We start from the raw sequence: 57,671 nt of genomic DNA on the forward strand, positions 1-57,671 counted from the left end.
GCGCAGCCGGGAGCGGGCGCAAGCGCGGGAGCGCAAGCAGCGGCGCAGCCGGGAGCGGGCGCAAGCGCGGGAGCGCAGGCAGCGGCGCAGCCGGGGACGGGCGCAGGCGCGGGAGCGCAGGCAGCGGCGCAGCCGGGGACGGGCGCAGGCGCGGGAGCGCAAGCAGCGGCGCAGCTGGGAGCGAGCGCAGGCGCGGGAGCGCAGGCGGCGGCGCAGCCGGGAGCGGGCGCAAGCGCGGGAGCGCAGGCGGCGGCGCAGCCGGGAGCGGGCGCAAGCGCGGGAGCGCAAGCAGCGGCGCAGCCGGGAGCGGGCGCAAGCGCGGGAGCGCAAGCAGCGGCGCAGCCGGTACAAGCGCCGCAAGAGGGCGGCAACTTGATCGGACGCCTTATGAAAACGCTTGGCATCGAGCATGAGCATCAGGCGATGAAGCTGCTGGAACGGACCATGCCGGATGCCCCGCAGTCGGGATTGTCTCACGCATCAGCCGGTGCGCAAGCCGACTTTGCCAAATCGGCAGACACGCTCAAAAGCCTGCTGATGCAACTGTCGCAGGCTTCCGATGCTCCGCAAGGCTTGAAGGACGCGGCCCAGCAGGCGGTGCAGCAAATTACCGGTCAGCAGCTCATGTTAAGCGCCGACCGGAATGCGATGCTTTCTCATCTCACGCTGTTTGTGCCGATCATGCATGCCGGCGGCGAACAGACGGCTGCGGTCCATATACAATCGCGCAAAGGCAAAAACGGCAGCCTGGACGCCAGCAACTGTCGGCTTGTGTTCGATCTGCGCATGAAAATGCTTGGAGATACTATGGTCGACGTGCAGGTCGTAAACGGTATTGTCAGCCTGCATGTTCATAACGATTTGCCGTTTACGCAGGAGCTGCTGGAAGCGCACAAAGAAGAGATTGCGGCCGGACTTGCGTCCATCGGCTATCAATTTATATCGATGAAATACAGTCCGTATCCGACGAAAGCCGTTCAGGAGGGCAACGATGCCGTTTCGGCTTTTGCCGAGACTCTTAACCATCCCGGAGGCGGCCGGTTGCCGAACGCATACTCGCAAAAACCGTATAAGGGAATGGACATTCGGATATGAAGGAGAAACCAGTCGGGTTAAAAAAAGCGGTGGCCCTGAAATACGCCCCCGAAATGTCGGATGCCCCGAAGGTTATCGCCAAAGGGAAAGGCAGAATCGCCGAGCATATTATGGAGAAAGCCAAGGAAAGCGGCGTTCCGATTCAGGAAGACGCATCCCTGGTCGAAGTATTGTCCAAGCTTGATCTGGATCAAGAGATACCGCCTGAGCTTTATAAACTGGTCGCCGAGGTGCTTAGTTATATTTACCGCTCGGATCAACGAGCCAAGGAATGGAGGAACGATGGCCGATGAAGGAAACCCGGCTCAGCCGCAAGGAACTCGGAGCCCTCGGAGAAGCGGCGGCGGCCGATCATTTGCAGGCGCAAGGATTTAAGCTTCGGGGCCGAAATTGGCACTGCCGGACCGGCGAAATCGACTTGATTGCGGAGGATCACGGGATTTTGGTTTTTATCGAGGTACGGACCCGCAGCATAGGCGGGACCTTCGGCACGCCGCAGGAGTCGGTCAATGCGCGCAAGCAGCGTCAGGTGATGGAGACCGCTCAAGTATATATGCATATGCAGCGACTCCAGGACAAGCAGGTCCGTTTCGACGTAATCTCGATCCAAACGGACCCGACGGGTGCTGTCCGGGAGCTTGAGCATATCCGCAACGCTTTTTAACCGAAAAGCGGCTGCGGATTTATTTTTTATCAAGCACCCGATATTGCAGCGCCTCGGCCACATGAGCTGCCCGGATCTCGGACTGCCCTTCCAGATCGGCAATCGTGCGCGCGATTTTCAGAATCCGGTCATGCGCGCGCACGCTCAAACCGAGCGCGGCAAACGACCGCTCCAGCAGCTGCGAGGAGGGCAGGTCCAGTTTCACATGCTCCCGCAGCTTTTTGCCGTTAAGCTCACTGTTAAACATGATGCCCGCCTTAGCGTATCGGCGCTTTTGGATGTCGTGCGCCCGCTCCACGGCGGCGCGCATTTCCGCAGACGACAAAGGCTGCTGCGACCCGCGCAAGTCCTTATACTCGATTCTCGGCACTTCGACATGCAGATCGATCCGGTCCAAGAGCGGCCCGGAAATTTTCGCGCGATAACGCGATATTTTAAGCGGGCTGCATACGCAGCCTTGTTGATCGCTCGCCGCCCCCCAATACCCGCAAGGACACGGATTCATCGAGGAAGCAAGCAGAAAGTGCGCCGGAAAGCGATAAACCGCCCGCGCTCGGCCGATGGTCACGAACCGGTCCTCCATCGGCTGGCGCAGCACTTCCAGGGCGACCCGGGAAAACTCCGGAAGCTCGTCCAGAAAAAGCACGCCTCGATGCGCCAAGCTTACTTCTCCGGGCTTGGGAATGCCCCCGCCTCCCACAAGGCCTCCAGCGGAAATCGTATGGTGGGGCATCCGAAACGGCCGCTCGCGGATAAGCTGCCGCCGGTCGGCGAATTTTCCCGAAGCGCTGTAAATTTTCGTGACGTCCAGCGACTCCGAATCGCTCATGGGCGGCAAAATGGTAGGAAGTCTTTTGGCCAGCATCGTTTTGCCGGTCCCCGGAGGACCGATAAGGATGAAATTGTGCATGCCGGCTGCGCTGATCATAAGCGCCCGCTTGACATGGAGCTGACCGTTGACGTCCGCATAATCCTCCTCCGTTTCTCTCGTTTCCCGAGACGCAGCCGATTTGGGACGGGACGATACCCCGCTTCCTGCTAAAGATTCCATCGACCCGGCTTTCAATTCCGCGGCACCGCCTGCAATAGCCGCATCTGCATTCCCCGCGGAACGCCGAAACTGACCCAAATGCCGAACGCAGCGAATGTCGCATCCCCCGATCCAAGCGGCTTCCTCCGCATCTTCCGTCGGGGCGATCACACGCGCTATGCCATGTTCCCGGGCTGTTGCTATCATCGATAAGACGCCGGGGACCGACCGGACGGAACCGTCCAGCGCAAGCTCCCCGATAATCAACGTATCATTTAGCGCTTCGCCCGGCAGCTGCCCGCTCGTCTTGAGAATGCCGAGGGCGATGGCCAAGTCGAAGGCAGAGCCTTCTTTGCGCAAATCCGCCGGCGCCAGATTCACCGTGATCCGCTGCAAAGGAAACGTAAAGCCGCAATTTTTGATCGCGGCCCGGACACGCTCCATCGATTCTTTGATGGCCACATCGGGCAGCCCGACGATCATCATTTGCGGCAAACCGTTGCTCAGATCCACCTCGACTTCGACCAGCTTTCCGTCCACGCCATGCAGACAAGCGCTTACCACTTTTCCGTACATAACTAAACACACCTTTCCCATGTCGATTCATGGCGAAAGGTGCTTCCTTATCTGCCGTATTCTATTCACTTCCCTGTTATTGTAATATGTCCCCTCGACCAGCGCAACCGGACCGCACCGTTCCGGGATGTTTCCGGATAAAAAATCAACAATTGGCAAAAATACTCGATGAGGTGATCATGAGATGCAGGAAAAACCTTACTTTTGTCCGAACTGCCGTTCCAACCGTGTCAAATTCAGCGTAATCTCAAGCTTCTCCCAACCTTTTTTCAAGGACGCGATTTCCGGAACCGTCCAAGAGGTAACCGAGCCGCAGCGCATCGACGAAACCGAACCGACCATTCAATGCATGGTGTGCAGCTTTACCGGAAACGAGATGCGTTTTGTAAAGCAAGCGGAGCGGGAGCCTCGAGCGGGGACGCCGACCAATCCGGCTTACTATTAACAGGAAACTGCGCGCGGCGCATCTATTTCGGTATGTACAGTATCGGATAGATGCGCTTTTTACATATTTTGCGGCCGTGCAATGTTTAATTTTCCAAATAACTATTCTTTTCGACGCTTATAAAAAAGATGTATCAAATATTTAACGCGAAATATAAGGAAACCGCTCGAAAAAAGTGGTACAATGATAAAGGTTTGCCGTTTAGGACATGCTAATGTTTGGCAACCGGACTTTATTAGCGAGTGGACTCGTCCCGAGCTTGGGAAGGGTCGATTCCATATAGTAAGTCATTACTGATAGGAGGATTTTGCTAAATGAATATCCATGAGTCTCAAGGCAAAGCAGTGCTGAAACAGTACGGGGTTGCCGTACCGGAAGGAAAAGTGGCTTTCACGGTAGACGAAGCGGTGGAAGCGGCGAAAGCGCTGGGTACTCCTGTAGTTGTCGTAAAAGCGCAAATTCACGCTGGCGGCCGCGGTAAAGCGGGCGGTGTCAAAGTTGCCAAGAACCTCGACGAAGTTCGTACATACGCACAGGAAATCTTGGGTAAAGTCCTCGTTACGCATCAAACCGGTCCGGAAGGCAAAGAAGTGAAGCGCCTCCTGATCGAGCAAGGCTGCGATATTAAGAAAGAATACTACATCGGCCTCGTGGTCGACCGCGCTACGGGCCGCGTCGTCATGATGGCTTCCGAAGAAGGCGGAACGGAGATCGAAGAAGTAGCCGCCCGCACTCCGGAGAAAATCTTCAAAGAAGTCATCGATCCGGCTGTCGGTCTGCAAGCGTTTCAAGCGCGCAAGCTGGCTTATGCCATCAATATTCCGGGCGAGCTCGTAGGCAAAGCCGTGAAATTCATGATCGCTTTGTATACCGCTTTCGTCGAAAAAGATTGCTCCATCGCCGAAATCAACCCGCTCGTCATTACGGGTGACGGCAACGTTATGGCGCTTGACGCGAAGATGAACTTCGACTCCAACGCGCTGTTCCGTCATAAAGACATTCTTGAGCTCCGTGACTTGAACGAAGAGGACGCAAAAGAAATCGAAGCTTCCAAGTTCGACCTGAGCTACATTGCGCTCGATGGCAATATCGGCTGTATGGTTAACGGTGCAGGTCTGGCCATGGCGACCATGGATATCATCAAATACTATGGCGGCGAACCGGCCAACTTCCTCGATGTAGGGGGCGGCGCTACGAAAGAGAAAGTAACCGAAGCGTTCAAAATCATCCTGTCCGACGAGAATGTAAAAGGAATTTTCGTTAACATTTTCGGCGGCATTATGAAGTGCGACATTATCGCTGAAGGCGTTGTAGCTGCGGCGAAGGAACTGGGTCTGGACCGTCCGCTTGTCGTACGTCTGGAAGGCACGAACGTGGAACTCGGCAAAAAGATTTTGAACGAATCCGGTTTGAACATCGTAGCAGCCGATTCGATGGCCGATGGCGCGCAAAAAATCGTTGCGCTGGTGAAGTAATTTCTCTTTCCGAAGCAGCACCTTTCTTCTTCCATACTATTAGAGGATGTGAATTTTAACCATGTCTATTTTGGTTGATAAAAATACGAAGGTCATCACTCAGAACATGACAGGCAAGACAGGCATGTTCCATACGCTGGGCGGCCTGGAGTACGGCACGCAAATGGTAGCTGGCGCGGTTCCGGGCAAAGGCGGCACGAATGTTGATTTCACGCTGGAAAACGGCACGACGGTAACGCTTCCTGTGTACAACACCGTACTGGAAGCGAAAAATGCGACCGGCGCGACCGCTTCGGTGATCTACGTTCCGCCGGCTTTTGCTGCGGATTCGATCATGGAAGCCGTTGACGCGGAGCTCGATCTCGTCATCTGCATCACCGAAGGTATCCCGGTGCTGGATATGGTCAAAGTCAGCCGTTACATGGAAGGTAAAAAGACCCGTTTGATCGGGCCGAACTGCCCAGGCGTCATCACTCCGGGCGAGTGCAAAATCGGCATCATGCCGGGCTACATCCATACCCCGGGTCATGTCGGCGTTGTATCCCGAAGCGGAACGCTGACTTACGAAGCGGTACATCAGCTGACGACTCGCGGCATCGGCCAATCGTCTGCCGTAGGCATCGGCGGAGACCCGGTAAAAGGCTCCGAGTTCATCGATATCCTGAAGCTGTTCAACGAAGATCCGGATACTTATGCCGTCATCATGATCGGTGAAATCGGTGGTTCCGCAGAAGAAGAAGCGGCAGAGTGGATCGCAGCGAACATGAAGAAGCCGGTTGTCGGCTTCATCGGCGGTCAAACGGCGCCTCCGGGAAAACGGATGGGCCACGCGGGCGCCATCATTTCCGGCGGCAAAGGGACGGCAGCGGAGAAAGTCGCAACGATGGAACGCTGCGGCATCAAAGTAGCGCCGACACCTTCCGAAATGGGCTCCACTCTGGTGAGCGTATTGGAAGAAAAAGGCCTGCTCGAAAAGTGCATCACCAAGAAGTAAGCAGTCTTTCGCATTAATGACGAGATGGCAAGCAGCCTCTCAAATCCGTATGGAGTACGGGTTTGAGAGGCTTTTTTATTTTTTGGCTATACCTTACAAAGGAAGAAAGTTGTTTCTGACTAAAGGAGTGAGCTATACTATATGGACAACCGAAGCATGCTATTTGCCTTGAATCATATGGAAGGTGTCGGTTCCAGGACGATTGGCCGGCTGATGCGGCATTTTCCGCAGTTATCTGATATCCTTTCGCTCAGCTACGCCAATTGGCTCGAATTTGGCTTGACCCCGGTCCGGGCCGAACAAATGGCAAGAGGACTCGGCAAGTTAACCGAAGCCTGGCTGGACGCCAAGCGATCCCGTTATGAAGAGCTGCATATCGAATGGGTGGTCCTTGGGGATTACCGTTATCCGGCAATGCTTTTGGAGACGGCCGACCCGCCTTGGATTTTGTATTACCAGGGACAACTGGACATTGTTAACCGCCCGTGCATTGCCATGGTCGGCACGCGCACTCCGACCGCCTACGGAAACATGACGGCCGAGCGTCTGGCCGAATCGTTATCTACAGCAGGCGTATGCGTGGTAAGCGGGCTCGCCCGAGGAATTGATAGCGCGGCCCACGAAGGAGCTTTACGCAGTCACGGGGGTACGATAGCCGTGCTGGGGTGCAGTATCGAGACGGTGTATCCGCCCGAGAACAAATCTTTATACCGTAAAATTTCCGAAAGCGGACTGCTTCTTTCCGAATACCCGCTCGGCACAAGGCCGCATCCCGGCTTGTTTCCGCAGCGCAACCGCATTATTGCCGGACTGAGCCTCGGCGTTGTCGTGGTTGAAGCGGCGGTGAAAAGCGGCTCTCTCATCACGGTCGATCAGGCGCTGGAAGCTTCGCGCGACGTGTTTGCCGTTCCCGGCCCCATCTCCTCTCCCAAGAGCGAAGGCACGTTATCCTTGTTGAAACAGGGCGCCAAGCTGGTAACCGGAGCGGCAGACATCTTGGAGGAATACGCAGGCCGGATATCCTTGGATCAAAAGGCATACATTATGAATACAACGGAAGTAAAGCCTGTCTTGACTGAAGATGAGCAAAAAATTGTCGACATGCTTCAGATCCGACCGCTTACGATCGACGAATTGCTTTTGCAAAGCCAATTTACCTTTGGACATTTGCATTCAGTTCTGATAAATTTACTAATGACGCGCAGGATCGTCGAACTACCGGGTTCGGTGTACGCCGTACCTTGATGGTCATACATATTTCCATTGTCGAAGGGGGCAAGACCCTATGGCCGATTCGTTAGTCATTGTGGAGTCACCCGCAAAAGCCAAAACGATCAGCAAATATTTAGGAAGCAAATATATTGTAAAAGCATCGATGGGGCATATTCGGGATTTGCCGAAGAGCCAGATCGGAGTCGAAGTCAAGAAAAACTTTGAACCGAAATATATTACGATCCGGGGCAAAGGCTCCGTACTTAAAGAACTTAAAGACGCAAGCAAGCGCGTGAAAAAAGTATATCTTGCAGCGGACCCTGATCGCGAAGGCGAGGCGATTGCCTGGCATTTGGCACATTATCTTGAGCTTTCCGATCAGGAAGCATGCCGTGTCGTGTTCAACGAGATCACGAAGCAGGCGGTCAAGGATGCTTTCAAGACGCCTCGCAAAATCAATCAGGATCTGGTGAACGCACAGCAGGCCCGGCGCATCTTGGACCGGCTGGTAGGCTACAAAATCAGCCCGCTGCTTTGGAAGAAGGTCAAGAAAGGGCTATCCGCCGGCCGGGTGCAATCCGTGGCTGTGAAGCTGATCTATGACCGCGAGAACGAGATTAAAGCGTTCGAGCCGGAAGAGTATTGGACCATTACGGCCAAGTTGTCCTCCGGAAAGGCGGATTTTGAAGCGAAGTTTTACTGCTTGGACGGCAAAAAGAAAGAGTTGAAGAACGAAGCGGAAGTGAACGCCGTCCTGGACGCGCTTCAGCAGGCTGATTTTATTGTAAGCGAAGTCAAGGAAAAGGAGCGTCTCCGCAATCCGTCCCCTCCGTTCATTACTAGCTCGCTCCAGCAGGAGGCGGCCCGCAAATTAAATTTTCGCGCGGCCAAAACAATGTCCGTAGCGCAGCAATTATATGAAGGAATCGATCTCGGCAGCGAAGGTACGGTCGGCTTGATTACGTATATGCGTACTGATTCGACGCGGATTTCGCCTGTCGCCCAAGAAGAAGCGAAAGACTACATCGTGCAAAAATTCGGGGAGTCCTTTTATCCCGAAACGCCACGCGTCTATGCGAAGAAAAATTCGAACGCGCAGGACGCGCACGAAGCGATCCGTCCGAGCTCGGTACTGCGCGAGCCGGATCAGATCAAGGGGCACTTGAGCCGCGATCAATATCGCCTCTACAAGCTTGTTTGGGAGCGCTTTGTTGCGAGTCAGATGGCTTCCGCGGTCATGGATACGATGACCGTCGATTTAACGGCCGCCAACACGATTTTCCGGGCCGTCGGTTCGAAGGTGAAGTTCCACGGCTTTATGAAGGTGTATGTGGAAGGCAACGACGATGCCGCGGCCGATACCGGAGATGACGATAAACTGCTGCCGCCCCTGAAAGAAGGGGACAAGGTAAAAAAGCAGCAGATCGATCCGAAGCAGCATTTTACGCAGCCTCCGCCGCGTTTTACGGAAGCGCGTTTGGTTAAGGCGTTGGAAGAAATGGGCATCGGACGTCCGAGTACCTATGCTCCAACCCTCGAAACGATCCAAAAGCGCGGTTATGTGGCTATAGAGGAAAAGAAATTTGTGACGACCGAGCTCGGCGAACTGGTTATTCAGCTGATGATCGAATTTTTTCCGGAAATTCTGGATGTGGATTTTACCGCTCATATGGAAGAGGGGCTGGACCACATCGAGGAAGGGAAAGAGGATTGGGTCAACGTGCTGAGCGAATTTTACGAGTCGTTCGAGAAACGGCTTGAAGTGGCCGAGGAAGAGATGGAGAAGGTCGAGATTCAGGACGAGGTTTCCGATGAGATTTGCGAGAAATGCGGCCGTCATTTCGTTTACAAGATGGGACGCTTTGGCAAGTTTTTGGCCTGCTCCGGCTTCCCGGAATGCCGCAATACGAAGCCGATCGTCAAGGATACCGGCGTTACCTGTCCGAATTGCCACGAAGGGAAAATCATCGAACGCCGCAGCAAAAAAGGACGCATCTTCTATGGATGCGACCGCTATCCGGAGTGCGATTTTGTCTCGTGGGATAAACCGGTAGGGCACCCGTGTCCGAAGTGCGGCGCGCTGCTCGTCGAAAAACGAAACAAATCGGGAACGTTCACCCAATGCGTGTCCTGCGACTTTAGAGAAGAAGCGAAAGAAGAGCAAGATCAGGACTAACTTGTCATCTGGCTTCATATAGGAGGAACGGAAGTTGACTGTCTTACCGAAAGTGACTGTCATCGGCGCGGGCTTGGCTGGCAGCGAAGCTGCGTGGCAAATCGCAAGCCAAGGCGTGCCGGTGGTTTTATATGAAATGCGTCCCGTGACAAAAACGCCTGCGCACATTTCCGATCAATTTGCCGAGCTTGTCTGCAGCAATTCGCTGCGGGCGAACGGATTGACGAATGCGGTGGGCGTATTGAAGGAAGAAATGCGCATCCTGAACTCGTTGATATTGCGCGCAGCCGACAAGCATGCCGTTCCGGCCGGCGGGGCGCTTGCCGTCGACCGGGAAGGCTTCTCGGGCGAGGTGACGTCCCTGCTGCGCAACCACCCGCTGATCGAGGTGCGCAACGAGGAGCTGGAGTCGCTCCCCGAAGGAATAGTCGTCGTTGCGACCGGACCGCTGACCTCGCCTGCGCTTTCCAAGCATTTGCAGGAGCTGACGGGCGAGGAGTACTTATACTTCTATGACGCGGCAGCGCCGATTGTGGAAAAAGAATCGATCGACATGAGCAAGGTTTACCTTGCCTCCCGTTATGATAAGGGGGAAGCGGCCTATTTGAACTGCCCGATGACCGAAGAGGAGTTCACGGCGTTCTATGAAGCCTTGATCTCTGCGGAAACGGCGCCGGTGAAGGAGTTCGAAAAAGAGATTTATTTCGAAGGCTGCATGCCGATCGAAGTGATGGCGAAGCGCGGCCGGCAAACCGTCTTATTCGGTCCGATGAAGCCCGTTGGGCTGATCAATCCGCATACGGGTGAATTGCCTCATGCGGTCGTTCAGCTGCGTCAGGATAATGCGGCGGGCACGCTCTATAATTTAGTAGGCTTTCAGACCCATCTGAAGTGGGGCGAACAGAAACGGGTACTTTCCCTGATTCCCGGATTGGAAAACGCGGAGTTTGTCCGGTACGGCGTCATGCACCGCAATACGTTCATCAATTCGCCCAGATTGTTGCGCCCTACTTACCAGTTCAAAGACCGGGACAGCTTGTTCTTTGCCGGGCAGATGACCGGTGTGGAAGGATATGTCGAATCGGCCGCTTCGGGCCTTATTGCAGGGATGAACGCGGCGCGCTACGCCAAAGGGGAGGAGCTGTTCGTGCTGCCTCCGGATACCGCGCTCGGCAGTATGGCGCAATACATCACGACGGCGGATTTCAAACATTTTCAGCCGATGAACGCCAACTTCGGGCTATTCGCGCCGCTGGACGAGAAGATCAAAAATAAGAAGCTGAAGTATGAAAAAATTGCCACGCGTGCAATTGAGAAAATTCAGAATTTTTCACGAAACCTATACAATTCGCCTTGTAAATAAAACATGTACTATGTTACGATAGATCACGAATCTAATCTCGCTCCGTCAGCGCGGAGCCTCCGCCAAACTAAGCTTGAAACAGCTTAGTTTTCGTCTTGTAGACAACTAATTTATGCAGCATCAGCGAAGTTCCGGAAGCCCGTAGCGAGTTGCTATTGTGGGCGGAAAAGTGCTTTATTCGAAGCTTTCTGGACAATAGCTTTCTGGACAATAGAGGAGGAATATCGGGCCCATGGAGCAATTTCATGCCACGACGATTTTTGCCGTCCGCCATCAGGGCAAGGGTGCTATAGCAGGGGACGGACAAGTGACCTTCGGCAACAGCATGGTCATGAAAAGTCAAGCTAAAAAAGTGAGAAGATTGTATCGCGGCAACGTCGTAGCCGGGTTTGCCGGTTCGGTCGCTGATGCGATTACATTATTTGAGAAGTTCGAGGCGAAGCTGGAGGAGCACCATGGTAATTTGCAGCGCTCCGCCGTCGAACTGACCAAAGATTGGCGTCAGGACCGAGTGCTGCGGAGGCTGGAGGCGATGATGATTGTGATGGACCGAAGCGGGCTGCTGCTTTTGTCGGGCAACGGGGAAATCATCGAGCCGGACGACGGCATTCTGGCGATCGGTTCCGGGGGCAGTTTTGCGCTTGCCGCCGGCCGGGCGCTGCACCGTTATGCGCCGCAGATGAGCGCGAAGGAAATCGCCCATGCCGCGCTAACGATGGCGGCCGAGATTTGCGTGTTTACGAATCATAATATCATTGTGGAAGAAATCGAATGATCCAGGAGGTTATGACGTTGAAGCAAATAGCCTTAACCCCCAGAGAAATCGTAGCCGAATTGGATAAGTATATCGTCGGACAGAAGCAGGCCAAGAAGTCCGTTGCCGTCGCGCTGCGCAACCGGTACCGCCGGAGCCTGCTCGAAGAATCGCTCCGCGACGAGATCGCACCGAAGAACCTGTTAATGATCGGACCGACGGGCGTCGGCAAGACGGAAATCGCTCGCCGCATGGCAAAGCTGGTGAATGCGCCGTTTATCAAAGTCGAGGCGACCAAATTTACGGAAGTCGGATACGTCGGACGCGATGTTGAGTCAATGGTCCGGGACTTGGTGGAAACGTCGATTCGCATGGTAAAAGCAGAGAAAACCGATAAGCTTAAGGACCGTGCGGAGCAAATGGTTAACGACCGGATCGTATCCATCCTTGTACCTAGTCCTTCCAAGCACCGGGGCCAGCGCAATCCGCTGGAAATGCTGTTTGGCCAGCAGAACGCGGGCCATACGGACACGGAGCCGGAAACGGATTCGTCGATTGCATCCCAGAGACAGGAAGTTAGGGAACGTCTTCTGCGCGGTGAGCTTGAGAATCAAGTGATCGAAATTGAGGTGGAGGACAGTTCTCCTTCGATGTTCGATATGCTGGCAGGACAAGGCAACGATCAGGCGGGCATGAATATGCAGGAGCTGTTCGGAAGCCTGATGCCGAAGCGGACGAAAAAACGCAAGCTTCCGATCAAAGAAGCGCGCAAAGTGCTGCTGCAAGAGGAAGCCCAAAAGCTGCTGGATATGGACGAAGTGATCCAGGAAGCGGTGAAGCGGGCCGAGCAGGGAGGCATCATTTTCATCGACGAGATCGACAAGATATGCAGCTCCAGCCGCGGAAGTGGGCCAGACGTCTCACGTGAAGGCGTACAGCGGGACATTTTACCTATTGTCGAAGGGTCGACCGTGATGACAAAATACGGCCCTGTAAAAACGGATTATATCCTGTTTGTGGCGGCCGGAGCATTTCATATTGCGAAACCGTCGGATTTGATACCCGAGCTTCAGGGGCGGTTTCCGATCCGGGTCGAGCTGAGCAGTTTATCGGAGCAGGACTTTGTGCTCATTTTGAAAGAACCGAAAAATGCGTTGACCAAACAATATACGGCACTGCTGGAAACGGAAGGAATTCGTGTCGAATTTTCCGACGAAGCGATTCTGGAAATCGCCCGGATTGCCGCCGACGTGAATCAGAATACCGACAACATCGGCGCCCGCCGTTTGCATACCATTTTGGAGAAGCTGCTGGAGGATTTGTCTTTTGAAGCGCCGGAAATCACGCTTGAGCAAATCGTAATTTCACCGGAGTATGTCAGAGAAAAGCTGTCCGGTATCGTGCAGAACCGGGATCTCAGCCAGTACATTTTGTAATTGTCAACTTGGAGGCAAGACTAATGACACTTTTGATGAAAACCAGAAGACTGAATAAACTGCTGCAAAAGGAAGCGGGGAACCCGGTCAGTTTTATGGATATGGCCGCGGTGCTGAGCGATATTTTGCAGGCGGATATATTTGTCGTCAGTCGGAGGGGGAAGGTGCTGGGGAGCGCGTTCACAACGCCCGTATTCGAGGTCGGCGTGAACGAGATGGTATTGCAGGAAAACCGGTTTCCGTCCGAATATAACCGGCTTTTGCTTAAGGTGGAGGAGACGTCCTCCAATTTGGAGGCAGGCAGCGAATTCGATATTTTTCGACAAATTTCAACGGATTCGGGTTTTTACATGACGATTGTCCCAATTATCGGCGGCGGCGAACGATTGGGAACGCTTGTTCTCACGAAAAGCAACAGTATGTTTATCGACGACGATTTGATTTTGGCGGAATATGGTTCTACGGTTGTGGCGATGGAAATTTTGCGCGAAAAGGCGGAGAAAATTGAGATCGAAGCCCGGGGGAAAGCGGTTGTTCAGGTGGCGGTCGGTTCGTTATCCTTCAGCGAGCTGGAAGCGGTCGAACATATTTTCGAGCAGCTCGAAGGATCGGAAGGCCTCCTTGTGGCCAGTAAAATCGCGGATCGCGTAGGGATTACCCGTTCGGTGATTGTCAATGCCCTGCGCAAGCTGGAAAGCGCTGGTGTCATTGAAACGCGTTCGCTTGGCATGAAGGGAACGTATATTCGTATTTTGAATGATCAATTGATAGCTGGTATCCAAAGTGTGAAAGCATAGCTAGCATTCTCAAAAACGTGAAATATTTAACATTTCGAGCTCTATATGCAAATATAGGGCTTTTTTCATATTGTATTCATTTCCAAGATCTCTCAATATAGATGTAGTTCTCTTTTACTACAATTTCCGACAACTGCTTTGTATTTTTTTTACGTTTAGATGTCGAAGGAAGGAGGATATTACGTTATCTTGTTGAATAACTACTAGATTCAGAATCATCCTCGGAAAGTGGGAGTCAACGCATGAATATTTTAAACAAGCCCTCATTTCAAACGCTGGAGCGTGCCCTTGACGCCGCTGCACTCAGGCAGAAAGTGATTGCAGACAATGTGGCAAATGTCGACACGCCCTTTTTCAAACGATCGGATGTTCGTTTTGAAGAACTGCTGCAGCAGGAAATGAACGGAGCCGGGATTGAAGGGTATCGGACCGACCCGAGACATTTTTATATCGGACGCCCGCCAAAGCCGGAACCGCAACTCGTTCGTGACAACCAGTCCATGGTTAACAACAACTTGAATAACGTCGATATCGATTACGAAATGACGCTCATGGCCAAAAACCAACTTCGATACAACGTCATGGTCCAGCAAGTCAGCGGTGAAATCAAAAAAATCAGAACAGCTATCGGCGGGAGAGTGTAGCGGATGAGACTTACAAACGGATTTGACATCAGTTCTTCCGCGCTAACGGCACAGCGCTTCCGGATGGACGTTATTTCGTCCAACATCGCCAATGCGGACTCGACAAGAGCACAGATGGTGAACGGCAAATGGGTTCCGTATCATCGGAAGCTGGTGTCTTTCGAGCCAAAACAGCAAAAATTCGCCGAGTCGCTTGCCAATGCCATGTCCGGTAAAAATTCGGGTGCCGGAAACGGCGTACGGGTAACCCAAGTGATCGACGATCCTTCTCCTTTTAGGCAGCAATACGACCCGACGCATCCGGATGCGGACGAGAACGGCATGGTACTTTTGCCCAATGTGGACATTTTGAAAGAAATGGTCGATATGATCTCGGCTACCCGATCCTACGAAGCCAACGTCACCGCACTGAACGCTTCCAAAGCTTTCATCGGGAAAGCGTTGGAAATCGGGAAATAGTTAACGAAAAGGAGCAATAATCATGATCGAATCCCTGAAATTGCAGCAGCCGCAGCAGATTGCCGGCGCCGTTCAACCCAAAATAACAAGCGCATCCGAAGCTTCGGACCAATTCGGAAAATTTTTGAGCGACGCCGTCGCCGATTTGAATGACAAGCAGTCCACCGCCGATGCAATGAAAGGCCAGTTCGTCACAGGAGAAATCTCCGACGTGCATCAACTGATGATCGCCTCTGAAAAAGCGTCTTTGGGATTAGAGCTCACGGTTCAAGTGCGAAACAAAGTCATCGAGGCCTATCAAGAAATCATGAGAACGCAAATCTAATCTTCAATCGTACCTGACGAGGGTTCATCAGATGGGGTGAAACAGTGAACGAAAATGTACTCCAATATTGGAACCGAACGAAGCAATATTGGAATCAATTCAGCAAAACGCAAAAGTGGACTGTTGTCGCAACTGTGATTTTGGTCATACTGACGGTGGGAATTATTAGTTATAATTTTTCTAAAACCGAGTACGCCCTGGCTTATACGAACTTGCAGCCTAGCGACGCAGCGGCCATCAAAGCGTACTTGGACGGTGCCAAAATCCCGTATCAGCTCAGCGAAGACGGAAAAAGCATCGGCGTTCCGCGCAGTCAAGTCGCCAGTGTCAAGCTGGCCGTCGAATCGCAAGGCTTGAACAAAAACGGCAACGTCGGCTATGGCGCCTTCAGCCAAAGCAGCACCTTCGGCACCACGGACAGAGAATTCGATGTCAAATACGTCAATGCCGTTCAAGGCGAGCTGCAGCAGCTCATCAACTCGAACAATGCGATCGCAAGCTCGAAAGTATTGATCAGCTTGCCACAGGAAAGCTTGTTCTTGCGGAAGGGGGAGCAACCGGAGAAAGCATCGGCCTCCGTCGTGCTTGATATCAAGCCAGGCTATACGCTTGATCAAGCCAAGGTCGATACGATGTACAACTTGGTTTCTCACAGCATCAAAGGGCTGCCGATCGAGAACATTACGATTTCCGATCAAAACGGCGATCTGCTTGAGTACTCCAAAGCGAATGGCAAAGTAAACGGAGCTTCCAATATCGCTTTGCAGCAGTTCGAAATCAACAACAAGTTCAGAAACGACGTGCAGCGCAATGTGCAGCAAATGCTTGGCTCTATTCTCGGCCGGGACAAAGTGATCGTAAGCGTGTTCTCGACGATGAACTTCGATCAGACGAGACGCAAGGAGCAGCTGGTGACCGCGCCGAATACGGTAGACCAAACCGGGCTCGATATTTCGATCCAAGAGATCCAAAAGAACTATACGAGCGACGGCGGAGCAGGGACGTCCGGCGTTCCGGGAACGGGCGCGACGGATGTGCCGGGATACCCGGGTAGCAGCAACAACGGAAAAACGAATTCCGAAGAGCTGCAAAAAACGGTAAACCGGGAAGTCAACCGGATTACAAACGAAATTGAGATGACGCCTTACATAGTAAAAGACTTAAGCATTAACGTTGGCATTGAACCACCCGATCCGCAAAATCCGGCTTCGCTTAAGCCAGAAACGGTGAGTGAGATCCGGAATATGCTCGGCAATGTGGTACGTGCAGGCTTGGCCGATAACAAGCAACCGATAACGGACGCGGAGCTACTTAAAAAAGTAACTGTGTTTCCTCATACGTTCGCTAAAACGAACGGAACTCAAGGAACGAGCACGAATTCGATGCTGCTCTACGGGGCACTCGGCGGATTGGCTCTTGCGTTGCTCGGCGGAGGCGCCTACTGGTTTATACGCAGACGCAAGGCGCAGAAAGAGGAAGAAGAAGAGATTCTGGACGAATCGCCGCGGGTGGAATTCCCGACCATCGATATCGATAACTTGAACAATGAAAATCAAGTGCGCAAGCAGCTGGAACAGCTTGCCAAGAAAAAGCCGGATGAATTTGTGAATCTGCTCCGCACTTGGTTAGTAGACGAATAGAGGTGTGCAACACTTGGCTAAAGTACAGCAACCGGGTTTAACGGGGCGACAAAAAGCCGCAATTCTATTGATTAGTTTGGGTCCGGAAGTGTCCGCTCAAATTTTTAAACATCTGCGTGACGAAGAAATTGAGCAGCTCACTTTGGAAATAGCCAATGTCAGAAAAGTTGACAACGCCGAAAAAGAAGCGATCTTGGCAGAATTCCATCAAATTTGCTTAGCCCAAGAATTCATATCGCAAGGCGGTATCACTTATGCGAAAGAGATTTTGGAGAAAGCGCTCGGATCTCAAAAAGCATTGGATATCATCAATCGGTTGACGGCGACGCTTCAAGTGAGGCCTTTCGATTTCGCCCGGAAAGCCGATCCTGCTCAAATCTTGAACTTTATCCAGAATGAAAATTCGCAAACCATTGCTCTGGTTCTCGCGTACCTGCAGCCGGAGCAAGCCTCCATCATCCTGTCCTCGCTTCCTCAGGAGAAGCAGGCGGATGTGGCGAAGCGGGTTGCCTTGATGGACAGCACGTCGCCGGAGGTCATCAGCCAAGTCGAGCGGGTACTTGAGCAGAAGCTTTCCGCCACGGTTACGCAGGACTATACGAATGCCGGCGGGATTTCGGCCGTCGTTCAAATTTTGAACGGCGTCGACCGGGGGACAGAGCGCACGATCCTCGATTCGCTTGAAATTCAGGACCCTGAGCTTGCCGAGGAAATCAAGAAGCGGATGTTCGTATTCGAAGACATCGTCAATATCGACAACCGTTCGATCCAACGGATTATCCGCGACATCGAGAATGCCGACCTCCAATTGGCGCTTAAAGTGGCCAGCGAAGAAGTTCGGGAAGCCATTTTCAAAAACATGTCCAAGCGGATGGCCGAATCGTTCCGGGAAGAAATGGAGTACATGGGACCGGTTCGGCTGCGTGACGTCGAAGAAGCGCAAACGCGCATCGTAGCTACGATCAGACGTTTGGAAGAAGCCGGTGAAATCATCATCGCCCGTGGCGGAGGAGATGATATTATTGTCTAATGTCATCAAATCATTTCAATATGTAGCGATGGAAGACAGCAAGCTTGTAGAGCCTCCGGCCCCTCACGTTCTTAAACAAGAACAACTGCAAGACGGCGAACTGACGGAGGAACAACAGCTTGAGCTCGACAATCTGATGCAGATGAAGGACCAAATTCTTCAAGATGCCGAGTCGTTTGCCGAAGAGCAAGTACGCGCCGCTATGGATGAAGCCGCGGCCGTCAGACAGCAAGCCCAAGCCGAGATTGAAGCTTGGTGGGACGAGCGCAGACAGTTGGATCAGGAAACGATCGAGCAAGCGATGGACCGGGGATTCGAGCAAGGCTACCAGGAAGGGCTGGCCAGATCCGAGGCGGAGCTTCGCCAGCAGTACGACAGCATGCTGCAGGAAGCGTCGCAAATTTTGGAACAATCGTACGTTTTAAAGCAGCAGATCATTCAAGAATCCGAACCGTTCTTAATCGAGCTCAGCTGCTCGATTGCCGAGAAAATCGTCGACCGCCAGCTGACGCTGGAATCTGGATGGGTCATCGAACTGATTCAAAAGGTACTGTCGCGGCGGAGAGAAAAGGGAATTATTGCGCTTTGCGTATCGCCTTCTCAATTCTCCTATATACAAGACGCGCGAGAAGAACTTTTGTTGCACTTAGATTCGCAAGCGGAGTTGCAAATTATTCCGGATGCTTCGGTACAAGATCGCGGATGCGTGATTCGTTCCTCCTTCGGAAGCATCGACGCCCGCATTGACACACAGCTGAACGAAATCAAGAATGCGCTTCGGCAAGTGGCGCTGCGAAGCGAGGGATCTTAGATCATGCAGGTGCCATCCGCGCAGAAATACATAGAGCATTTAAGTCAAGTCGACCCGGTGCGCGTAAACGGAAAAGTCACTCAGGTCATTGGATTAACGGTCGAATCGGAGGGACCGGATGCGAGCATCGGCGACGTATGCTACATCTATCCGCTCAAGTCGAACCAGCCGCTCAAAGCGGAGGTTGTCGGCTTTAAGAACAACAAGGTTATTCTTATGCCGCTCGGCGAGCTTCATGCGATCGGTCCGGGCTGCGATGTGGTCGGAACCGGCAAGCCGCTGACGGTTCAAGTAGGGCATGAGCTGCTCGGAAAAGTGCTGGACGGGCTCGGACAGCCGCTCGACGGAACGTTTTTGCCGTCACGCATGACACAATATTCTACGAATAATATACCTAACAATCCGTTAAAACGGCCGCGCGTTCTGGAGCCGATAAGCGTCGGCGTACGCTGCATCGACGGCCTGCTGACGATCGGCAAGGGACAGCGCGTCGGTATTTTCGCCGGGTCCGGCGTCGGTAAAAGTACGCTGATGGGAATGGTCGCCCGCAATACGTCAGCGGATGTGAATGTGATTGCGCTTATCGGAGAGCGGGGCCGTGAGGTGCTCGACTTTATCGAACGCGATCTCGGCCCCGAGGGGCTGGCCCGTTCGGTTGTCATTGTCGCAACGTCGGATCAACCGGCGCTCATTCGGATCAAGGGTGCGCTGATCGCTACGACGATCGCCGAATTTTTTCGCGATCGCGGGATGAATGTGATGATGATGATGGACTCGGTAACCCGGTTTGCTATGGCACAGCGTGAAGTCGGCTTGGCAGTAGGCGAACCTCCTGCAACTCGCGGCTATACGCCTTCCGTATTCGCGACCCTCCCTAAGTTGCTGGAGCGGTCGGGCACTGGGCCTAAGGGTTCCATTACGGCCTTTTACACGGTTCTTGTCGACGGGGATGATATGAATGAGCCGATAGCGGATGCTGTACGAGGAATACTGGATGGTCATATCGTGTTGAACCGTAACATAGCCAACCGCGGGCACTACCCCGCTATCGACGTTCTTGCAAGCGTTAGCCGGGTGATGAAAGAAATTGTTCCCCAAGAGCAGCAGCTTGCGGCCGAGAACCTGAAAAGATTGCTATCTGTGTATAAAGATTCGGAGGATCTGATCAATATCGGGGCGTACCAGCGAGGATCGAATTCAGAAATTGATCAATCTCTCGATGCTATACAATCGATATGGGATTTTACGCGACAGCGCGTCACGGAGAAGCTGACATACGCGGAAGCGCAGGAAAGGCTAATTCGAGAATTTTACAGGGGATGAGAAGGAGCATGCGATTTCGATACACTTTTCAAAAAATCGTTGATTTGAAGACGAACGAGAAAACGCAAGCGGAATGGATGCTGTCCGAGGCGATCGGTAAAATGCATGCGGAGGAATCTTCTCTGGCTGAGCTGGAGAAAGCCAAGTGCGAGATGCAGGAGGAGCTTCATAAATCTTCCAGCCAAGTGACGACGGTATCCAACCTGCTCATGCTGCAAAGTTATGTGAACCATATTGACGGCCGCATTCAGCTCAAGCATCGGGATGTGCAAGAAGCCAAAACGATCGTGCAGCTCAAGCAGGATGATTTGACCGGCAAGATGCTTGAAGAAAAAGTTTGGACGAAAGCAAAAGAAAGAGCGTTCCAGCATTTTTCCAGCGAGGCTTTAAAGAAAGAACAAAATCAGTTGGACGAAATGGCGACGAATCGTTTTAAACGGCTTTCGTAATTCATGAACATGCGGGGAGGTGAGGAAGTGGCAAACACAGATACGGAGAAGTCCTCCTCTTACGGAGCTATGGAGCGGTTTTTAATATGGTTCCTTATCCCTTTTGTTTTTACAGCTGTACTGCTTGGCGTTCTGCTGACGATTTTCGATTATGACGTGATGAACAACGTCCTTCGGGCAGCCAATAAAATTCCTATTGTAAACAGCATCATCCCGGACCCGAAAACGAAGGAGACGGAAAACAAGCCGGAAACGGCAGAAACGGCCGGGGCCGAGTCGTCCGCTCCGACACAGGAGCATGCGAATGCCGGCACGACGGATAAGCTTCAGGAATTGGAACAGGCGCTGAAAAAGGCGGAAGCCGTGCTACAGCAGCGGGATGAGACGATTAAGGAATTGCAGCTCAAGAACAGTACATTGGAAGAAAGCGCAAAAAGCAAGACTTTAAGCGACGAGGAGTATGCGCATCAAATTCAGCAGCTTGCTACCATGTATGCAAAGATGTCGCCGAGCAAATCGGCGCCGATTATGGAGAACTTAACCTCCAAAGAATTGGTTCTGGTGCTTGGGATGATGAAGCCGGACGAGCGCGTAAAGGTGCTGGAGAAGATGAACCCGAAGAAGGCCGCTGACGCCTCGATTCTGCTGAAGGACCAAACGAACGTAAGGGATACGGAAATTGCAGCCTTGCAGGAACGCTTGAAAGAATTGGCGGCGCAGAGCAAACAGCCCGCAGACAAGCTGAGCAAAGACGATTTGGGCAGCACGTTCGCCAATATGACGCCTAAAAGCGCGGCTACCGTCTTGATGGAGATGCAGAAATCGAATTCCGACAAAGTGATCTCTATCTTGAGCTCTATGGATAGCAGCGGACGCTCCAGAGTTTTGTCAGCCATATCGGATCAATCCAAAGAAACCGCGGCCCTGATTTCGGCCCGACTGGTTCAATAAAACCAATGGAAAGGAGGTGAAAAAAGATGGAAATTTCGACACAAACTCCTGTGGCCGCATCTGCCGGGACATCCGCTGCCGGATCGAACGCTTCCGCCAGTACGGGGAGCGCAGCCGGAGGGGCCGGATCTTTCTCGTCGGCTCTAAGCGGTATGATGACAGGCAATGCTTCCGGAGAGGGGGCTACCCCTACAGGAAACGCCGGCTTGTCGGCACTCACTCAATTGATCACTCCGTTAATCGCCGCGCTCCCGCAGACGGCGGATCAGGCCCAGGCACAAACCGTTCAACAAATCGACGGCTTAATCCAACTGCTCGACTCGCCTAAGGGTGAGGATGCGAACGCGCTGACGGACAATCCGGATTTGCAAGCTTGGTTGCAGCAGCTTCAAGCGATGCTGGCAGCACTTTCCTCGAATCAGCCGGATAGCAATCAAGCGGCTGTTCCAACGGATGAAGGAAATAACGCAGAAGAGAGTGCGGAAGCGCTTAACCTGCTACTGTTTATTCCTATGACGCCTGCTGTGGATACGCCTGCGGAGACGAAGGCCGGTGAGCTTGGCGCGATTCAGCAGCCCAAAGCGTTGACGGCGCAGGAAGCCGCCGCATTGTTGAAACAGTTGAAAGACCTGGTAGCGGAAGGAAAAACAGATCCGAAGCTTCAGCAAACGGTGAAAGAGTTGCCGTCTGTTCTGATGTCGGCCGCTTCCAAATTAAGCGAATTGGAAAAAACAAGCGCCGATCAACGCCGAGTTCCTTCCACGATACAGACGGCAGCGGAAGCGGCTCCGTCTTCGGATGCAGGGAAGCTTGTCCAGGTGATCCCCAGCCCGGTGCAGAAGCTCGAAGCGCTTTCAGCCAAGGCCACGATGGTTCAGCTTCATCTGGACCCGCCGAAAGCCGACGAAGGGCCTCTGTTTGAGCCGCTGAACGCGGGAATGGCAGACAGTATGGAAAATCAGCCGATGCCGCTGCACGAATACATCAAGCAGCATGGCGGACATGCTCAGATAAAAGCGCCGGTTGTGCAGATGCAGGCAGGTACTTTTTCGGAGGACATGACGCAGTTTGTCGTTCGTTCCATAGTTATGGGAACCTCGGCAGACGGGATGACCGAGGCTAAAATTTCGTTGTATCCTCAGCATCTCGGACACGTTGAAGTGAAACTGACCATGCATAACGGACAACTGGTTGCGCAATTCGTAGCGGACAGCCTGGCCGGTAAGGAGATGCTGGAAAGCCAGTTATCGCAGCTCAGAACAACATTGCAAAGTCAGGGCATCCAAGTAGAGAAGCTTGAAGTAAGCCAAAGCCAGAACTACCAGTCCGGCATGTTCCAGGAAGGACGCCAGCAGCAGTCCGGACAATCCTCCAAGCAGCAAAAAGCGGCCAGCGGCCGAATCGCCGCGATGGAAGACGAGCTGAACGAGCTGATGGAAGAAGCGAAGACTTCGAGCACCGCAGGCAGCTTGGGAACCGGATCGATTGACGTTACGGCCTAAGTAAGCTTACACCGATGGAGCAGGGGGTGAAACCGTGCCCGATTCAAATATCAGCACCAGGAACATATGGCCGTATTATGCCAAAAATAATATTCAGAACGCCGGCAAAGCCGAGGAGAAAGGGAAATTGGGAAAAGACGAATTTCTTAAAATTCTCATGACCCAATTGCGAAACCAGGACCCGACGCAGCCGCTGCAGGATAAAGAATTCATCGCTCAGATGGCTCAATTTACATCCGTCGAGCAGCTTACTAAAATGAGTTCGGAAATGAAAATGTTTCGGCAGTTGCCTGGATTTGCTTCCAGTCTGATTGGTAAAAAGGTTACCTATACTTACGTCGACAAAAACAACAAATCGGTCGTCAAAACCGGAACTTTGGAATCCATCCTTATGAAGAAGGACGAGCAGTACGCTAAAATTAACGGCGACGAAGTGAAGATGGATCAGATCAGCCAGATTTCCAATCCGGAGGGAACTCCATGACGGATCGAATAACGGTTGGTCGCCTGTTTCCGAATGCAATGACGCCGCAGCCCGTACGACGAACGGACCCGGAACCAAGGGTTCAGACAACCTCGTTCGATGCGATGCTGCAAAATCAACTCGTGCGTTTCAGTCATCACGCGGAACAACGATTGCGGCAGCGGGGCATTCAGCTTGGGCCCGAGCAGCTTGTCAAGCTTAACACCGCGATTGACAAAGCCGCGAGCAAAGGGGCAAAGGATTCGTTGATGCTTCTTAACGATACGGCTCTGATCGTCAACATCAAGAATCGCACGGTAGTTACAGCCATGGACGGAGCATCGATGAAGGACAATGTATTTACCCAAATCGACTCGGCCATGATTATTTCGTAGCGATAGGCCGGCCCGAATTTCGGAGGCCGAGGTTGTGGACCGACTGAAACAACCGAAGAACGAATGTGTTTTTACATGCTGTAACTGACTCCATTCGAAAGCCCAATTACATCATCATTGACAACTGTTTCCATCCATCGATGCGCAGTTGCAATATGGGAGGATAACTATCAATGTTAAGATCGCTTTATTCCGGCATTTCGGGTATGAGAGGCTTTCAAACGAAGCTTGACGTCATTGGCAACAACATCGCAAATGTGAATACGTATGGTTTCAAAGCCAGTCGCGTAGCGTTCAAAGACATGTTAAGCCAAAATATTTCGGGTGTTTCGGCTCCTACCGATAATAAAGGCGGGGTAAATGCCAAGCAGATCGGACTAGGTGTCACGGTTGGCGCTATTGAAACTCTCCATACGCCTGGCAGCGCTCAGACAACGAATAAGATCACGGATTTGCGCATAGACGGAGACGGGTTTTTCACATTAAAAGCTAGTCCTGATCAAGATCAAGCATTCCTGTCTCGCGCGGGCAATTTTGATCTGGATTCCCAACGTCGGCTGATTAATGCTGACGGGCTTTTCGTGACGGACAGCACGGGAGGAATTATCACACTCCCGGAGACGGTAACAGCTTTCAGCATTGATCCTACCGGCGAACTCGTTGGGGTTGGCGCCAACGGAGCTGCGACGCAGTTGGGTATATTTATCGGTGTCGTTAAAGTGGCGAACCCTGGCGGTCTTGAGAAAATTGGCGGAAACCTGTACCGTGTTACACCGAACGCAATGCCGCCGGATGCTATGGAGCTCCCTACAGGAGACGCCGCCCGCGCCAACAACCCGGCAACGGGCACCGGAGCTATCGTTTCCGGACAGCTTGAAATGTCCAACGTGGATTTAACGTCCGAGTTCACGGAAATGATCATCGCGCAGCGCGGTTTCCAGTCCAACTCGAGAATTATTACGACATCCGACGAAGTGCTTCAAGAAGTCGTCGGTCTGAAACGATAGTTTGCTTCAAGGGGGAGGGACTCTCCCCCGACTTTATCCTTTCGGAGGTAACCGATGGTCCGCCTGACACGGCTTAATGGGAAAGCAATCGTCCTGAACGCGCTTTTGATCGAATCAATCGAAGAAACGCCGGACACGATGGTCACGCTGGTGACCGGTAAAAAAATCATGGTGCTCGAGCCGGTGACGGAAGTAATGGACACCGTACACCGCTTTTTGCAAACCGTAGGTCTTGTCGGCGGTACGGTTAAGAGCCTGAATTCGGAGGGGTCGTAAGTTGTTTAAAAGCAGAATTTTCATAATGATTGTTGCTATTCTTATTGCGATTACATTGATATTGACGGCTGCGTTCGTCCTGTGGAACTATATGGATAAAGCTGATCGGAACCCTCAAGAGCAGGCGCAAAGTTCCGCCCGCGATGTAAAACAAGCCAAAAAGCTGACTCCGGATGAGGTCAAGCAAAATACAGTCATCATGAAAGACGTGCTTACCAATTTGGCCGGGGGCAATGGCAAATTCATTAAATTGAGCTTTGCCTTTGAACTGGAAAATAAGAAGGCCAAGGAAGAGTTTGAGAAGTTGGACAGCCAAATGAAGGCCATTGTCATTCAAACGCTATCCGATATGACACCGGAGCAAGTATCGGGAAGCAAGGGCTTCGACAATCTCACTTCCGCCCTTATGAATAAAATGACCCCGCTTCTCCAGGCGGGAAAAATCAATCAAATCTTGATTACGGATTTCGTACTCCAATAACTACATAGCATGCTGCAGCAGCTCAAAGGAGGTGACGCTAATGGTTGATGTTCTTTCACAGAATGAGATTGACGCCTTGCTAGCGGCGCTTTCTTCAGGGGAAATGGACGCGGAGGAGCTTAAAAAGGAAGAGACGCAGAAAAAAATACGGGTTTACGATTTTAAACGAGCCGTACGTTTCTCCAAGGATCATATCCGGAGCTTAACCCGAATTCACGAAAACTTTGCCCGGTATTTGACGACGTATTTTTCCGCTCAGCTTAGAACCTTTGTCCAGATTAACGTAGTGCAGGTCGAACAGCTGCCTTATGACGAATTCATCCGATCCATTCCGAAGATGACGATTCTCAACATTTTCGAAGCGGAGCCGTTGGAAGGCCGCATGGTGCTTGAGGTTCACCCGAACGTAGCCTTTGCGATGCTGGATCGGCTGTTAGGCGGAGCGGGGACATCGCCAACGAAGATCAATGCGTTGACCGAGATCGAGACCATTGTCATCGAACGGATTTTCAGCCGGGCCTTCGACAGTTTGCAGGAGGCTTGGAAGACGGTTATCGATTTGTCCCCGCGGCTGGAAGCGCTCGAAACGAATCCGCAGTTTATGCAGATCGTATCGCCTAACGAAACGATCGCGCTGATCTCGCTCAGCACCAAAATCGGCGACACAACCGGGATGATCAACCTGTGTATCCCGCATGTCGTCATCGAACCGATTATGCCGAGACTTTCGGTGCACCATTGGTTCGTTTCCCAGAAAAAAACAAGCGCGCCGGAGGAATTGATGGCTCTGCAGTCCAGGGTGCATAAAGCGAAACTGCCGATTATCGCGGAGCTGGGTTCTTCCCAAATTTCCGTGAGGGAGTTTTTGAGCCTCAACGCCGGGGATGTCATTACGCTTGGTAAATCTGTGAATGAACCGTTAGACATTCGCATAGGGGAAAAGTTGAAGTTTTACGGCAGTCCCGGAACGACGCGAGGCAAGCTGGCTGTCCAAATCAGCGAGATTGTCCAGGAAGAAGGAGTGGAAGAGAATGACGAATAACAAGGATTATTTGTCTCAAGAAGAGATTGATGCGCTATTGAAACAATCGGGCGATAGCGGCTCCTCCGCTGTTTCCGAGTTTGTTCCTCAAGTAGAAGATTATTTGTCTTCTTTGGAGCAAGATGCGCTTGGCGAAATCGGAAACATTACATTCGGAAGCGCAGCTACTGCACTTTCTACCCTGCTTGGCAAAAAGGTGGATATTACGACTCCGAAAGTATCCATCATCGCTCAATCGGAGCTTGCCGACGAGTTTCCGAAGCCGCACGTGGCTGTTCATGTAAACTACGTTGACGGATTTCACGGGATCAACCTTTTGGTGATCAAAACCCGGGATGCCCAGGTCATTGCCGATTTGATGATGGGCGGAGACGGAACGGGACAAACGGAAGATCTGAGTGAAATTCATATCAGCGCGGTTCAGGAAGCGATGAACCAGATGATGGGCTCGTCCGCCACATCAATGTCGACGATCTTCAACCGGTTTGTCAATATTTCACCGCCGGGGATCGACATATTAAATTTAGCGTCAGGGGAAGGAACTGCTAACCTGCCTCCAGAAGATGTATTTATCAAAATCTCTTTCCGACTGAGGATCGGCGACCTGATTGATTCGACCATCATGCAGCTTCTGCCGGTCCCCTTCGCCAGAGAAATGGTGTCTACGTTAATGGGGGGTGGAGACGCAATAGAGGAGCCTGTATCGGCGCCCGCACAACCCGCGCCGCCCGTTTCCCAACCTGTACCGGAGCAGCCAGCCTATGCCGCGCCGGACCCTTATTCGCAGCCTCCGGTAGGGCATCAGGCGCCGCCGCAGCACGGTTTTGAGCTGCCGGCATACCAGCCGCCGATGACTCCGCCTGCAGCGCAAGCTTATCCGCCGCAGCCGGCCAACTACGGTGTTCCGACGGCACGGGGAGTGAACGTCCAGCCGGCTCAATTTGCCAATTTCAGTCACCCGCAGCTGTCTCCTGCAGAAGATACGAACTTGAATCTGCTGCTGGACATCCCGCTTAAAGTGACGGTCGAACTGGGCCGTACGCATAAGGTCATTAAGGACATTCTCGAATTGTCTCAAGGATCGATCATCGAGCTGGACAAGCTGGCCGGGGAACCTGTCGATATTTTAGTCAATAACAAATTGATCGCCAAAGGCGAAGTCGTCGTCATTGACGAAAACTTCGGTGTCCGCGTGACGGATATTGTGAACCAATGGGATCGGATTCAAAAATTACAATAATCAATTAACAAGACTACTTAAGCATCTTATAGGAGGAATGGTTACCCATGGCAAACCGTATTTTGATTGTAGACGACGCAGCATTTATGAGAATGATGATTCGCGATATTTTAACGAAAAACGGCTATGAAGTTTGCGGAGAAGCAAACGACGGCGCACAAGCGATTGAAAAATTTAAAGAGCTCCGCCCCGATCTGGTTACGATGGACATCACGATGCCGGAAATGGACGGTATCCATGCGCTTAAAGAAATTAAGAAGCTTGATGGAAATGCCAAAGTCATTATGTGTTCCGCTATGGGGCAGCAGGCTATGGTTATCGATGCGATCCAGGCAGGCGCCAAAGATTTCATCGTGAAGCCGTTTCAGGCGGACCGTGTTATTGAGGCGATTAAGAAAACTTTGGGATAATTTCAACCAGGGGATCAACGATGGGTCTTGCGCAAATTGAAAGGAAAGTGAAATGTTGAGAAGGCTCATAGCCAAGTTATCGTCCGGTGTTGCCATGGTTTGGGTGCAAACAGCAGTATGGCCTGCTGCTGTTTGTTTCGCGGAATCGGAGAACCCGGCCCCCGCCGGGGCGGGAATGCTGGGAACACCGGATCGGCTTGTAACGGAAGGCAGTTCAGGGGGCACGTTCTGGATGATCTTCCAAGTCCTTTTTTTTCTTCTACTTATTATCGGAATTTTTCTGGTCATCGTGAAGATGATTTCGCAGAAAAATAAATTTTTATCCGGGCGGTCGATTCGATCCTTGGGCGGATTGCCGCTCGGACAAAATAAATCGATTCAAGTTGTCGAAATCGGCCGTTCGCTTTATATCGTCGGAGTAGGGGAGAACATTCAGCTGCTTGAAAAGATCGAGGACGAAACCGAGGTCGCTTTGATTACGGAGCTGATGTCTTCCGGCCCGGCGTTTGCGGGTCCGACCTTCGATTCTATCGGAGGCTGGCTCAAAAAGCTTCGCAACAAGCCGGCAGTCGAAGAAGACATCGAAGTGACAGCCTCGTTCCAAGAGGTGTTTCACACAAAAATCCAGCATATGTCGGATCAGAAGAAACAAATGGAACAGCTGCTCAAGCAAGACACTAATTCAGATCGGTTGAATGATAAATGATGAAATTCAATAAGAGGCTCATTTTCCTGCTGATTCTTCTTGTTCTGTGCGGTTCGCTCGCAAGCCCTGCCTATGCGGCCGATCCGATTCCCGGAATCAACATCGATATCGGGACATCCGACAACCCGCAGGGAGCTTCGAGCGCCATTACCATCGTGCTGCTGATTACCATTCTCAGCATCGCTCCGGCCATTCTGATTATGATGACCAGCTTTACCCGAATCGTCATCGTGCTCGGCTTTGTCCGGACGTCGCTCGGTACGCAGCAAATGCCGCCGAACCAAATGCTGATCAGTCTTGCGTTATTTCTGACCTTTTTCATCATGGCGCCAACGCTTGGGGACATTAACCAAACGGCTGTGCAGCCTTATCTTAAGGGAGAGCTGACCCAGACGGCAGCGCTGGAGAAAGCATCCGTTTCGATCAAGAAGTTCATGTTTCAGCATACCCGGGAAAAAGACTTGAAGCTGTTCCTGGACTACACCAAGGCGCCAAGGCCCAGCGGAGTGGAAGATACGCCGATTACGGCACTTGTTCCGGCTTATGCGATTAGCGAGTTAAAGACGGCGTTTCAGATGGGCTTTATGATCTTTATTCCGTTTTTGGTCATTGATATGGTCATTGCCAGTACGCTGATGGCGATGGGGATGATGATGCTGCCGCCGGTGATGATTTCGTTGCCGTTCAAAATCTTGCTGTTCATCCTTGTGGACGGTTGGTATCTCGTCGTTCGTTCGCTGCTGCTCAGTTACAATACATAGACGGACCACTCGGGAGGAAAGCGCATTGAGCTCGGAATTTGTAATCAGATTGGCCGGAGAAGCGGTATACACCACGCTTAAAGCCAGCGCTCCGATGATGGTGCTGGCGCTGACGGTCGGCTTGATCATCAGTGTGTTTCAAGCGACGACGCAAATTCAGGAGCAGACCCTTGCCTTTGTTCCGAAAATCGTCGTTGTGCTGCTTGCGATACTTATATTCGGTCCTTGGATCCTGACGACACTTGTTGATTTTACCTATAATCTGTTGAATAACCTGTATAAATACGTGGGATAGGTTGTGGGTGAAATGGAGTGGGTTTTGCAGGTTCTTCCCGGATTTTTGTTGTTTTTTTGTCGGATTTCTTCGTTTTTTGTCATTGCACCGGTGTTTTCGGCCCGTAATGTGCCGATGCAGCTCAAGGTAGGGTTATCGTTTTTCGTTGCTTTCATTACGTTCTTCAGTATCGGGCTGGCGACGCCTGTAGCTATGGATTCGTTGTACATTCTTTCCGTTTTCCGGGAAGTGCTTGTGGGATTAAGCCTCGGTTTCATAGCGTATATGTTCTTTCAAGTCGTTCAGATCGCCGGTGCGTTCATCGACCTTCAGATGGGGTTCGGTATAGCGAACGTGATCGATCCGCTGACAGGAGCGCAAAGTCCGATTCTAGGCAACCTGAAGTATATGGTCGCCACGCTGCTGTTCTTAAGCTTCAACGGCCATCATTACTTGCTTGAAGGGATTATGCGAAGCTACGAATGGATTCCTTTGAATAACGATTTGTTTGTCAAAAATTATAACGGTCAGCTTTCGGACTTTATGCTGAAGACGTTCTCTCAAGTATTTGCCATAAGCTTTCAAATGGCGGCGCCGATTGTCGTCGCGCTGTTTTTGACCGATGTCGGTCTCGGGCTTCTCGCTCGGGTGGCCCCGCAGTTCAACATTTTCGTCATTGGGATTCCGGTGAAAATTATCGTTGGTTTTGTTCTACTGCTTCTCTTGTTTCCGGGATACGAATTAATCTACAAAGAGAAATTCTCGACCATGCTGGAAACGATGACCAAGTTTTTCGGATTGTTCGCTGGCAGTTAGCGTATGAGGAGGCAGGCCGTGGCTGCATTACGTTTAAAGCTGGATTTGCAATTGTTCTCGGGAGAGAAAACGGAAGCGGCGACGCCTAAGAAAAAACAAGAAGCCCGCAAAAAAGGGCAAGTGGCCAAAAGCATGGAAGTGCCGGCCGCCTTCATCTTGTTTTTCTCCTTCTTATCGTTTTTCTTGTTCGGAGGCTACATGAAAGAGCGGCTCGTCGGTTTGTTTCGCTCGATCTTCATCGACTTTCTCAATATGAACGTTACCATGGATAACAGCATGGTGTTATTCGAAAAGATCGCCACACAGATGTTTTTGATTCTCGGTCCGATTTTTTTGATCTCGATGGTCATCGGCGTTGCCGGAAATTATGTGCAGATCGGCTTTTTGTTTACGGGCGATCCGCTCATGATGAAGTTTAGCAAAATTAACCCTCTCGAAGGGGCAAAGCGGCTATTCTCGATGCGGGCCATCGTCGATTTTCTCAAATCGGTGCTTAAGATGACGGTGATCGGCGTTGTTGTCTATATGACGCTAATGGCGGAAAAGGACAACATCTTGCAGCTTGCGCGGCTGCCGCTGGAAGAAATCATCGCTTTCACCGCCTCCTTGACACTGCAATTGGGGATAAAAATCGGATTGATTTTGATCGTCATGTCAATTTTGGATTACATTTACCAGCGCTACGAGTACGAGAAGAGCTTGCGGATGTCCAAGCAGGATATTAAAGACGAATACAAGAAAACGGAAGGGGACCCGCTGATTAAAGGGAAAATCCGCGAGAAGCAGCGCCGCATGGCACTGCAGCGGATGATGCAGGACGTTCCTAAAGCGGACGTCGTCATCACGAACCCGACGCACTTTGCCGTCGCGCTTCAATACGATGCCTCCAAGATGCAAGCGCCTACCGTTATCGCCAAGGGGACCGATTACATCGCCTTGAAGATAAGGCAGATTGCGAAGGATAACGGCATCATAACGATGGAAAACAAACCGCTCGCCCGCGCGTTATACGCACAGGTTGAGATCGGAGAATCGATACCGGCTGATATGTTTCAGGCCGTAGCCGAGGTGCTGGCATACGTATACAAAGTTAAAGGAAAAGCGAACTAATTCCGGAAAGGAGGACACCCTGCAATGAAAGCAAAAGACCTGGTCGTGCTGATCGGCGTGATCGGCATCGTTCTGATGATGGTCGTCCCGCTGCCGATATGGTTGCTGGATGTCCTGCTGATTATCAACATATCGGCTGCTCTCATGATCATTCTGATCGGCATGAATACACAGGATGCGCTTCAGTTCTCCATCTTTCCGTCGCTCCTGCTCATCACCACCTTGTTCCGGCTTGCGCTGAACGTATCGACAACCAGAAACATTTTGGCCCATGGGGACGCGGGCAACGTGGTCAGCACCTTCGGCTCGTTCGTTGCCGAGGGCAATATTGTCGTCGGCTTTGTGGTTTTTATCATTTTGGTGCTGGTCCAGTTTATCGTTATTACCAAAGGCTCCGAGCGGGTTGCCGAGGTGGCCGCGCGGTTTACGCTCGACGCGATGCCGGGGAAACAGATGAGTATCGACGCGGATTTGAACGCAGGGCTGATCAACGAACAACAGGCCAAAGAACGACGCGAGAAAATATCGCGCGAGGCCGACTTTTACGGCGCGATGGACGGTGCGAGCAAATTCGTCAAAGGGGATGCGATCGCCGGCATTATCATGCTGTTGATCAATATCATCGGCGGCTTGATTATCGGAATGGCGATGAAAGGAATGTCGCTTAAGGAAGCGGGAGCGCTTTATTCGATCCTGACGATCGGGGACGGACTCGTCAGCCAAATCCCGGCGCTGCTGATCTCTACCGCAGCGGGGATTATCGTGACAAGGGCGGCATCCGAAGGAAACTTGGCGCATGACTTGACATCGCAAATCTTTTCTTATCCGAAGCTGCTTTATATTGTAGCGGGAACGATTACGGCGCTGGGCATTTTCACGCCGATCCATCTGATCACGACATTGCCGATCGCTGCCGTGCTTGCATTCGCCGCTTACAAAATGCAGCAGACGATGAACCGCAAGCAAGCCGCTGAAGTCCAGCTTGAGGAGGAACAGCAAATCGAAGAAGTGCGAAGCCCCGAAAGTGTCATCGGCTTGCTGCAGGTCGATCCGATCGAGTTCGAATTCGGCTACGGACTTATCCCGCTGGCGGATACGCAGCAGGGCGGCGACTTGCTCGATCGCGTCATCCTCATTCGCAGACAATGTGCGCTTGAGCTCGGAATCGTCGTACCGGTAATCCGGATTCGCGACAACATTCAACTGCGCCCGAACGAATATGTCATTAAAATTAAAGGCAATACGGTCGCTCGCGGCGATTTGCTACTCGGGCACTACTTGGCGATGAGCCCGGGAATCGACGACGATTCGATTACGGGGATCGATACGCTGGAGCCGGCCTTTGGCCTGCCGGCGCTATGGATTGACGAAGCGACGAAGGAACGGGCCGAGCTTTCCGGCTACACGGTCGTCGATCCGCCATCCGTCGTAGCGACGCATTTGACGGAAATTATTAAGAAGCACGCTCACGAGCTGCTGGGCCGTCAAGAAACAAAGGCGCTTATCGAGAACGTCAAGGAGCATCACCCGGCGTTGGTCGACGATTTAATCCCGAACGTTCTGTCGATCGGAGACGTGCAGAAAGTGCTGGTCAAGCTGCTTCGCGAAAAAATATCCGTCCGCGATCTCGTCACCATTCTGGAGACGCTCGCCGATTATGGCACGTACACGAAGGATCCGGAAGTGCTGACGGAATATGTCCGCCAAGGCTTATCCAGACAAATTACGCAGCAGTACACGATCGGCGGCGAGTCGCTGAAAGTCATTACCGTCGGACCGACGCTGGAGAAAAAAATTGCGGAGTCGGTACAGCAATCGGATCAGGGCAGCTATCTCGCGCTCGATCCGTCGTCCAGCCAAGTGATCTATCAGAAGGTTACCGATCAAGTAACCAAGCTGCTTCAAGCAGGTCAGCAGCCGATCGTTCTCACCTCGCCTACCATTCGCATGTACTTGAGGCAGCTGCTTGAACGTACGATGCAGGACATTCCGGTTTTGTCTTACAGCGAGCTCGAGCCGAGTGTTGAAATTCAGAGCATGGGGGTTGTTAATCTATGAGAGTGAAGCGGTATGTCGTAGACTCCATGCCGGACGCCCTGCAGAAAATTCGCACGGATCTCGGGAAAGACGCTGTCATCATCAATACGAAAGAAATTCGTTCCGGCGGATTTCTCGGCATGTTTTCGAAGAAAAAGATCGAAGTGATCGCTGCCACGGATTCCGCGGCCGGAAGTGGACAGACGGCGTCCGGCAAGTCGGCGACCGCTACGTTAGCCAAGCCGGTCGCCCCGGCGGCTAATGCGTTTGTGGGAAGTCCGGCTGCGGCTGCCGCTTACGGGATGCAGCGAGACCGGGAGCGAGAAGCGCAGCCAGCGCTGTCGTTTCCCGAAGTGCCGGACGTGCTCCCGCCAAGCCCGCCTCCTCAGGCCGGACCTGTTGGGGCACAGCCGGTATCCGTCAGCGGCAAAGCCAAGGAAGATACGCTGCTTGAAGAGATCAAGCAAATGAAAGAAATGATGCAGAAGCTGTCTTTGCAGCGTATGCCGGAGGAAGCTCAAGATCCCGTCTTGATGGAATTGGAACGCCGGCTGCTCGACCAAGAGATCGATTCGCAGTTTATCCGGGAGCTTCTGGCCAAAGTATCGGAGGAAGCCGAAACCGAAGGCGTTCCCGTCACGGAACAATTTGCGATTGGCTCCCTCCGGACGCAGCTCCACACGCTGCTTCAGCCGCAGGGCGGCAAAGGGATCGCTTCCGATACCCGGATCGCGCATTTTGTCGGGCCTACGGGCGTCGGCAAAACGACGACGATTGCCAAGCTGGCTGCCGAACAAGTGCTGAAGCACCGCCGCAAGGTCGGGTTCATCACCTCGGACACGTACCGGATCGCAGCAGTGGAGCAGCTCAAGACGTACGCTACCATTTTGAACGTGCCGCTTGAGGTGGTCTTTTCTCCGCTGGATTTGAACAAGGCATTCGAGAATTTGAAAGACTGCGATCTTATTTTTATGGATACGGCCGGTCGAAACTTCCGCAACGAGATGTACGTTTCGGAGCTGAATGCGCTGCTTCAATCCGGAGGGAAGAGCGAAACGTTCCTGGTACTCAGCTTAACGACCAAATATAAAGATATGAAGGCCATTACATACAACTTCAGCAAGTTCAAATTAGATAAAGTATTGTTTACGAAGAAGGACGAGACCGATTCGTACGGCGCCGTCGTCAACCTCATCCGCGATTTCGGATTGCAGACTTCTTATATCGCCAACGGGCAGAGCGTTCCCGACGATATCGAGGAGTTGAACGAGAGGCAGTTGATTGATTGGATTCTGGAGGATAACAACCATGAATGATCAGGCACAAGAGCTTCGGAATCTGATCAAGCATCGATGGAACTCCACAGAAAAGTCGACACGCATCCTCGCCGTTACGAGCGGTAAGGGCGGGGTCGGCAAATCGAACTTTACCCTGAATTTTGCTCTTGCGCTTCAAAAAAGAGGATTCAAAGTACTCATTTTCGACGCCGATATCGGTCTGGCCAATATCGACGTGCTTATGGGAATTACGCCGAAATACAATTTGTATCATTTGCTGAAAAAAGAAAAGACGATTTGGGACATCATTCATAAGGGTTATAACGATTTGCAGTTCGTGGCAGGCGGGTCAGGCTTCAACGACCTGATCCGGCTGTCCGAGGAACAATTGGATTATTTTCAAGAACAGATCGGCCAGTTGAACGGACATGCGGACTTTATCATTTTCGATACGGGAGCCGGGTTGTCCAAAGAAACGCTCAAATTTATCGTTGCCGCACAAGAAACGATCGTGGTGACGACGCCGGAGCCGACTTCGATTACCGATGCTTATGCCATTATCAAAATGGTGAGCGCGATGGATTACGACATTCGCTTCCGGCTGGTCGTCAACCGGGTGACCGATTGGCGGGAGGGCAGGCAAACCGCCGAGAAAATCAGGTTGGTCGCCAAGCAATTTTTGAATCTGGATATTCCAACAATCGGCTACGTGCTTGATGATGCTGCGGTATCCAAAGCCGTAAAAAAGCAGGTGCCTTTCACCGTAGCTTTTCCGTCAAGCGCCGCATCCAAATCGATCTATGATCTGACCGATGATTTTATTGCGAACCAAAAACCGGCGGACATGAACTCGGGGGCGGTCAAAGGCTTCTTGAATCGAATGATTAAGCTGCTTAAATAAAAGAGAACGTCCTCCGCCTTCAGAATCGGACACAACACAGAGGAGTGAAACGTATGCAGCCTTATGATGTGCTGGTGGTGGATGATTCGGTTTTTATGAGGAAAATCATCACCGACCTTATATCGGGGGACCCGGCGCTGCGGGTAGTAGGAACCGCGAAGAACGGCAAGGAAGCCGTCGAACTGGTCAAAAAGTTGAACCCCCATGCGGTTACCATGGACATTGAAATGCCGGAGATGAACGGGTTGGATGCGCTTCGCGCGATCATGAATGAGCACCCCGTTCCAGTCGTCATGTTAAGCAGTTTGACTCAGGAAGGTGCGACGGAGACCATCAAAGCGCTCGAATGGGGGGCTGTCGATTTCGTCGGAAAACCGTCGGGTTCGATTTCGCTCGATTTGCATAAAGTCAAACAGCTGCTGCTCGAAAAACTGCACATCGCGGTAAAAACGAACATGCGCAAGCTGTCGCGTCCCGCGATGAGCAAGCCGACGCTGAAAGCGCCGGAGGTGACGAAAGATCCGCGGCCGTTCCCGGAACCGGCTTCAAGAACGGAACGGCGTCCTGCTGCCGGTACGGCCGGATTCGAACATATCGTCGCCATCGGCACCTCGACCGGAGGGCCTCGGGCGCTGCACCAGGTGCTGTCCGATTTCCCTGACCACTTTCCCGCTCCGGTCGTTATCGTCCAGCATATGCCTCCTAATTTTACCAAGTCGCTGGCGCAGCGGCTCGATTCCGTTTCAAGGCTGAAGGTGGTTGAGGCGGAAGCGGGCATGATTCTGGAGAGCGGCACCGCTTACGTGGCCCCCGGCGGCTATCATATGACTGTCGCCCGCAACGGGAGCCATTCTTACAAGATTCATCTGTCCAAAGAAGATCCGCGCGGCGGACACCGCCCATCGGTGGACGTGCTTTTTGAATCGCTGCTGCCGATGAGGGAGCTTAAACGCCATATCGTACTCATGACCGGCATGGGCTCTGACGGAGCGAAAGGGATGCTCGCGCTGAAGCAATCCGGGGCCGTGACGACAATCGCCGAATCGGAAGATACCTGCATTGTATACGGCATGCCCCGTGCGGCGGTGGAGCTGAAATGCGTAACGCATGTGCTCCCCCAGCAGGAAATTACCGCTAAGCTGGTACAAGCCGTCGCCCGCGAACCCTGACTTCCGGGTAAGCTTGAATAGAGCAATTACCATGATGGAGGTGTAGATATGGAAATGAATCAATACCTCTCGATGTTTATCGATGAGTCGAGAGATCACTTGCAAGCGATGAACGAACAGATTCTCAGTCTGGAGAGCAGCCCGGAAGACATCACGATCGTGCAAAATATTTTTCGGTCGGCGCATACGTTGAAAGGAATGTCGGCGACGATGGGATTCGAGGATTTGGCGTCACTGACTCACGAGATGGAGAATGTGCTAGACCTTGTCCGCAACCATAAGCTGAAGATGGATTCGTTCATTTTTGACTGCTTGTTCAAAAGCCTGGATTCCTTGGAGTCTATGGTGGAGGACATCATTCAAGGCGGTACAGGCCAAGCGGACGTTACCGAAATCGTCGCCGCGCTAAAATCCATCGTTTCCGGCGATTATGCCAAGGGCGGCGCAGCCGGAGGCACAACCCCCAAAGTGGAACGGACAACTGCCGCAGGAGGAGAGTTTGACGAGTTTCAATATTCGATTCTTCAGCAGTCCATCGAAGCAGGCATTCCTGTGCTTCGCCTTGAAGTAACCGTACGACAAGATTGCGTGTTAAAAGCGGCTCGCGCTTATATGGTGTTCAATGTGCTCGAGCAGAACGGGGAGGTCATCAAATCCAACCCTTCCGTGGAAGATATCGAGCAGGAGCGGTTCGATCAATCGTTCGTCGTTTATTACATATCCCAAATCGACAGCGACGAGCTGCATAAGCAAGTCGCGAGCGTATCCGAAATCGATAAAGTGGACGTCATCGTTTTGGATCAGGCCAAGCTCGCGGAGCTCATGAGCCCGCCTTCCGGGTCCAACGCAGCGGCCGCGCAGGCGCAAGCCGAGACAGCCGCCGCATCGACGAAGGAAGCGCCGAAGCAGGAAGCCAAAAAAGCGCCTGCCGCAGGCGGCGCCCCTGTGGCCGGACGCACGATCCGCGTCGACATCGAACGGCTTGATACGCTGATGAACCTGTTCAGCGAGCTGCTGATTGATCGGGTACGGCTGGAGCAGCTTGCCAGCGAGATTCGCCGCAGCGAGCTGACGGAAACCGTCGAGCATATGTCCCGGGTGAGCAGCGATTTGCAGAATATCGTACTGAAGCTGCGCATGGTTCCGATCGATACCGTCTTTAACCGATTCCCGCGCATGATCCGGGACGCCGCCAAGACGCTGGACAAAAAGGTAGATCTGATCATCACCGGCGCCGATACCGAATTGGATCGTACCGTCATCGACGAAATCGGCGATCCGTTGGTGCACTTGCTGCGGAATGCCGTCGACCATGGCGTGGAGCCGTCTGCCGAGCGCGTTGCCCTCGGAAAGCCCGAGACCGGAACGATTCACCTGCGCGCGTATCATAGCGGAAACCATGTGTTTATCGAGATCGAGGAAGACGGACGCGGCATTAACCGGGACAAAGTGTTGAAAAAAGCTATGGAAAACAACGTTTTGACCAAGGAACAAGCCGCGCACATTACAGATGACGAGGTCAATCAGTTGATTTTTGCCTCCGGCTTCAGCACGGCGGATAAAATATCGGACATTTCCGGCCGCGGGGTCGGACTTGATGTCGTGAAGACGAAGATTCAAAGTCTCGGCGGACAAGTCCAATTGGATTCGGAATGGGGAAAAGGCTCTAAATTTTCCGTTCAGCTGCCGCTGACGCTGTCGATTATCTCGGCGATGCTGATCCGGCTCAATAACGAGAAGTACGCTATTCCACTTTCTTCCATCGTGGAAACGATGGCGGTCCGTCAGGAACAGATTCGCTCGGTTCACGGCAATCGCATGGTCGAATATCGTACCGGGGTCATCCCGCTCGTCTCCTTGGCCGATCTGTTCGATGTGCCGGGAGGAACGAATATTTCCGGGAACGAGACGCAAGTGGTCGTCATACGCAAAGGCGATAAAATGGCGGCGCTCGTCGTCGACGAATTTATCGGCCAGCAGGAAATCGTGCTGAAGACGCTCGGCAAATATTTGACCAAGCTGTTTGCGATTTCCGGCGCAACCATTCTCGGAGACGGACAAGTCGCGTTAATTATCGATACGAATGCCTTGATTAAATAGCGGGAGGCAAAGACGGCTACATTCACGCGATAACTTAAGGAGGCTGCGAGTATGGGAGAAGAATTGAAAGTCATCGTGTTTGCTTTAGGAAAGGAAGAATACGGGGTAGAGGTTGAGAAAGTCCGCACCATTGAACGGATGCAGCCGATGACCCGGGTTCCGAAAACGCCTGAATTTGTCAAAGGCGTCATCAATTTGCGCGGCGTGGTTACCCCCGTCATCGATCTGCGCGGCCGCTTCGGATTTCCGGAAACCGAGTATACCGACAACTCGCGGATCATTATCGTTGCGGTCGGCGACATCGAAGTCGGCTTGATTGTCGATTCGGCCAACGACGTCATCGATGTGGATTCGGATCATATCGAAGATCCGCCGGAAATCGTAGGCGGCATTAAGGCCAAGTACCTTCACGGGATTGCCAAAGTAGGCGAAAGCCGGCTGCTTGTGCTGCTGAACCTGAAGGAAGTATTGAGCAAGAGCGAGATCGTTCAACTGGAGAATGTAGAGGAGTAGGCCTAGTGGAAGCATTTAACTCTTTTGCCGATTTTCAAATGGATGTGCTGAAGGAAGTCGGAAATATCGGTGCCGGACATGCGGCTACCGCACTCTCGCAGCTGCTCGATAAACCTGTTGATATGCTTGTGCCCAAAGTGCGAATGGTTCCTTTCGAGGAAATCGCGGACAGTGTGGGAGGAGCCGAGCAACCCGTTATCGCAATATTTTTGAGAGTCGAAGGGGAAACGCCGGGAAATTTGTTCTTTATTCTGAAGTTCGAGTCGGCCAAGAAGCTTCTTCACAGCTTGGCCGGAATCGAAGCGGTGGAGGGCGACGAGTACTCTGAAATGGAATTGTCCGCGCTGAACGAGATCGGCAACATTTTGGCGGGCTCGTACTTATCGTCCCTGGCTGATTTCACACAGCTGAACATGCAGCCCACCGTTCCTTCGCTTGCGATTGATATGGCGGGAGCGATTCTAAGCTACGGCCTGCTCCAATTCGGTCAAATGGGAGACCAGGCGCTCTTGATCGACACGAAGTTTCTGGACGGAAGCGACGAGGTGGAAGGGCATTTCTTCCTCATCCCGGACCCGGAGTCCTTCGAACGTATTTTCGTTGCTTTGGGAGTGCATACTCCATGATCCAAGACAATCTGATTAAAGTAGGAATGGCCGACCTGAACGTCGCTCACTTGACCGGTGTGCTCAAGACGACGGGGCTCGGCTCCTGCGTGGGCGTTACCTTGTTCGATGCCAAGGCCAAAGTAGCCGGAATGGCCCACGTCATGCTGCCGACCTCGGATATTGCCAGAGAAGGAAAGCTGAACATCGCGAAATATGCCGATACGGCGATCCCCGAAATGATTCGCCAGATGGAGGATCTTGGGGCTCAAGTGAAGCGCATGGTTGCCAAAATGGCCGGAGGCGCACAAATGTTCGCCTTCGGCTCCCAATCGGACACGATGCGGATCGGACCGCGGAATGTCGAGTCCTGCAAGGAAATGCTCAGCCGTTACCAGATCCCGATTATTGCCGAAGATACCGGCGGCAATTACGGGCGAACCATCGAATTCGATTGCGAATCCGGTATGCTTATGATTCGCAGCGTACAACACGGAGTGAAGGAATTGTAAACCTATGATCGGATCGATACGTTGGAACTTTATCGTAGGGGCCGCGGCATTCGTCATTACCTTTGCCTTGTCGATCACCGACAATATTTGGCTGACTACTTTGATTCGCAGCTTCTACAGCTTTGTCCTGATGTTTGTAATCGTATTTTTGTTCCGTTGGCTGCTTGGCACGGTTGCCGGATTCGCGGGCGCTTCGATTCCTGAGCATTCGGAAGAAGAGGATGAGCTTAAAGGGACGGCGATCAATGTTGTAACGCCCGATCAGGATGCGGAGCTGCATCAGATGTTGAAACCGTCGCCGGGTCCGAAGGACGCAGCTGATACCGATTTTTCCCCGTTGAATCCGCCGAAGCTGTCAACGAAGATCCAAGGGAGTCCTGACGAATTGGCACAGGCGGTTCGCCGAATGTCTGAAGAATAAGGATGGTGACTATCTGTCATGATCGCGCAAAAATCCCATTTGGCGAATATCGATGTTTGGAAGCAATGGAGAGAAGACCGACAATTGAAAGCGAAGCAGGCGCTCATCGAAACCTACTTGCCGTTGGTCGATTACGTTTCAGGTCGTCTTTCCATCGGTCTGCCTAAAAACGTTTCGAAAGAAGACTTATCCAGCTGCGGTATTATGGGCTTGATCGATGCCATCGAAAAGTTCGACTATGAGCGAGGACTGCAATTTGAAACGTATGCCTCCTGGCGTATTCGCGGAGCGATGATCGACGGGCTCCGCCAAGGCGACTGGGTTCCCCGTTCCGTAAGGGAGAAGGCCAAGAAGATCGAGGACGCTTATCAAAAGCTCGAACAGCAATACTTGCGTTCCGTAACCGATAGCGAAATGAGCTCTTACCTGGATGTTAGCGAGCAGGAGTTCCAACAGATGGTGCAGGAAATCGCAGTGACGACCGTCTGTTCGATCGACGATCCTATTCGGGAGGAAGATTCGGAGACGCGGCTTTCTTTGTTAATTGACGAAAAGGCGAAAAGTCCGGAATCCAAAGTCAATGAAGTCTATTTAAAGGATACGTTAGCTAAAGCTATCGAACGGTTGACGGAAAAAGAGCGGACCGTCGTATCCCTCTTTTACTTCGAAGAATTGTCTTTAAGCGAGATCGCCGAAGTCATGAATCTTTCCCCATCCAGAATATCACAGCTGCACTCAAAAGCGATTTTGCGGTTAAAAGGTTCTTTGAGCCGTCATAAGTCGCAGTTATTTTATGACTAAGGGGTCGGAAAGTGGGGGAGAATGATGGCCGATCTGGCGATGCCGCTCAGCTATTATATGGATATTTCGTTGTCCGACGACAAACTGTTTGCTTACCTCAAGTTTGCGCATTGCGAGGATTCGTTCCGTGTCTCCAAAGAACAGCTTAAGGAATTGATTGCCTCATATCACATCGTATACGGCATAGATGAGGAGAATATCGCCGCGATCGCAGACGATCCGAAGGCTTTCTTCTTCTCCCAGAACGTAATCGCCAAAGGCGATGCGCCGAAGAACGGTCAGGACGGGCACGTCAAGATGATGTACAATTTGGACGATAAATCCAAAAGCCCGGCTGAGCTGGAGGACGGTAAGGTCGATTATAAAGAAGTGACGACGATCCATAACGTGAGAAAGGGGCAATTGATCGCCCAAAAAATTCCGCCCGCCTTAGGTGTTCCCGGACGCGCGGTAACCGGAGAAAAGCTTTTTGCGAAGGACGGGAAGGATGCGCGCTTCAAGCTCGGCAAAAATGTCGTGACCGATCCGGAGCAGACGGCCATTTATGCTGCCATTGACGGCATGGTTACCAAGACGGACCGGGATAAAATCAATGTGTTTCCGATCTTTGAAGTAAACGGGGATGTCGATTATAATGTCGGAAATATTGATTTTGTCGGGTCCGTCGTCATCCGCGGCAACGTTCTGCCGGGCTTCCGCATCAAAGCGGCGGGAGATATCCGCATTACAGGCAGCGTGGATGCCGCAGACTTGGAGGCAGGCGGCTCCATCGAGATCAGCGCGGGAATCCTTGGGCATAACAAAGGAACGATCCGCGCCGGAAAACGGGTAAAAAGCTCTTTCATCCAGGATGCCAACATCAATGCGGGAGAGGAAGTGCTGGTCAGCCAGAGCATTATGCACTCTCAGGTGCGCGCCGGCAAACAAGTTGTATGCAAAGGCACCAAGGGACTGATTGTCGGAGGAATGATTCAAGCGGGCGACGCGGTTATTGCCCGAACGATCGGCAACTCCATGTCTACCGCCACGGTCCTCGAAGTCGGTGTCCTGCCGGAGCTACGCAACGAGCTTCAGCAGCTCCGCACTCAACAAAGAGCTTTGAGCGAGAACCTGGACAAAACGGATAAAGCGCTCGTGCTGCTCGACCAATTGGCAGCCACGGGACAGCTTGGGCCGAATAAAGTGGCGATGCGGGTTAAGCTGAACCACACTAAGAAACAGGTTACGGAAGAAATTACGAGCTCCAGGGAGCGAATGCTGGAAATTGAAAAATCGCTCGAAGACTCGGAAAAAGCAAAGGTCGAAGTCATTTCCAACGCCTACAGCGGAACGAAAATCGTGATCGGGCGATATACCAAATTCATTAAAGATACTTCTCCCCGCGTCAGGTTTCAATTGATCGACGGAGATATCGCGATGCTTCCTATCGTATAAAGGCTGACGTACGCGTACAGCTCAAGGAGGGGATGCCGGTGAGCATGAAACCGGTTGAAATGCAGTTTGCGCTGCATAAGAACGACGAAGTCGGTCTGAAGCAGCATCAAATGGTGCAAAAGCGAGTGGAAGACCAGGCCATGCTGAACAGCTCCAACGAGAAGTCGACGATAAAAGAACGTCAGATCAGCGCCAAGACGGAGGAGACCGGTCAAGCTTCGATCAAAGACGATCAGTCGGACCGTTCGGGCGAACGGAACTCCCGAGGCGGCGGAGGGGCCAGGAAGTCGGCTGAGGAAGCCAAACAGGCGTCGGGCGGCACCGCGCCGGAGCATCCGTTCAAGGGGCATCATATCGACTTGACCTTATAACTATTTTGTTGCGAAACTAGGTGAATGCAATTGGACCAACCTTGGGTATACATCGTGCTGGTCGGGCTTCTAATCGTGGTCTATGCAAAGATTATCCCGCGAAAATCCGAAGGAGCGGCCAAGCCCGACGGCGCCATCGTAAAAGAGATGGAGCAGGCGATGGATCACTTGGCTATGGAGCTTGAGGAGCAAAACAAAGCGCTGATCGAGCTGTTCTCCGGGACGAAACAAACGTACGAGGAGCATGCGGCAAAACTGACCTCGCGTGTGGAAACGCTGGAAAAGCAATGTCAGGAGCTGCGGCACGAACTGGGCCGGCTGACGTTCTCGGAGGAGCAGCGGCGCCTGTCCCGCCAAGCCGACGTGTCGAAGCCGGGAGAGGCGTTGGAAGCGAGCGCCGGGGCCGCGGTATCGCCGGCCTATTCGGAGTCCGCCGCGCCCGCCGCGCAGCCGGAAGCAGCGAATAAAGCTGCGATGAATATGAAGGAGCGCTACAGCGAACTGTTCGGATTGTACGAGTCCGGCAAATCGACGGACTATATCGCCAAGAAGCTGGGCATGAACAAAGGGGAGATCAGTCTGATCCTGCAGCTTGCCAAACAGGAGGAACGGTCGAATGCTTAAGAACAAATCGCTTCTGTACGGGCTCGGCACCGGCTTGATTTTGGGCGCTGTTCTGCTTCAGTTAATGAATGCGGTTGCTCCGCCGGGCAGCGCCGCTTCCAAGCAGCCCGCGGCAGGAGAGGCGCCCGAGGAGATGGATCGCATCCGGCTCAAGGAAGCCGCTTCTACCTATTTTAATGTGTACGACAAAAGTCAAAAGCTGTACGACCAGCCGCAGGTCGATGCCATGCTCACGCAGAAGCTGAAAGAAGAGAAGGACAAGCAAGCCGCACAGCCGCAGTCTGCCGCGCCCGATAAGGAAACGTACGTTTATATCTCCAAAGGCATGACTGCGGCCCAAGTAGCGGATTTGCTGCAGCAGAGCGGCGTTGTTGCAGACCGGACCGCATTAGTAGACAAGTTGAGACAAAAGCAGCTTAATGATAAAATCATTTCGGGCGTGCATGGATTCAAGGGGTCTCAAGAGCTGGCGCAAGTCATAGCCAATTTAACGACACAATAAACGATCAGACTCGGGCGGTTGGGGTCTGACTTTGTCTTTTTTCGTCGGACTGCGGCGGGTGTTGCATACGGTTGTCAGTTATGGTATAGTAATTTTCGGTGTTAAAAACCACACGTCGGTTAATTCTGGTAATGGTGCTCCCACTGGCTTCAACAGATGCTTGCTTTAGCATCTCGGCCAAGGAGTTTTACCGGGAGATGCGATCGGCGGAGGAAACCACAAAAACCAATTTAGAGGAGGTGCGTGAGGATGGCAGTTATCTCCATGAAACAGCTGCTCGAAGCTGGGGTACACTTCGGTCACCAAACCCGTCGTTGGAACCCGAAAATGGATCGATACATCTTCACCGAAAGAAACGGAATTTACATCATCGACCTGCAAAAAACGGTCAAAAAAGTTGAGGAAGCTTACAACTTCGTCAAGTCCGTAGCCGCAGAAAACGGCACGATCTTGTTCGTAGGTACGAAAAAGCAAGCTCAGGATTCGGTTAAAGAAGAAGCTGGACGTTGCGGAATGTACTACATCAACCAACGTTGGCTCGGCGGTACGCTGACGAACTTCCAGACGATCCAAAAGCGGATCAACCGTTTGCACGAGCTGGAAAAATGGGAGCAAGACGGCACGTTCGAAGTGTTGCCGAAAAAAGAAGTTATCATTCTTCGCAAAGAAAAAGATCGTCTTGAGAAATTCTTGGGCGGTATCTCCCATATGAAAGGTCTGCCAAGCGCACTGTTCGTCATCGACCCGCGCAAAGAGCGCATTGCCGTTGCGGAAGCGCGCAAGCTTGGTATTCCGATCGTTGGTATCGTAGACACGAACTGCGATCCGGACGAAATCGACTACGTGATCCCGGGTAATGACGACGCGATCCGCGCCGTGAAATTGCTGACGGCTAAAATTGCCGACGCGGTTATCGAAGCTCGCCAAGGCGAAGAGACTTCAGCTTAATGCATTGAATACGAGAAAGGGTGGTTTAAAGGTGCAAAATCCTTTCACCGCCCTTTTTTTGGGAATACATATTACATTCCAAGGAGGCCAAATCATGGCAGTTAGTGCAGCGGCAGTAAAAGAATTGCGCGATAAAACAGGAGCAGGCATGCTCGATTGTAAAAAAGCATTGGAAGAAGCAAACGGCGACTTGACCAAAGCTGCCGAAGTTTTGCGTGAAAAAGGTCTTTCCGCGGCAGCCAACAAAGCAGGCCGGATCGCAACGGAAGGCATGATCGAGTCCTACATTCACGCCGGCGGTAAAATCGGCGTATTGGTTGAAGTAAACAGCGAAACCGACTTCGTTGCGAAAAACGAGCAGTTCAGAACGTTCGTACGTGACGTTGCTTTGCACATCGCAGCTTCCAACCCGAAATTCATTCGCCGTGATGAAGTTCCGCAAGAAGCGCTGGACAAAGAGCGCGAAATCTTGACGAACCAAGCGCTGAACGAAGGCAAGCCGGAAAAAATCGTCGAGAAAATCGTCGAAGGCCGTCTGGCGAAATACTACGAGGAATACTGCCTGCTTGAGCAGCCTTTCGTAAAAGACCCGGACAAAACCGTAGAAGAAGTGCTGAAAGAAAACATCGCAACGATCGGCGAAAACTTGTCGATCCGCCGCTTCGTTCGTTTCGAGCTTGGAGAAGGCCTGGAGAAGAAACAAGAAAACTTCGCTGAAGAAGTTATGTCCCAAGTTAAACTGTAATTCAACAAGATACATGCAAGGGAACAAGGAACACGCTGTGTTCCTTGTTTTTTAACAGAAAGCTTTAGCGGTCTGATCGAAATGGAGGGGTTGGAGCTTGGAACGTCCGATTTATAAAAGAGTCATTTTGAAATTAAGCGGAGAGGCGTTAGCCGGACAGCAAGGTTACGGCATCGACTCCGAGATGATTTCGTCCATCGCCCAGCAGGTGAAGGAAGTAGTGGATCTTCGGGTGGAGGTCGCCATCGTCGTTGGCGGCGGCAACATCTGGCGCGGCATTGCCGGAAGCGCAAAAGGCATTGACCGGGCAACCGCAGACTACATGGGTATGCTGGCTACGGTGATGAACTCGCTGGCGCTGCAGGATGCGCTGGAAACGATCGGCGTACCGACACGGGTACAAACGTCCATCACGATGCAACAGGTTGCAGAACCGTACATCCGCAGAAGAGCGATCCGGCACTTGGAAAAGGGCAGGGTTGTCATTTTTGCGGCAGGAACGGGCAATCCGTATTTCTCGACGGATACGACCGCGGCGCTTAGAGCAGCCGAAATCGAAGCGGAAGTAATCTTGATGGCGAAGAACAAAGTCGACGGCGTCTATACCGCCGACCCGTTCAAAGACACTACCGCGCAAAAATTCGAAACGCTGACTTACCTCGAAGTGCTGAACAAAAACCTTGGCGTTATGGACTCGACCGCATCCTCCTTATGTATGGACAACAATATTCCGTTGGTCGTCTTCTCTATTACGGAAAGCGGCAATATCAAGCGCGTCGTAGTTGGGGAGAAGATCGGCACGATCGTAAAAGGGAGTGTGTAATCTATGCCGCAATCCATTAAAAAAAGTGCGGAAGAACGCATGGAGAAAGCGATCGCCGCGCTGAAAAAGGAGCTGGCTTCGCTTCGGGCGGGGCGGGCGACCCCTGCACTGCTGGATCGCGTTCAAGTTGAATACTACGGCTCTATGACACCGGTAAACCAGCTGGCGAACATTAATACGCCGGATTCCCGCACGCTGATGATTCAGCCGTGGGACAAAAGCTCGGTTGCCGCTATCGAAAAAGCGATTATGAAATCCGATCTCGGATTGACGCCTTCCAACGACGGCAGCGCGATCCGTATCGTCATTCCCGCTTTGACGGAAGAACGCCGTGCCGAGCTCGTCAAAATGACGCGCAAGTTCGGTGAAGAAGGGAAAGTGGCGATCCGCAACATCCGCCGTGACGCGAACGATGATATCAAAAAACTGGAGAAGACGGGTATATCGGAAGACGAGTCCCGCCGTCATCAGGACGACATCCAGAAGTTCACGGACAAGCATATCGCAGAAGTCGACAAAGTATTGGCTGCCAAAGAAAAAGAAATCATGGAAGTGTAACCGGTAAAGACCCCCTTATTCGAGGGGGCTTTTAGTCTTTCCTGATGGGGGATTCAGACATGATGTCTTTCAAAAAATGGTTTGGAAGCAAACCGGGAGGGGAGCAAGCCGCTCTCAAGCTGGATGCGGACAACATTCCGAACCATGTCGCCGTCATCATGGACGGTAATGGCCGATGGGCACAAAAGCGGGGACTGCCGCGGGTGGCAGGCCACCATTCAGGTATGAAAAACGTGAAAAAAATTACGATGGCCGCAAACAGCATCGGTGTGAAGGTGCTGACCATGTATGCTTTTTCCACGGAAAATTGGAAAAGACCGAAGGAAGAAGTCGACTACTTAATGAAGCTCCCGATGGAATTTTTTCCGAAAGAAATCGGCGAACTGATTGCGAATAACGTCCAGATCCGTATGACGGGCTGGCAGGAAGATCTGCCTGACTTTACGCTGAAAGCGATTCAGGACGCGATCGATCAAACGAAGCATAATACCGGCCTTATTTTGAACTTTGCGCTGAATTATGGAAGCCGTAAAGAAATGCTCATGGGCATTCAGCGGCTTGCTCAGGATATGAAAGAAAATAAAGTGGCCGCGGACGAAGTGGACGAGGCGCTTTTCTCCAAATATTTGTTAACCGATCCGCTCCCGGACCCCGATCTTCTGATACGCACCAGCGGAGAGCTTCGGATTAGCAACTTTATGCTTTGGCAGTTAGCTTATTCGGAACTATTTTTTACAGATTTGTGCTGGCCGGAATTTACAGAGCAGCATTTTTACGACGCTGTCGGGGAGTACCAACGCCGCGCCAGAAGATATGGCGGTTTATAGCGGCCGTTGACAACAGGTAGGGGCAGCTAGATAAAATATACAAAATACAGTATTTTGTATATTGGTTCAGCTTATGTCCGACTGCCAGCATAAACGATGGAGGAATCGATTTGAAGCAGCGAATTGTCACAGGAGTCGTGGCAGGGCTCGCCTTTTTCATCCTGTTGTATTTGGGAGGCTATTGGTTTGCCGGGTTAATCCTGGTATTGTCGCTGATCGGGTACGACGAGTTTTTACGGATGAGCGGTCTTAACAAGAACAAAACGATCTCGCTTTTAGGCTCTCTAGGGGTCGTTGGCCTTGTCGTACCGTGGCAGGAGGCCGGGATTTCGATAGAGCGCTTGATTTGGTTGTTTATGTTTGTTTTTCTGGCCGTTACCGTTATTTCGAAAAACAAAATTACGATCGATCATGTGACTACGGCATTTTTGGGTATGGTGTACGTCGGTATCGGTTTTCATTACATGGTGGAGACGCGCTGGCTGTCCGAGAACGGGCTTTATTGGACGCTGCTTGTGTTTTTATGCATTTGGTCAACGGATTCCGGCGCGTATTTTACCGGATCGATGATGGGAAAAACACCGCTCTGGCCTGCCATTAGTCCGAAGAAATCCGTCGAGGGAGCGATCGGCGGCACAGCATTGTCCATTGTCGTTGCACTCGGCTTTGCCTGGTACCGTCCGGACCTGCTTAGCTTTGCGCAAGCGATTTGGATCGGGCTCGTCATTGCGATTGTCGGTCAGATGGGCGATTTGATTCAATCCGCTTACAAGCGGGTGAAGGGCATCAAGGACACGGGAACGATCCTGCCGGGACATGGCGGCGTGCTTGATCGGACCGACAGCTGGCTAATCGTCTTTCCGTTCCTTCATTTAGCGGCTTTGCTCCCGCACGTATAACTATTGCCCCGAGGTGAACGTTGGTGAAAAAAGTCAGTATTCTGGGGTCGACCGGTTCCGTTGGAACCCAGACCTTGGATGTCATATCGCATTACCCGGAACGTTTCGAGGTGGAAGGGCTCGCCGGCGGTTATAATATCCCGCTCCTGCTGGAGCAAATCGAGCGCTTTCGTCCCCGCAAGGTAGCCGTTGCGACGAAGGAAGCGGCGGAACAGCTGCGTGCGGCAGTGAAATCGGACGTTCAGGTGCTATACGGTGAAGAGGGGCTGCACGAAATTGCGGCGGGCACCGATGCCGAGCTTGTGGTCACCGCGATTGTCGGCAGCCAAGGACTTAAGCCGACGCTGGCCGCGATCGACGCAGGTAAGCATATCGGTCTAGCCAATAAGGAGACGCTGGTTAGCGCAGGGCATCTTGTGACGGAATTAGCGCAGCGCCGCGGCGTCGCTTTGCTTCCGGTCGATAGCGAGCATTCCGCCATATTCCAATGCTTGAACGGAGAATCGCGGGATCGCGTACATAAAATTACGTTAACCGCTTCCGGGGGATCGTTTCGCGACCGCACCCGGGAAGAGCTTACACATGTAACGGTTGAAGATGCGCTCAAGCATCCGAATTGGTCGATGGGAGCAAAAATCACGATCGATTCGGCGACGATGGCGAACAAAGGGCTGGAAGTGATCGAAGCCCACTGGCTGTTCGGCTTGCCTTACGATCAGATAGAAGTGCTGATTCATCCCGAAAGCATTGTCCATTCATTCGTCGAGTTCGTAGACTACAGCATTATCGCCCAGTTGGGGATGCCGGATATGCGGGTGCCGATTCAGTATGCGTTGACCTATCCGGACAGGATGGCAACGCCATCCGAACGTTTGCGTTTATCCGATGTTGGGAAGCTGCAGTTTCGCGAGATGGATTTCGATCGGTATCCTTGTTTGCGGATGGCGTACGAAAGCGGACGGACGGGCGGCTCCATGCCCACCGTGTACAATGCGGCTAACGAAGTTGCGGTTGAACGGTTCTTGAAAGGGGAAATTTCATTCCTGGCCATCGAAGAGGTGATTGCCAGGGTCATGGACAAGCATTCCCCAGTCCCGGCCCCGGATTTGTCCGCCATCCTGGAGATCGACCGTTGGGCCCGGGAAGAGGCGCGTAGCTTGGACTAAAATGAACCGTTTGAAGATGCGACGCCAGGGCATCTTTCGGTGAAGCCGCTCATATGTTCATATCATGAGTCCCGGCTTGTATTCCCTTTGGGATTAATGTTAATCTTAAAGGTAGGCTTCGTACGATTTTCATGCAGCCAATACCATTTGCCCATAGCTTGGATATGAACATTTGCGCTTAAGGAGGCCGTACACCCATTGGCTAACATCCAGGTCGTATTTCAAATTATTCTTTTGTTTTTTGTTCTAGTCACGATTCATGAATGGGGACATTTTTACTTTGCCAAGCGAGCGGGTATTCTCGTTCGGGAATTCGCTATCGGCTTCGGTCCCAAACTGCTCTCCTTCAAACGTGGAGAAACCCGGTTTACACTCAGACTTCTTCCAATCGGCGGGTTCGTTCGAATGGCCGGGGAAGACCCGGAGATCGTTCAGATCAACCAGGGTCAGCGTATCGCCGTGCAATTGGACGATAATCAGGTCACGCACATTTACTTGAACGAGTTCGAAAGCCGCCGGGATGCGATTGAAGGCGTCGTTGAGCAGATCGATCTGGAAAAAGATTTGTTCGTCCGTCTGGATGTCGACGGGGAAATCGAACGTTATTCGATTCATCCTCAGGCCATGATGGTGTCCAAGGAACAGGAAAACCAGATTGCCCCACTGGACCGCCAGTTCGGGAGCAAGTCGGTAGGACGGCGCGCAATGGCTATCTTTGCCGGACCGCTGATGAATTTTATTCTTGCCTTGGCACTATTTGTAACCGTAGTGTTCGTGGCAGGACTGCCCGACAAGGTGAAAATTCAGGAAATCAGTTCAGCTTCCGCTGCGGCGAAAGCGGGGCTCCAGTCCGGAGACATTATCCTTCAGGTGGATCATGTGCAGATCGGCCGCGACAGCAAAAAGCTGACCGGCTTAATTCAACAATCTCCGAATAAACCGATGGTATGGATTATTGAGCGCAACAAGGAGCAGATCCGCAAAGAAGTGACTCCGCTTATGGACAAGGACGGCGTCATTCGCGTCGGCGTCTCCCTTCTGACTGAAACGCGCCCTGCCACGGTGCTGGAAGGGTTTACCGGAGGCTGGAACACCCTTGTTTCCGCATCAACCATCATCATAGACGGCTTTGGCAAGCTGGCGACGCTTCAGGTAAAAATGGACGATTTGGGCGGTCCGGTAAGGATCGTGGAATTTACAAGCCAGCAAGCTAGCGCAGGGTTTATCCAATACATCTATTGGATGGCCGTTATGAGTCTCCATTTGGGACTGTTCAATCTGCTGCCGGTCCCGGCGCTGGACGGAAGTCGGCTGGTGTTTTTGCTGCTGGAGGCGCTCCGCGGCAAGCCTGTCGATCCGAGCCGCGAAAGCATGGTCCATTTTGTCGGCTTTGCGATGATGATGCTGCTTATGATAGCTGTCACTTATAACGATATATTACGTTTGATTAAAGGGTAACGAATTGCCGTCCGTAGGGGGAAAACAGAACGATGTCGAACCAAAAGCAAGACAAACAGTTTGTGAAAGAAATTACGCCGCAGGGCGAGGATTTCTCCCGCTGGTATATTGATGTCATTAAAAAGGCTGATCTCATGAGTTACTCGCCGGTCCGCGGATGCATCGTATTTAAACCGGACGGGTACGAGCTTTGGGAAAATATTCAGCGGGAGCTGGACCGCCGGTTTAAGGAAACGGGACACCGCAACGCTTACTTCCCGCTGTTCATTCCCGAGAGCTTTTTCCAAAAAGAAAAAGAACATGTGGAAGGGTTCAACCCGGAGCTGCCGTGGGTAACGGAAGCAGGCGGCGAGAAGCTCGAAGAGCGGCTGGCGATTCGCCCGACGTCCGAGACGATGATCGGTCACATGTACGCGGAGTGGATTAACTCCTACCGCGACCTGCCGCTCTTGATCAACCAGTGGGCCAACGTGGTCCGTTGGGAAAAGCGGACGCTGCCGTTTTTGCGTACAAGCGAGTTTTTATGGCAGGAAGGCCATACGGCTCATGAGGACGAAGCCGATGCACGCAAAGAAACGATGCAGATGCTGGAAATTTATCGTTCTTTTGCCGAAGAGTTCTTAGCGATTCCGGTCATTATGGGCCAGAAGACGCCTTCCGAGAAGTTCGCGGGCGCCGTCGATACGTATTCCATCGAAGCGATGATGAAGGACGGCAAAGCGGTGCAAGCGGGAACTTCCCACTATTTGGGCACGAACTTCGCCGTGGCGTTTGATATTAAATATTTGGACCGCGAGAATCAGCATCAGTTCTGTCATACGACCTCTTGGGGAGTCAGCACCCGTCTCATCGGAGCTCTGATCATGGTTCACGGCGACGACCGCGGTCTGGCTTTGCCGCCGAAGATCGCACCGACGCAAGTCATCATGATTCCGATCGGTCCTCCGAAGACGAGAGAGCAGGTTGTCGGCCGCGTAGACGAGCTGTATGCCCAGTTGAAGCAGGCTGGCGTACGCGTGAAGGTGGACGATCGTCCGGACCAAAGTCCGGGCTGGAAATTTAACGAATACGAAATGCGCGGCGTACCGGTCCGCGTCGAGCTGGGACCGCGGGACATGGAAAACGGGCAAGTGGTTCTGGTATCCCGGATTACCGGAGAGAAGCGTGTCGTCCAGCAGGACCAATTTGTAGAAGAAGTGCAAAAGCTGTTGACGGAAACGCAGAAGGAAATGTATGATCGAGCCAAGCGGTTCCGCGACGAAAGCATGACTGAAGCGGATACGGTGGACGAGCTGAAATCGTTCCTTGAGCAAAAGCGCGGCTTCGCATTGTCGGGCTGGTGCGGCTCTGCCGCCTGCGAAGCGCAGGTCAAAGAAGAGGCCGGCGCAACGAGCCGCAACATTCCGTTCGAGCCGGGCGTATCCAAGCCGAAATGTCTTGTCTGCGGCGAAGACGCCAAGCACACCGTCGTCTTCGGCAAATCGTATTAACACGATCTTTTCTACTAGCGCCATGTAATTAGGAGTTTGATTTTAGAGTTGGTTTAAGTTGCTTATTTCTTCGAAGGGCCTCAGGAAAAGTGTTACCACGGAAAGTGAAACGGCCGCCTTTGAAATCAAGTTGCTGCCTTGTAGATTTTTATACAATACGGCAACTTGATTTCAAGAGCGGTGGAGTGGTAATACTTTTCCGACGCGGCAATTACTGAAGATGATCGCTACATTTCTAAAGCAAACGCCTAACCTTTTACATAAGGGGCAATGGGAAAGCAACACTCCTTTTGTCCCTTTCATCGTTTTACGGGGGAGGAGCACCATGGGCAATGACAGTACGGCGCTGAAACGGGACCGCTTTGAAATGCTGATGCAGCAGGCCAGTGTACCGGCGGATGTGGTTCGGTCTTTTTTTTCGGACGGGTATATCGACAAAGTGGAAACGAGCCGCAAAAACAGGGAATGGACGTTTCATATCGTCAAAACTCAAGTGGTGCCGCAAGATATTTACCGTTCCTTCTGCAAAATGATCCGGGACAAATTCTCGCACATCGCTGCCATTCGTTTCGTACTCCAATACACGCCGGATGTGAAGCCGGAAGAAGTGGCGCACGAATACTGGGGCATGTTTCTCGAATGGGTGCAGCGGGAAGCGGCATCGATTAACGGTTGGATGACCAAGGCCAAAATTGAAACGAACGGGAACGTGCTTACGCTTTATTTGCTCGATACGATCGGCTTGGAATTGGCTAAGAAAAAAAATATCGGCGGACTGATTCAACGATATTTCAGCGGATTTTTCGGCGTCGATTTTCATGTGAAGTATGCGGTCAGCGATTCCCGGGAAGAAGAACTGGAGAAATTCTCGAAGCAAATCGAGCAGGAAGAAAAAGAAGTGACGATCAACATCTTATCGGCTGTGGAGGCGGAGAACGAAGCGGATGCGCAGCAGGAAGCGGAGCTGAAGCTGATGGTCGGCTACGACATTAAAGATCCGGCCGTTCCGCTGCAGGACGTCAGGGATGAAGAGAAGAAGGTTACGGTTCAAGGGACGGTTTTTGGCCTGGACACGAAAGAGCTGAGGAATGGCAGCACGCTGTTCATGTTCAACGTTACCGACTTTTCGGATTCGATCATGGTCAAGGCGTTTGCCAAAACGAAAGAAGATGTTAAAATTTACAGTCTGATCACGAACGGCAAGTGGCTGAAGCTGCGCGGCCGGGTCGAGTACGACCGGTTTATGCAAATCCCCGAGCTCGTGATGATTCCATCCGACGTTAATGAAATCGTCGGCCCGCCGGACCGGAAGGACGATGCGGAAGAGAAGCGGGTGGAATTTCACCTCCACACGGCGATGTCTACGATGGACGGAATCACGCCGGTCGACCAATATATCAAAACAGCAGCCAAATGGGGCCATAAAGCGATTGCCGTGACCGATCACAGCGGTATTCAATGCTTCCCGGAGGCGTATAAGGCTGCGAAGAAAAACGGGATCAAGGTCATTTACGGCTTGGAAGCCAACGTCGTCAACGATTCCGTGCAGGTCGTTATGAACGCGACGGACATTAGCCTCACCGATGCGGAATATGTCATTTTCGATATCGAGACGACAGGGCTTTCTGTCACCAGCAACAAAATTATCGAGCTTGCCGGCGTCCGCATGAAAGACGGTAAAGAAATCGACCGGTTTGCTACGTTCATTGATCCGCATGAGCGCATTCCATACAACATTCAGCAGCTCACCAATATTACGGACGACATGGTCAAAGGTGCGCCCGAGCTGGAAGAGATGCTGCCCAAGTTTATCGAGTTCGTAGGGGATAGCGTTCTGGTAGCGCACAATGCGCGATTCGATATTGGGTTCATTCAAGCGAACTGCAAACGGCTCGGTTTGCCCGAAGTGACCAATCCCGTGCTGGACACGCTGGAGCTTGCCCGGCTGTTGTTCCCGACGCTTAAAAATCACCGGCTCAACACGCTATCCGATAAGTTCAAAGTCGGCTTGGACAACCATCACCGGGCGATCGACGACTCGATTGCGCTGGGTCATGTACTTTTTCACCTGTTGAAGGAAGCCGGGGACCGCGGCTATAAGCAGCTGTCCCGTTTGAACGACGAGGTCGGCAAAAACCTCAAAACGCAGCGGCCATTCCATTGCTGCATTTACGCCAAAGACATGACCGGCAAAAAAAATCTGTTCAGTCTAATATCCCTTTCGCACACGCAGTATTTTCACCGGGTGGCCTGCATTCCGAAGAGCAAGCTGATGGAAATGCGCGAAGGCTTGATCATCGCTTCAGGCTGCGAAAAGGGCGAATTTTACGAAACGGTGCTGAACAAATCGGTCGAAGAAGCGGAAATGGTCGCCGAATTTTACGACGTGCTTGAAATTCAGCCGATTGGCGTGAACATGCACTTGGTGGACAAAGGCTTGGTCGGCAGCCCGGCGCAACTGGAGAATGCCAATCGCAAAATTGTCGAAATCGGCCGCAAGCTTGGCAAACCTGTTATTGCGACGGGTAATGTGCATTATCTGCATCCGCGAGAAAAAATATACCGTGACATCACCATTCACGGGATTACCGGCTTTAGCCCGCTTAAGGATATCCGCAAGCCGGACGTCCACCTTCGCACAACGAAAGAAATGCTTGCAGAGTTTGAATATTTGGGGAAAGAAACGGCTTACGAGGTCGTCGTAAAAAATACGTCGGAGCTTGCCGACCGGTTCGAGGAATTGGAGCTGTTTCCGACCAAGCTGTTCACGCCGATTATCGAAGGAGCGGACGATGAAATCCGCAATACCTGCTACGATACGGCAAAGCAGATTTACGGAGACCCGCTGCCGGAGGTTATTGTAGCGCGGCTGGAAAAGGAGCTTGTACCGATTATCAAGTACGGTTTCTCGGCCAACTATCTGATCTCCGAACGGCTCGTCAAGAAGTCGAACGCCGACGGCTATCTCGTCGGTTCGCGGGGCTCGGTCGGTTCCTCCGTCGTAGCGACGTTCCTTGGTATTTCGGAGGTTAATCCGCTGCCGCCGCATTACATTTGCAAATCGTGCAAGCACAGCGAGTGGATTCTCGACGGATCGATTCCCAGCGGCTTCGACCTGCCAGACAAAAACTGTCCGAACTGCGGGGAAAAGCTGAAAGGGGAAGGCCAAGACATTCCGTTCGAAACGTTCCTCGGCTTCAAGGGCGACAAGGTTCCCGATATCGACTTGAACTTTTCCGGCGAATACCAGCCGCACGCGCATAACTATACCAAAGAGCTGTTTGGGGAGAAAAGCGTGTTCCGGGCGGGCACGATCGGTACGGTTGCGGAAAAAACGGCATTCGGCTTCGTAAAAAAA

At 52.2% G+C, this 57,671-nt stretch carries 59 protein-coding genes and 1 pseudogene (1 of these 60 running past the window's edge); 59 read left to right on the plus strand and 1 reads right to left on the minus strand.

Features of this window, described 5'->3' with window-relative positions:
• The 3 genes and pseudogenes from NLX71_RS05520 to NLX71_RS05530 form a co-directional block, all read left to right on the plus strand.
• Window positions 1-1,095 (plus strand): annotated as a pseudogene (locus NLX71_RS05520) (hypothetical protein); the annotation flags it as partial.
• The gene (locus NLX71_RS05525) at window positions 1,092-1,388 is read left to right on the plus strand and encodes an EscU/YscU/HrcU family type III secretion system export apparatus switch protein (protein WP_254362499.1); all 297 of its coding nucleotides are present in this window, start codon (window positions 1,092-1,094) and stop codon (window positions 1,386-1,388) included. The pseudogene NLX71_RS05520 and the gene NLX71_RS05525, both read left to right, overlap by 4 nt.
• On the plus strand, window positions 1,367-1,759 hold the full coding sequence (locus NLX71_RS05530) for a YraN family protein (protein WP_254362500.1): 393 nt from the start codon (window positions 1,367-1,369) through the stop codon (window positions 1,757-1,759). The genes NLX71_RS05525 and NLX71_RS05530 overlap by 22 nt, the downstream gene beginning before the upstream one ends.
• A 19-nt stretch (window positions 1,760-1,778) precedes the next feature.
• On the opposite strand, the gene NLX71_RS05535 is transcribed toward NLX71_RS05530, so the two are convergent.
• Window positions 1,779-3,365, minus strand: a complete 1,587-nt coding sequence (locus NLX71_RS05535) for a YifB family Mg chelatase-like AAA ATPase (protein ID WP_254362501.1) — start codon at window positions 3,363-3,365, stop codon at window positions 1,779-1,781.
• A gap of 184 nt (window positions 3,366-3,549) precedes the next feature.
• On the opposite strand from NLX71_RS05535, the gene NLX71_RS05540 reads away from it, so the two are divergent.
• From NLX71_RS05540 to NLX71_RS05815, 56 genes are all read left to right on the plus strand, one after another.
• Complete coding sequence (locus NLX71_RS05540) at window positions 3,550-3,810, plus strand: hypothetical protein (RefSeq protein ID WP_254362502.1); 261 nt, start codon at window positions 3,550-3,552, stop codon at window positions 3,808-3,810.
• Window positions 3,811-4,124: 314 nt separating this feature from the next.
• Window positions 4,125-5,285 carry an ADP-forming succinate--CoA ligase subunit beta gene (gene sucC / locus NLX71_RS05545; RefSeq protein ID WP_254362503.1) on the plus strand — a complete coding sequence of 387 codons (1,161 nt, stop codon included), beginning with the start codon at window positions 4,125-4,127 and terminating at the stop codon, window positions 5,283-5,285.
• Between the two features lie 61 nt (window positions 5,286-5,346).
• Window positions 5,347-6,279, plus strand: coding sequence for a succinate--CoA ligase subunit alpha (gene sucD, locus NLX71_RS05550; RefSeq protein ID WP_010491325.1), 933 nt, complete (start codon window positions 5,347-5,349; stop codon window positions 6,277-6,279).
• A 141-nt stretch (window positions 6,280-6,420) separates the two neighbouring features.
• Complete coding sequence (gene dprA / locus NLX71_RS05555) at window positions 6,421-7,524, plus strand: DNA-processing protein DprA (RefSeq protein ID WP_254362504.1); 1,104 nt, start codon at window positions 6,421-6,423, stop codon at window positions 7,522-7,524.
• A gap of 40 nt (window positions 7,525-7,564) precedes the next feature.
• Window positions 7,565-9,667 carry a type I DNA topoisomerase gene (gene topA, locus NLX71_RS05560; RefSeq protein WP_254362505.1) on the plus strand — a complete coding sequence of 701 codons (2,103 nt, stop codon included), beginning with the start codon at window positions 7,565-7,567 and terminating at the stop codon, window positions 9,665-9,667.
• Between the two features lie 34 nt (window positions 9,668-9,701).
• Window positions 9,702-11,030, plus strand: coding sequence for an FADH(2)-oxidizing methylenetetrahydrofolate--tRNA-(uracil(54)-C(5))-methyltransferase TrmFO (gene trmFO / locus NLX71_RS05565; RefSeq protein ID WP_254362506.1), 1,329 nt, complete (start codon window positions 9,702-9,704; stop codon window positions 11,028-11,030).
• A 232-nt stretch (window positions 11,031-11,262) separates the two neighbouring features.
• Window positions 11,263-11,805: an ATP-dependent protease subunit HslV gene (gene hslV / locus NLX71_RS05570; RefSeq protein ID WP_254362507.1), complete on the plus strand. Its 543-nt coding sequence runs from the start codon at window positions 11,263-11,265 to the stop codon at window positions 11,803-11,805.
• Between the two features lie 11 nt (window positions 11,806-11,816).
• Complete coding sequence (gene hslU, locus NLX71_RS05575) at window positions 11,817-13,220, plus strand: ATP-dependent protease ATPase subunit HslU (RefSeq protein ID WP_216793965.1); 1,404 nt, start codon at window positions 11,817-11,819, stop codon at window positions 13,218-13,220.
• Between the two features lie 23 nt (window positions 13,221-13,243).
• Complete coding sequence (gene codY / locus NLX71_RS05580; RefSeq protein ID WP_254362508.1) at window positions 13,244-14,017, plus strand: GTP-sensing pleiotropic transcriptional regulator CodY; 774 nt, start codon at window positions 13,244-13,246, stop codon at window positions 14,015-14,017.
• 242 nt (window positions 14,018-14,259) lie between these two features.
• Window positions 14,260-14,661, plus strand: coding sequence for a flagellar basal body rod protein FlgB (gene flgB, locus NLX71_RS05585; RefSeq protein ID WP_254362509.1), 402 nt, complete (start codon window positions 14,260-14,262; stop codon window positions 14,659-14,661).
• A gap of 3 nt (window positions 14,662-14,664) precedes the next feature.
• A complete protein-coding gene (flgC, locus tag NLX71_RS05590; protein WP_254362510.1) occupies window positions 14,665-15,120 on the plus strand; it encodes a flagellar basal body rod protein FlgC in 456 nt (151 codons plus the stop codon).
• A 22-nt stretch (window positions 15,121-15,142) separates the two neighbouring features.
• Entirely contained in the window at window positions 15,143-15,445 is a 303-nt protein-coding gene (fliE, locus tag NLX71_RS05595; RefSeq protein WP_254362511.1) for a flagellar hook-basal body complex protein FliE, read from the plus strand.
• Window positions 15,446-15,489: 44 nt separating this feature from the next.
• Window positions 15,490-17,085 (plus strand): flagellar basal-body MS-ring/collar protein FliF, encoded by a 1,596-nt coding sequence (gene fliF / locus NLX71_RS05600; RefSeq protein ID WP_254362512.1) that lies wholly within the window; start codon window positions 15,490-15,492, stop codon window positions 17,083-17,085.
• Window positions 17,086-17,098: 13 nt separating this feature from the next.
• Window positions 17,099-18,115, plus strand: a complete 1,017-nt coding sequence (fliG, locus tag NLX71_RS05605; protein ID WP_254362513.1) for a flagellar motor switch protein FliG — start codon at window positions 17,099-17,101, stop codon at window positions 18,113-18,115.
• Window positions 18,108-18,926, plus strand: coding sequence for a FliH/SctL family protein (locus NLX71_RS05610; protein WP_254362514.1), 819 nt, complete (start codon window positions 18,108-18,110; stop codon window positions 18,924-18,926). The genes fliG and NLX71_RS05610 overlap by 8 nt, the downstream gene beginning before the upstream one ends.
• Window positions 18,927-18,929: 3 nt before the next feature.
• The gene (fliI, locus tag NLX71_RS05615; protein WP_254362515.1) at window positions 18,930-20,249 is read left to right on the plus strand and encodes a flagellar protein export ATPase FliI; all 1,320 of its coding nucleotides are present in this window, start codon (window positions 18,930-18,932) and stop codon (window positions 20,247-20,249) included.
• Window positions 20,250-20,257: 8 nt separating this feature from the next.
• On the plus strand, window positions 20,258-20,698 hold the full coding sequence (gene fliJ / locus NLX71_RS05620) for a flagellar export protein FliJ (RefSeq protein ID WP_254362516.1): 441 nt from the start codon (window positions 20,258-20,260) through the stop codon (window positions 20,696-20,698).
• A gap of 27 nt (window positions 20,699-20,725) precedes the next feature.
• Complete coding sequence (locus tag NLX71_RS05625) at window positions 20,726-21,649, plus strand: MotE family protein (RefSeq protein ID WP_254362517.1); 924 nt, start codon at window positions 20,726-20,728, stop codon at window positions 21,647-21,649.
• Window positions 21,650-21,675: 26 nt separating this feature from the next.
• Window positions 21,676-23,151, plus strand: a complete 1,476-nt coding sequence (locus tag NLX71_RS05630) for a flagellar hook-length control protein FliK (RefSeq protein ID WP_254362518.1) — start codon at window positions 21,676-21,678, stop codon at window positions 23,149-23,151.
• Window positions 23,152-23,185: 34 nt separating this feature from the next.
• Entirely contained in the window at window positions 23,186-23,635 is a 450-nt protein-coding gene (locus tag NLX71_RS05635) for a flagellar hook capping FlgD N-terminal domain-containing protein (protein ID WP_254362519.1), read from the plus strand.
• Window positions 23,632-24,009 (plus strand): TIGR02530 family flagellar biosynthesis protein, encoded by a 378-nt coding sequence (locus tag NLX71_RS05640; RefSeq protein ID WP_254362520.1) that lies wholly within the window; start codon window positions 23,632-23,634, stop codon window positions 24,007-24,009. Before NLX71_RS05635 ends, NLX71_RS05640 begins: the two co-directional genes overlap by 4 nt.
• 173 nt (window positions 24,010-24,182) lie before the next feature.
• Window positions 24,183-25,016: a flagellar basal body rod protein FlgG gene (flgG, locus tag NLX71_RS05645; protein ID WP_254362521.1), complete on the plus strand. Its 834-nt coding sequence runs from the start codon at window positions 24,183-24,185 to the stop codon at window positions 25,014-25,016.
• Window positions 25,017-25,070: 54 nt separating this feature from the next.
• Window positions 25,071-25,292, plus strand: coding sequence for a flagellar FlbD family protein (locus NLX71_RS05650; protein WP_090668700.1), 222 nt, complete (start codon window positions 25,071-25,073; stop codon window positions 25,290-25,292).
• 25 nt (window positions 25,293-25,317) lie between these two features.
• The gene (locus NLX71_RS05655) at window positions 25,318-25,773 is read left to right on the plus strand and encodes a flagellar basal body-associated FliL family protein (RefSeq protein WP_254362522.1); all 456 of its coding nucleotides are present in this window, start codon (window positions 25,318-25,320) and stop codon (window positions 25,771-25,773) included.
• 40 nt (window positions 25,774-25,813) lie between these two features.
• Window positions 25,814-26,815 carry a flagellar motor switch protein FliM gene (fliM, locus tag NLX71_RS05660; protein WP_254362523.1) on the plus strand — a complete coding sequence of 334 codons (1,002 nt, stop codon included), beginning with the start codon at window positions 25,814-25,816 and terminating at the stop codon, window positions 26,813-26,815.
• Window positions 26,805-28,055 carry a flagellar motor switch phosphatase FliY gene (fliY, locus tag NLX71_RS05665; RefSeq protein ID WP_254362524.1) on the plus strand — a complete coding sequence of 417 codons (1,251 nt, stop codon included), beginning with the start codon at window positions 26,805-26,807 and terminating at the stop codon, window positions 28,053-28,055. The genes fliM and fliY overlap by 11 nt, the downstream gene beginning before the upstream one ends.
• 47 nt (window positions 28,056-28,102) lie before the next feature.
• The gene (locus NLX71_RS05670; RefSeq protein WP_254362525.1) at window positions 28,103-28,465 is read left to right on the plus strand and encodes a response regulator; all 363 of its coding nucleotides are present in this window, start codon (window positions 28,103-28,105) and stop codon (window positions 28,463-28,465) included.
• 232 nt (window positions 28,466-28,697) lie between these two features.
• Window positions 28,698-29,171: a flagellar biosynthetic protein FliO gene (locus tag NLX71_RS05675; RefSeq protein WP_237762798.1), complete on the plus strand. Its 474-nt coding sequence runs from the start codon at window positions 28,698-28,700 to the stop codon at window positions 29,169-29,171.
• Complete coding sequence (gene fliP, locus NLX71_RS05680) at window positions 29,168-29,932, plus strand: flagellar type III secretion system pore protein FliP (protein ID WP_254362526.1); 765 nt, start codon at window positions 29,168-29,170, stop codon at window positions 29,930-29,932. The genes NLX71_RS05675 and fliP overlap by 4 nt, the downstream gene beginning before the upstream one ends.
• 25 nt (window positions 29,933-29,957) lie before the next feature.
• Window positions 29,958-30,227 carry a flagellar biosynthesis protein FliQ gene (gene fliQ / locus NLX71_RS05685; protein WP_036676425.1) on the plus strand — a complete coding sequence of 90 codons (270 nt, stop codon included), beginning with the start codon at window positions 29,958-29,960 and terminating at the stop codon, window positions 30,225-30,227.
• Between the two features lie 12 nt (window positions 30,228-30,239).
• Entirely contained in the window at window positions 30,240-31,022 is a 783-nt protein-coding gene (fliR, locus tag NLX71_RS05690; RefSeq protein WP_254362527.1) for a flagellar biosynthetic protein FliR, read from the plus strand.
• Window positions 31,023-31,025: 3 nt separating this feature from the next.
• Window positions 31,026-32,132, plus strand: a complete 1,107-nt coding sequence (flhB, locus tag NLX71_RS05695; RefSeq protein WP_254362528.1) for a flagellar biosynthesis protein FlhB — start codon at window positions 31,026-31,028, stop codon at window positions 32,130-32,132.
• A 24-nt stretch (window positions 32,133-32,156) separates the two neighbouring features.
• Window positions 32,157-34,190 (plus strand): flagellar biosynthesis protein FlhA, encoded by a 2,034-nt coding sequence (gene flhA, locus NLX71_RS05700; RefSeq protein ID WP_254362529.1) that lies wholly within the window; start codon window positions 32,157-32,159, stop codon window positions 34,188-34,190.
• Complete coding sequence (gene flhF, locus NLX71_RS05705; RefSeq protein WP_254362530.1) at window positions 34,187-35,485, plus strand: flagellar biosynthesis GTPase FlhF; 1,299 nt, start codon at window positions 34,187-34,189, stop codon at window positions 35,483-35,485. Before flhA ends, flhF begins: the two co-directional genes overlap by 4 nt.
• Window positions 35,478-36,347: a MinD/ParA family protein gene (locus NLX71_RS05710; RefSeq protein ID WP_254362531.1), complete on the plus strand. Its 870-nt coding sequence runs from the start codon at window positions 35,478-35,480 to the stop codon at window positions 36,345-36,347. The genes flhF and NLX71_RS05710 overlap by 8 nt, the downstream gene beginning before the upstream one ends.
• A gap of 53 nt (window positions 36,348-36,400) precedes the next feature.
• Window positions 36,401-37,516, plus strand: coding sequence for a protein-glutamate methylesterase/protein-glutamine glutaminase (locus tag NLX71_RS05715; RefSeq protein WP_254362532.1), 1,116 nt, complete (start codon window positions 36,401-36,403; stop codon window positions 37,514-37,516).
• 48 nt (window positions 37,517-37,564) lie between these two features.
• Entirely contained in the window at window positions 37,565-39,616 is a 2,052-nt protein-coding gene (locus NLX71_RS05720; RefSeq protein ID WP_254362533.1) for a chemotaxis protein CheA, read from the plus strand.
• 51 nt (window positions 39,617-39,667) lie between these two features.
• Window positions 39,668-40,129: a chemotaxis protein CheW gene (locus NLX71_RS05725; protein WP_254362534.1), complete on the plus strand. Its 462-nt coding sequence runs from the start codon at window positions 39,668-39,670 to the stop codon at window positions 40,127-40,129.
• Window positions 40,130-40,134: 5 nt separating this feature from the next.
• Window positions 40,135-40,755, plus strand: coding sequence for a chemotaxis protein CheC (locus NLX71_RS05730; RefSeq protein WP_254362535.1), 621 nt, complete (start codon window positions 40,135-40,137; stop codon window positions 40,753-40,755).
• A complete protein-coding gene (locus tag NLX71_RS05735; protein ID WP_254362536.1) occupies window positions 40,752-41,246 on the plus strand; it encodes a chemotaxis protein CheD in 495 nt (164 codons plus the stop codon). Before NLX71_RS05730 ends, NLX71_RS05735 begins: the two co-directional genes overlap by 4 nt.
• A gap of 4 nt (window positions 41,247-41,250) precedes the next feature.
• Entirely contained in the window at window positions 41,251-41,667 is a 417-nt protein-coding gene (locus NLX71_RS05740; protein WP_254362537.1) for a hypothetical protein, read from the plus strand.
• Window positions 41,668-41,685: 18 nt separating this feature from the next.
• Window positions 41,686-42,468, plus strand: a complete 783-nt coding sequence (locus NLX71_RS05745; protein WP_254362538.1) for a FliA/WhiG family RNA polymerase sigma factor — start codon at window positions 41,686-41,688, stop codon at window positions 42,466-42,468.
• A 24-nt stretch (window positions 42,469-42,492) separates the two neighbouring features.
• The gene (locus NLX71_RS05750; protein WP_254362692.1) at window positions 42,493-43,902 is read left to right on the plus strand and encodes a flagellar assembly protein A; all 1,410 of its coding nucleotides are present in this window, start codon (window positions 42,493-42,495) and stop codon (window positions 43,900-43,902) included.
• Window positions 43,903-43,940: 38 nt separating this feature from the next.
• Window positions 43,941-44,273, plus strand: a complete 333-nt coding sequence (locus NLX71_RS05755) for a hypothetical protein (protein ID WP_254362539.1) — start codon at window positions 43,941-43,943, stop codon at window positions 44,271-44,273.
• Between the two features lie 24 nt (window positions 44,274-44,297).
• A complete protein-coding gene (locus NLX71_RS05760) occupies window positions 44,298-44,897 on the plus strand; it encodes a hypothetical protein (RefSeq protein WP_254362540.1) in 600 nt (199 codons plus the stop codon).
• A complete protein-coding gene (locus NLX71_RS05765) occupies window positions 44,890-45,399 on the plus strand; it encodes an MltG/YceG/YrrL family protein (RefSeq protein ID WP_254362541.1) in 510 nt (169 codons plus the stop codon). Before NLX71_RS05760 ends, NLX71_RS05765 begins: the two co-directional genes overlap by 8 nt.
• A gap of 249 nt (window positions 45,400-45,648) precedes the next feature.
• Window positions 45,649-46,347: a 30S ribosomal protein S2 gene (gene rpsB / locus NLX71_RS05770; protein WP_254362542.1), complete on the plus strand. Its 699-nt coding sequence runs from the start codon at window positions 45,649-45,651 to the stop codon at window positions 46,345-46,347.
• Window positions 46,348-46,441: 94 nt separating this feature from the next.
• Window positions 46,442-47,092 carry a translation elongation factor Ts gene (gene tsf, locus NLX71_RS05775; protein ID WP_254362543.1) on the plus strand — a complete coding sequence of 217 codons (651 nt, stop codon included), beginning with the start codon at window positions 46,442-46,444 and terminating at the stop codon, window positions 47,090-47,092.
• Window positions 47,093-47,189: 97 nt separating this feature from the next.
• On the plus strand, window positions 47,190-47,915 hold the full coding sequence (pyrH, locus tag NLX71_RS05780) for a UMP kinase (RefSeq protein ID WP_254362544.1): 726 nt from the start codon (window positions 47,190-47,192) through the stop codon (window positions 47,913-47,915).
• A gap of 3 nt (window positions 47,916-47,918) precedes the next feature.
• Complete coding sequence (gene frr / locus NLX71_RS05785) at window positions 47,919-48,473, plus strand: ribosome recycling factor (RefSeq protein WP_254362545.1); 555 nt, start codon at window positions 47,919-47,921, stop codon at window positions 48,471-48,473.
• A 59-nt stretch (window positions 48,474-48,532) separates the two neighbouring features.
• Window positions 48,533-49,300 carry an undecaprenyl pyrophosphate synthase gene (locus NLX71_RS05790; RefSeq protein ID WP_254362546.1) on the plus strand — a complete coding sequence of 256 codons (768 nt, stop codon included), beginning with the start codon at window positions 48,533-48,535 and terminating at the stop codon, window positions 49,298-49,300.
• 110 nt (window positions 49,301-49,410) lie between these two features.
• Entirely contained in the window at window positions 49,411-50,199 is a 789-nt protein-coding gene (locus tag NLX71_RS05795) for a phosphatidate cytidylyltransferase (protein ID WP_254362547.1), read from the plus strand.
• 23 nt (window positions 50,200-50,222) lie between these two features.
• Entirely contained in the window at window positions 50,223-51,365 is a 1,143-nt protein-coding gene (locus NLX71_RS05800) for a 1-deoxy-D-xylulose-5-phosphate reductoisomerase (protein ID WP_254362548.1), read from the plus strand.
• Between the two features lie 198 nt (window positions 51,366-51,563).
• Window positions 51,564-52,823 carry an RIP metalloprotease RseP gene (gene rseP, locus NLX71_RS05805; RefSeq protein WP_254362549.1) on the plus strand — a complete coding sequence of 420 codons (1,260 nt, stop codon included), beginning with the start codon at window positions 51,564-51,566 and terminating at the stop codon, window positions 52,821-52,823.
• A gap of 32 nt (window positions 52,824-52,855) precedes the next feature.
• Window positions 52,856-54,313, plus strand: coding sequence for a proline--tRNA ligase (proS, locus tag NLX71_RS05810; protein WP_254362550.1), 1,458 nt, complete (start codon window positions 52,856-52,858; stop codon window positions 54,311-54,313).
• 325 nt (window positions 54,314-54,638) lie between these two features.
• Window positions 54,639-57,671: the 5' portion of a PolC-type DNA polymerase III gene (locus NLX71_RS05815; protein WP_254362551.1), read on the plus strand. 1,281 nt of this gene lie beyond the right edge of the window; 3,033 of the gene's 4,314 nt are visible here — the first part of the coding sequence; it begins with the start codon at window positions 54,639-54,641; its stop codon lies beyond the right edge, outside the window.

Origin of the sequence: Paenibacillus sp. MZ04-78.2 (assembly GCF_024213375.1) — a bacterium.
GTDB lineage: Bacteria > Bacillota > Bacilli > Paenibacillales > NBRC-103111 > Paenibacillus_G.

Coding starts and splice junctions, on each gene's coding strand:
- NLX71_RS05525 (WP_254362499.1), top strand. CDS start 1,092: ATGAAGGAGAAACCAGTCGGGTTAAAAAAAGCGGTGGCCCTGAAATAC.
- NLX71_RS05530 (WP_254362500.1), top strand. CDS start 1,367: ATGGAGGAACGATGGCCGATGAAGGAAACCCGGCTCAGCCGCAAGGAA.
- NLX71_RS05535 (WP_254362501.1), bottom strand. CDS start 3,365: ATGTACGGAAAAGTGGTAAGCGCTTGTCTGCATGGCGTGGACGGAAAG.
- NLX71_RS05540 (WP_254362502.1), top strand. CDS start 3,550: ATGCAGGAAAAACCTTACTTTTGTCCGAACTGCCGTTCCAACCGTGTC.
- sucC (WP_254362503.1), top strand. CDS start 4,125: ATGAATATCCATGAGTCTCAAGGCAAAGCAGTGCTGAAACAGTACGGG.
- sucD (WP_010491325.1), top strand. CDS start 5,347: ATGTCTATTTTGGTTGATAAAAATACGAAGGTCATCACTCAGAACATG.
- dprA (WP_254362504.1), top strand. CDS start 6,421: ATGGACAACCGAAGCATGCTATTTGCCTTGAATCATATGGAAGGTGTC.
- topA (WP_254362505.1), top strand. CDS start 7,565: ATGGCCGATTCGTTAGTCATTGTGGAGTCACCCGCAAAAGCCAAAACG.
- hslV (WP_254362507.1), top strand. CDS start 11,263: ATGGAGCAATTTCATGCCACGACGATTTTTGCCGTCCGCCATCAGGGC.
- hslU (WP_216793965.1), top strand. CDS start 11,817: ATGACGTTGAAGCAAATAGCCTTAACCCCCAGAGAAATCGTAGCCGAA.
- codY (WP_254362508.1), top strand. CDS start 13,244: ATGACACTTTTGATGAAAACCAGAAGACTGAATAAACTGCTGCAAAAG.
- flgB (WP_254362509.1), top strand. CDS start 14,260: ATGAATATTTTAAACAAGCCCTCATTTCAAACGCTGGAGCGTGCCCTT.
- flgC (WP_254362510.1), top strand. CDS start 14,665: ATGAGACTTACAAACGGATTTGACATCAGTTCTTCCGCGCTAACGGCA.
- fliE (WP_254362511.1), top strand. CDS start 15,143: ATGATCGAATCCCTGAAATTGCAGCAGCCGCAGCAGATTGCCGGCGCC.
- fliI (WP_254362515.1), top strand. CDS start 18,930: ATGCAGGTGCCATCCGCGCAGAAATACATAGAGCATTTAAGTCAAGTC.
- fliJ (WP_254362516.1), top strand. CDS start 20,258: ATGCGATTTCGATACACTTTTCAAAAAATCGTTGATTTGAAGACGAAC.
- NLX71_RS05630 (WP_254362518.1), top strand. CDS start 21,676: ATGGAAATTTCGACACAAACTCCTGTGGCCGCATCTGCCGGGACATCC.
- NLX71_RS05640 (WP_254362520.1), top strand. CDS start 23,632: ATGACGGATCGAATAACGGTTGGTCGCCTGTTTCCGAATGCAATGACG.
- flgG (WP_254362521.1), top strand. CDS start 24,183: ATGTTAAGATCGCTTTATTCCGGCATTTCGGGTATGAGAGGCTTTCAA.
- NLX71_RS05650 (WP_090668700.1), top strand. CDS start 25,071: ATGGTCCGCCTGACACGGCTTAATGGGAAAGCAATCGTCCTGAACGCG.
- NLX71_RS05655 (WP_254362522.1), top strand. CDS start 25,318: ATGATTGTTGCTATTCTTATTGCGATTACATTGATATTGACGGCTGCG.
- fliM (WP_254362523.1), top strand. CDS start 25,814: ATGGTTGATGTTCTTTCACAGAATGAGATTGACGCCTTGCTAGCGGCG.
- fliY (WP_254362524.1), top strand. CDS start 26,805: ATGACGAATAACAAGGATTATTTGTCTCAAGAAGAGATTGATGCGCTA.
- NLX71_RS05670 (WP_254362525.1), top strand. CDS start 28,103: ATGGCAAACCGTATTTTGATTGTAGACGACGCAGCATTTATGAGAATG.
- NLX71_RS05675 (WP_237762798.1), top strand. CDS start 28,698: ATGATCTTCCAAGTCCTTTTTTTTCTTCTACTTATTATCGGAATTTTT.
- fliP (WP_254362526.1), top strand. CDS start 29,168: ATGATGAAATTCAATAAGAGGCTCATTTTCCTGCTGATTCTTCTTGTT.
- fliR (WP_254362527.1), top strand. CDS start 30,240: ATGGAGTGGGTTTTGCAGGTTCTTCCCGGATTTTTGTTGTTTTTTTGT.
- flhB (WP_254362528.1), top strand. CDS start 31,026: ATGAGGAGGCAGGCCGTGGCTGCATTACGTTTAAAGCTGGATTTGCAA.
- flhA (WP_254362529.1), top strand. CDS start 32,157: ATGAAAGCAAAAGACCTGGTCGTGCTGATCGGCGTGATCGGCATCGTT.
- flhF (WP_254362530.1), top strand. CDS start 34,187: ATGAGAGTGAAGCGGTATGTCGTAGACTCCATGCCGGACGCCCTGCAG.
- NLX71_RS05710 (WP_254362531.1), top strand. CDS start 35,478: ATGAATGATCAGGCACAAGAGCTTCGGAATCTGATCAAGCATCGATGG.
- NLX71_RS05715 (WP_254362532.1), top strand. CDS start 36,401: ATGCAGCCTTATGATGTGCTGGTGGTGGATGATTCGGTTTTTATGAGG.
- NLX71_RS05720 (WP_254362533.1), top strand. CDS start 37,565: ATGGAAATGAATCAATACCTCTCGATGTTTATCGATGAGTCGAGAGAT.
- NLX71_RS05725 (WP_254362534.1), top strand. CDS start 39,668: ATGGGAGAAGAATTGAAAGTCATCGTGTTTGCTTTAGGAAAGGAAGAA.
- NLX71_RS05735 (WP_254362536.1), top strand. CDS start 40,752: ATGATCCAAGACAATCTGATTAAAGTAGGAATGGCCGACCTGAACGTC.
- NLX71_RS05740 (WP_254362537.1), top strand. CDS start 41,251: ATGATCGGATCGATACGTTGGAACTTTATCGTAGGGGCCGCGGCATTC.
- NLX71_RS05745 (WP_254362538.1), top strand. CDS start 41,686: ATGATCGCGCAAAAATCCCATTTGGCGAATATCGATGTTTGGAAGCAA.
- NLX71_RS05750 (WP_254362692.1), top strand. CDS start 42,493: ATGGCCGATCTGGCGATGCCGCTCAGCTATTATATGGATATTTCGTTG.
- NLX71_RS05760 (WP_254362540.1), top strand. CDS start 44,298: ATGCAATTGGACCAACCTTGGGTATACATCGTGCTGGTCGGGCTTCTA.
- NLX71_RS05765 (WP_254362541.1), top strand. CDS start 44,890: ATGCTTAAGAACAAATCGCTTCTGTACGGGCTCGGCACCGGCTTGATT.
- rpsB (WP_254362542.1), top strand. CDS start 45,649: ATGGCAGTTATCTCCATGAAACAGCTGCTCGAAGCTGGGGTACACTTC.
- tsf (WP_254362543.1), top strand. CDS start 46,442: ATGGCAGTTAGTGCAGCGGCAGTAAAAGAATTGCGCGATAAAACAGGA.
- frr (WP_254362545.1), top strand. CDS start 47,919: ATGCCGCAATCCATTAAAAAAAGTGCGGAAGAACGCATGGAGAAAGCG.
- NLX71_RS05790 (WP_254362546.1), top strand. CDS start 48,533: ATGATGTCTTTCAAAAAATGGTTTGGAAGCAAACCGGGAGGGGAGCAA.
- proS (WP_254362550.1), top strand. CDS start 52,856: ATGTCGAACCAAAAGCAAGACAAACAGTTTGTGAAAGAAATTACGCCG.